The sequence below is a fragment of the Flavobacterium sp. YO12 genome, assembly GCF_004119495.1.
Classification (GTDB): Bacteria; Bacteroidota; Bacteroidia; order Flavobacteriales; family Flavobacteriaceae; genus Flavobacterium.
In genome coordinates this window covers 1-57,671 of record NZ_NRQU01000005.1, presented here as the reverse complement: position 1 = coordinate 57,671, position 57,671 = coordinate 1, and the positions used below count along the sequence as shown (strand labels likewise).

Here is a 57,671-nt window from a genome sequence, read left to right as displayed (position 1 = left end):
GGACAAAATATTCGATTTGCATGAAAATAGATAGTCATCAGCATTTTTGGAAATACCATCCTATAAAAGACGCTTGGATTACTGATGATATGAAAGTGATCCAGCAGGATTTTATGCCTTCAGATTTAGAGCCTTTATTGATAAAAAATCAATTCGAAGGTTGTGTGGCAGTTCAGGCAGATCAAAGTGAAGAGGAAACAGGTTTTCTTTTAGATCTGGCAAAAGAGAATGTTTTTATAAAAGGTGTTGTTGGCTGGGTTGATTTATGCGCTGCAAATATTGATGAACGTTTAGAGTATTTTGCCAAGTATGAAAAATTAAAAGGCTTCAGACATATTGTTCAGGCTGAAGCGGATCTTGATTTTATGCTGCAGGAAAGATTTCAAAACGGAATTTCGAAATTGGTAAAACACAATTTTACTTATGATATTTTGATTTTTCCTAAACATTTGGAGAATGCTGCAAAATTAGTTGCTCATTTTCCAAATCAAAAATTTGTTATCGACCATTTGGCTAAACCAGATTTCAAAAATAAAGAATTCAACGAGTGGGAGAAAGGAATTAGAGCAATTGCCAAATTTCCGAATGTAATGTGTAAGGTTTCAGGTTTAGTAACGGAGGCTGACTGGAGTAATTGGACGCGTGAGGATTTTACATATTGCTTAGATGTGGTTACTGAAGTATTTGGAATTGATCGCTTGATGTTTGGTAGTGACTGGCCAGTGAGTTTGCTTGCCGCTTCGTATTCGTCTTCCTGTGATATTGTTGAAGATTATTTTTCGAAGTTTTCGAGAGCAGATCAAGATAAATTTTGGAGCAGTAATGCAGTTCAATTTTATCATTTACAAGGATAATTGAGAACTTAGCTAAAAACATTTAACATAAAAAACTATCTAACCATAATAAAGAATAAATGAACCTTAATTTAAAAGACAAAATAATTATCGTAACCGGCGGTGCAAAAGGAATTGGACTAGGAATCTGTAAGGTTCTGGCTGGTGAGGGAGCTATTCCTGTGATAATTGGAAGAGATGACGATGACAATCAGGCAGCTATAAGACAAATAGAAGCGGAGAATGGAAAAGCTTTGTCTGTAGTTGCAGAATTAACGAATCCAGAGGCTTGTAAAACGGCTATAGATCAAATTATTGCTTTATACGGTCGTATTGATGGATTGGTGAATAATGCAGGTGTAAATGATGGCGTTGGTTTAGAAAGCGGTAATTATGAAAAGTTCATCGCATCGATTCACAAGAACCTGACGCATTATTATTTAATTGCGCAGCACGCTTTGCCAGAATTGAAAAAAACAAAAGGGGCAATTGTAAATATAGGTTCAAAAACTGCCGATACTGGACAAGGGAATACTTCGGCTTACGCAGCTTCAAATGGCGGTCGTAATGCTTTGACTCGTGAGTGGGCGGTTGAATTATTGAAATACGGAATACGTGTAAACTCGGTTATTGTGGCTGAATGTTATACGCCTTTATACGAAACATGGATTAACACTCTTGAAAATCCAGAACAAAAAATAAAAGATATTACAGCCAAAATTCCGTTAGAAAACAGAATGACGACTGCAGAAGAAATTGCAAATATGACTGTATTCTTGTTGTCTGATAAATCAAGTCATACAACAGGACAGCTGATATATGTTGACGGAGGATATACACATTTAGACCGTTCCTTGTAGCGGAACAAATTTGCTTTAACAATACCAAAAAACAGAATAACTAAATAAACCAAACATGAACAAAAAGATGTTTTCGATAAGCAAAAGTCTTGTAATAGTGCTTTGTTTAATCATGGGATCGTCTGTGTTTTCGCAGCAAGCAGCCATAAAGAGAATGGGATCAACAGATACACAGTCTTTTGATGATAACTGGCTCTTTTCAAGATACGGATCTCAAGCGGACGGATTAGTAAAAGAAGAACCTAAAAATTTAGAAGCAGTTTCTTTAAACGAATCTAATTGGGAAAAATTAAATCTACCGCACGATTGGGCGATCAAAGGACCTTTTAGAATTGAATTAAGAGGCGAAACTGGAAAATTGCCTTGGAAAGGAATTGGCTGGTATCGCAAGCATTTTACGGTTCCTGCTTCAGATTCTGGTAAACAAATTTTTGTTGATTTTGATGGGGCTATGGCCAATGCAAAAATTTATTTAAACGGAAATTATGTTGGAACATGGCCGTTTGGTTATAATTCTTTCCGCATGAATTTGACTCCGTTTTTAAAATTTGGTCAAGAAAATATTTTAGCTGTTCGTTTAGATACTGAAAATTGGGATTCCCGTTGGTATCCAGGTGCCGGAATTTATCGTCATGTTTGGCTGGTAAAAACGAGTCCCGTACACGTTGCGCATTGGGGAACTTTTGTGACAACGCCAAATATTACCAAAGAAGCAGCTGATATTAAAGTATTGGTAAACGTACAAAATGCTTCAAATAAGCCTGTAAAAGCAGTTGTTACAACTGATTTATATGAAATTGATATTAATGACAATCTCAAAGTAAAAGTAGGTTCATTAATTACTTCAACACTCGATATTAAAGCTAACGGAAGTGAAGAGGCAGAAACACATTCGGTTTTGAACAATCCTAAATTATGGGATTTAAAAACACCAAATCGTTATGTAGCACAAACAAAAATCAGCGTCGACGGAAAAGTAGTTGATACGTATAATACTCCTTTTGGTATTAGAACCATTGAGTTTACACCAAGAAACGGATTTTTATTAAATGGAAAAAGAGTAGAAATATTTGGAACCTGCAACCACCATGATTTAGGGGCGCTGGGTGCTGCCATTAATACATCAGCATTAAAAAGACAATTAGTAATGTTGAAAGAAATGGGTTGTAACTCATTACGAACTTCTCATAATCCGCCTGCTCCAGAATTGTTAGAATTAGCTGATAAAATGGGATTTTTAGTTTGGGATGAAGCTTTTGACGCGTGGAGAATCGGAAAAAAGAAATTTGATTACAATGTGATTTTTGACGAATGGCATGAAAGAGATTTAATGGCATTGGTTCGTAGAGACAGAAACAATCCTTCGGTATTTATTTGGTCAATTGGAAACGAAGTTCCAGATCAGCAAAACGTAAAATTAACCAAAGAATTGGCTGATATTATGCGCAGAGAAGATCCAACACGCCCAATTTCTAACGGTTATAATGACCCTGACGGAGGTAGAGGTTCAGGAGCAGCTATGGCACTTGACATTATGGGAGTAAATTACTTTTTTGACCAGCAGCCAAAATGGGATGTTGATCCGAGATATGCAAATAAACCAACGCTTGGAAGCGAAACCGCTTCGACTGTAAGTTCAAGAGGAGAATATTTCTTTGATGATAAATTCGATAAAAAATCTTGGCAGATTTCCTCTTATGATGATGCTTTTCCGGGTTGGGGATGTTCACCAGATACACAATTTCGCACCAATGCAAAATACCCGCATTTATTAGGAGAATACGTTTGGACAGGTTTTGATTATTTGGGTGAGCCAACGCCATACAATTCAGATGAAACGAATTTATTGAATTTTAGAACAGATCCTTCTAAACAAAAAGAATTAGAAGCAAAATTGGCAGAATTACAAAAAAGTAATCCGCCGTCAAGAAGCAGTTATTTTGGGATTATCGATTTGGCTGGATTTCCAAAAGACCGTTATTACAGCTACAAATCACATTGGAGACCAGACGTTCCTACAGCGCACATTCTGCCTCATTGGAACTGGAGCGAAAGAGTTGGGAAAGTTGTTCCTGTACACGTTTATACTTCTGGAAATGAGGGTGAATTATTCTTAAACGGAAAAAGCCTTGGAAGAAAGAAAATGGAAGCTGGAAAAGATTTCCGTTTAACTTGGGATGATGTAGTGTATACACCGGGTGATCTGAAAGTGGTTTGTTATAAAAATGGCAAAGTATGGGCAACAGATATTGTTAAAACAACAGGAGCAGAGGCAAAATTAAAAATGGCAGCAGATAGAACAGAAGTTCTTGCAGACGATGTTGATTTGGTTTTTGTAACAGTTGATGTTACTGATAATAGTGGTTTAGTAGTTCCACGTTCAAATCCATTAGTGAAATTTTCAATTGAAGGAGCTGGAGAAATTGTAGCTACAGATAATGGTGATGCCACTAGTTTTGTACCGTTTCAAAGTACAGAAAGACCTGCTTTTAATGGAAAAGTGTTAGTAATTGTTAAAGCTAAAAAAGGGCAGAAAGGACAATTTACAGTAAAAGCAGAAAGTGCAGGATTACAAGGTGCTTCCGCAACAATCAGAATTAAATAATAAACAAACAAAATAAACTTAAAATGATTAAAAAGATAATCTTAACCGCTTTGTTCGTAGGAACATCTATTGCGGGCAGTGCGCAGAACAAAATTGCTGCAAAAGATATTGCCGAAAAAATGAAATGGTTTGAAGATGCTAAGCTTGGGATTTTTATTCATGCTGGAATTTATTCCGTTGCCGATGTTTCTGAATCTTGGAGTTTTCACAATGGAAAAATTTCGGTAGAAGATTATATGAAACAGCAAAAAAGCTACACTTTGAGTAAATACGATCCTGCAGCTTGGGCAGATATGATTAAAGATTCGGGTGCTAAATATGCTGTAATTACAACAAAACACCACGATGGTGTTGCAATGTATGATACTAAATTAGGTAAGTTGAGTTCAGTAAAAACAACTCCTGCCAAAAAAGATATGATTAAACCATTCTTTGAAGAATTACGCAAGAGAGATATTAAATGCGGTGCTTATTTTTCATTAATCGATTGGACGCACAACGATTATCCAGGTTTCTTGAAAGATAAAGCACGTTATGATATTAAAAAAGAACCAGCTCGCTGGGAGCGTTTCCAGAAATTCTTTCAAGGACAAATTAAAGAAATTTCAGATTGGTACAACCCAGATTTATGGTGGTTTGATGGTGATTGGGAACATAGTGCTGATGAATGGCAGGCTGAGAAAACGCGTAAAATGATGTTAGATAGAAATCCAAACACAATCATTAACGGACGTTTGCAAGGTTATGGCGATTATGATACACCAGAACAAAACTTTCCGGTTGTGCGTCCAGCATTCAAATGGTGGGAATTATGTATGACGATGAATGAAAACTGGGGATACCGTGTGAGCGATAACAATTGGAAAACACCTTACGAAATCATTACGATTTTTGTAGATGCAGTTTCAAACGGAGGAAATTTATTACTTGATATAGGACCAAAACCTGACGGAACATATCCGGAGACAGTTGTTTCAACATTGAAAGAACTTGGAGATTGGAACAGAAGAAATGGTGAAGGTATTTTTGGAACTATTCCGGGAATTCCGTTAGGACATTTTTATGGACCAACTACGCTTTCTAAAGACTCAAAAACACTTTACTTATTTGTACACGGAAAAACTTCAGGACAATTGATGTTAAAAGGTCTTGATAATAAAATTCAAGATATTACAGTTTTAGGATCAAATGTAAAATTAACGCACAAAGTAGTAGGGAAAATTTCTTGGAGCGCAGTTCCGGGATTGGTTTATATTGATTTACCAGAGAATACAGCAGATAAATATGTGACTTGTATCAAAGTAACATTAGATGCGCCAATTAAATTATACAGAGGTCAAGGAGGTTTCTTGACGAATTAATAAAAGCATAAAAAATGTCATCTTCAACTTTTGAGGATGGCATTTTTTATAAAGAAGACATTCAATCCATTCAGTACAACAGCAGTATTATCATGAACAAAAAAACACTTTTAATAGTTTTATTTCTTGGAGTTCAAACCATTTTTTCACAGAACACTCCAAAGTATAAAAATCCAAAATTACCCGTAGACGAACGCGTTCAGGATTTATTATCCCGAATGACAGTTAAGGAAAAATTTTGGCAGATGTTTATGATTCCCGGCGATTTGTCTGATGGAGCAGAGAATTATAAAAACGGAATTTTTGGCTTTCAGGTAAGTGCCAAAGGAAGTACCGATGCAAGTAATCAAATTTTAGATTACAGCGCAGCAAGTAACGCAAAAGAAACAGTAAAATTAATCAACAAAATGCAGAAGTATTTTGTCGAAAAAACACGTTTAGGAATTCCTATAATCGCTTTTGATGAAGCATTACACGGATTAGTAAGAGACGGAGCAACAGCATTTCCGCAATCTATTTCATTGGCTGCAACATTTGATCCCGGATTAATGAAAAGAGTTTCGACTGCGATTGCATTAGAATCAAAAAGCCGCGGAATTCGTCAAATTTTATCACCTGTTGTAAATCTAGCTTCAGATGTTCGCTGGGGGCGCGTTGAGGAAACGTATGGTGAAGATCCTTTTCTTTCTTCAAAAATGGGAGTCGCTTATGTGTCGTCTTTTGAAGAAAGAGGAGTAATCACAACTCCAAAACATTTCCTTGCAAACAGCGGAGACGGCGGTCGTGATAGTTATCCAATTGATTACAACGAACGTTATTTAGAAGAATATCAGTTTCCTCCATTCCGTGCCTGCTTTAATGAAGGCGGAAGCCGAAGCGTTATGACTTCATACAATACCATAAACGGAAGTCCTTGCACAGCAAATGACTGGCTGTTGAATAAAAAACTAAAAGGCGAAATGAATTTTAAAGGATTCATCATTTCGGATGCAAATGCTGTTGGCGGAGGAAATGTATTGCATTATACGGCAAAAGATTACCCTGAATCAAGTGCAAATGCGATCAATAATGGCTTAGATGTTATTTTTCAAACAGCCTACGATCATTATAAATTATTTCAGCCGCCTTTCTTAGACGGAAGAATAGATATGAAAAATATTGACGAAGCCGTAACGAGAGTTTTGAGATTAAAATTTGAATTGGGTTTATTCGATAATCCATATGCTGATGAAAGAGAAACGAACAAATGGAACGGAAATCCTGCTCATAAATTATTAGCAAGAGAAGCGGCAGAAAAAGGAATGGTTTTGTTAAAAAATGATAACAATGTACTACCTCTTAAAAAATCAATACAATCAATTGCCTTAATAGGAAATGATATCACCGAAGCACGTTTAGGTGGTTATAGTGGTCCCGGAAACGGAAAAGTAAGTATGCTTGACGGTATAAAAGCAAAGCTAGGTTCGTCAGCTGTAATTAATTTGGCAGAAGGCTGTGCAAGAAGAAATATTGAATATACTGTTGTTCCGTCTGCTAATTTATTCAGCGTTGAAAAAGGAAAAGCCGTAAACGGATTATCAGCAGAATATTTCAATAATGTACAATTAAGCGGAACTCCTGCTTTGATAAGATTAGATAATACAATTAGTTTTGATTGGACATTATACTCTCCAGATCAAGAAAAAATTAATTATGATTTTTATTCTGCAAAGTGGACAGGAAAAATAAAATCGCCAGTATCAGGAACTTATAAAATTGGTTTTGAAGGTAACGATGGTTACCGTTTGTATTTGAATGGAAAACTGATTATTGACAATTGGAAAAGCCAAACGTATTCGGCAAAATTGGTTGATTTCAATTTTGAGAAAGATAAAGAATACGATATTAAAATTGAGTTTTTTGAATCGCAGGGTTATGCTAAATTCAAATTAGTTTGGAACGTAGGAGTTGATAATGATTGGCAAAAGAAGATTGAAGAAGCTGTTGCAGCGGCTAAAAAATCTGATGTTGCTGTAATTGCCGCGGGAATTGAAGAAGGAGAATTTAACGATAGAGCGTATTTAGGTTTACTGGGACATCAGGAAGAATTAATCAACGCCGTTGCTGCAACAGGAAAACCAGTTGTTGTAGTTTTAGTAGGAGGGAGCGCCATTACAATGGATAAATGGATCAATAACGTGCCTTCGATTTTGGATGTTTGGTATCCGGGTGAAGACGGAGGTCATGCTTTTGCCAATATTCTATTTGGAGATAAAAACCCAGCAGGACGTTTGCCTATCACGTTTCCTGTTTTCGAGGGACAGCTGCCATTAGTTTATAATCATAAACCAACTGGACGTTCTGATGATTATACCAATTTAAACGGAGCACCTTTGTTTCCATTTGGTTTCGGATTAAGTTATTCGACTTTTGAATACAGCAATTTGCGATTCGACAAAAAACAAATCGGAAAATCAGAAACCACAAAAGTGTATTGCACCATAAAAAATACGAGTAAAGTTGATGGTGACGAAGTGGTTCAATTGTACGTAAGAGATCTTTTATCGTCTATCACCCAGCCGATAAAACAAATGAAAGGTTTTCAGAGAATTTCGCTTAAAGCTGGAGAATCAAAAGAAGTTTCGTTTGAGATTAACAAGGAAGTTTTACAAATGCTAAATGAAGATATGAAATGGGTTGTTGAACCTGGAGATTTCAGAATTATGATTGGAGCTTCGTCAAGAGACATTCGATTAAGAGAAATTATTACAGTGACCAAATAATCTTGAGTTTTAGCTAGGAAGATTTAAACCTCAGAATAAAAAAAATACAAAAGAAATTTAAAGAATATGAAAAAAATAATTTTTGCAATACTGTTAAGTACATTACTATTTAGTAATCAGGTTACAGGGCAAAAACTTGAAATATTTAATCAGGTAAGAGTACAGCATGATGATAAATGCAAAGACTTTTCGACTGATGCTAATGGAAACGTTTATTATGGCGGTGGGCAATATGTTTTTAAAAAACTGACTTTTCCAAAGCAAAAAGTAAATACTAAATACGAAATTAATGTTAGCGTGATTTCGGGCGGTGATCGTTACGATAGAGCAGGATCAATTTTTGTTCTTCCGGTTGATAAGAACAATTCATTAGAAGAAGTAGTCAAAGGAAAAAAGTTTGCTTCAAGTGAATATACTAAAATCAAAATGATAGCTCCAGAAGGTAACTTTGCGCCAACAGTAGAATTAATGCGTTTTATGACCACTTTTGGTATTGGCTTTTTTAGCAATGACTCATTACAGCGCAAACCCGTTTACATTCCGTATTGGGAGAAAGAGGTGAGATGGAAAGAAGATATTTCGCAGTTTTCAACTTTACTTCAAAGTGAAGTTTGGGTTGGAGTTCATATAGGAAACTACACTAAAGGAGGACATATTGTAAACGCCTCTATAAATCTTACTCCAAGCGAGTTAAGCTGTGATCTGCCAAAGAATAGAATCGTTGTCCCAATTTTGAATACAGAGCCTTTTGGACCAAATCAAGGTAATGATGAATTATTTGCTTACAAAGATTTTCAAGTAGAGTTCAATCTGCCAAAAGGAGCAAAGAACCTAAAACTATATTATATCACAACAGGTCATGGAGGTCATGGTGAAGGTGATGAATTTGTTAAGAAACAGAACATTGTAAAAATAGATGGAAAAAAAGTAATTGATTTTATTCCGTGGAGAGATGATTGCGCTAGTTTTCGTCGATTCAATCCGGGAACGGGAGTTTGGTTGAAGAAAAGAAAAGCGCCTTATATTCAGGATGATAAAGGAACTTATGCAGTAAAAGAAATTGAAGAACCAATTGCAAGCAGTGATTTAAGCCGTTCTAATTGGTGTCCGGGAAGTAATGTTCCGCCTATGATTGTTCCATTAGAATTAAATGAAGGAAAACATACCGCCATTTTTAGTATTCCAGAAGCTCAAAAAAATGCTAACGGAACTTCAAATCACTGGATGGTAAGTGCTTATGTTGTTTATGAACTTTGATAAAAAGGGCAGAAAGAGACTTTTTTTTGAGTTTAAAAGAAGCAGTTTACACTAAAAATCGGAGTGCTTTATGAGAAAAGCATCAGTTTATAAAAACAAATGCAAATAAAAGCTTACAATTTTAAAAATTAGAAAAAGTAAGAGAGTAAAATTTTAAAATGAAGGGATGATTATTTAATGAAGTTAATAAATTGATAAAAATGAAAATGTTAAAAAAAGTTACATTTATTACAAAATTGTTATTTGTTAAAGAGAATTAAGCTTAACATATATTTATGTTAAATAATTTATAATAACACTGATTTTTTTCTTCATTTTTTTGAAGTTTTAATTTTTCTCAAATTTTGGTGCTTTTTAAAGGTTTGTCAGAAAAATAATATTCATTTAATTGCTTGTGTTTGTTTTATTTGAGATCAATTAGGAGTAAAATTGGGTTATGCTTTTTTTAAATGTTAAAAAAGTCATTTTGCTGCAAAAAAAAATACTAAAACGTTTTTGTAAATCGTTTTATTAAAATATATTTGTTTTAATAAATTAACTAAGGTTTAAGATAAACTTAACGTTTTATGAAAAAAAAGATCACTATCAAAGATATCGCTAAGGCGGCAAATGTATCGGTAACTACGGTTTCATTTGTTCTTAATGATAAAGGTGAGAAGATGGGGATAAGTAAGGAAGTGATCAAAAAAGTTTTTAAGGTTAGTGAAGAAATGAAATTTAAACTCAATATGATCGCCAGCAGTTTAAGAACTGGTAAAACAAGATCGATTGGGCTTATTGTAGAAGATATTTCAAATCAGTTTTTTTCTGATTTAGCAAGAGTAATAGAGAGTGAAGCAATAGACTTAAATTATAGAGTCTTTTATTGCAGTACGGGTGGAAATGATGAACGTGCAGTTGAGTTAGTTAATAGTTTATTGCAGGCAAATGTTGATGGGTTTATTATAACGCCAACCGAGAATATGAAATCGACTATAGACAGACTGTTAGAGTTACAATGTCCGGTTGTTTTAGTCGATCGTTATTTTGAAGAGCAGGAGGTTAGCCATGTAGTACTTGATAATTTTGAGGGAGCAGAAACGGCAACACATTATTTATTAAAAAAAGGATTTCGAAAAATTGCATTTGTCACCAACTCTTCTCAGTTGATTCAGATGAATTTGAGAAAGCAAGGATATACAAAAGCATTAAAAGAAGTGGGATTATATGATGAATCTAAAATTTTAGATTTAGAGTATCATATTAGTGAAGAAGAACGAATTGAAAAGATCTCTGAATTTTTGGATAAAACAAGTGATATAGATGCAGTTTTGTTTGGAGCAAATTATTTGCTTCTTGCTGGATTACAGTCTTTAAGCAAGCTTGGGTTAAGAATTCCTGTAGATAAAGCAGTTATTAGTTTTGATGATCATGACAGTTTTAGACTTCATTCGCCATCAATAACTGTATTATCACAGCCAATTGAAGAGATGGGAAAAAAACAATCAAATTGTTGATGAAGCAAATGACTGACGGCAGCAATTATAAGGTTGTAAAAGAAAAGAAAAAAGGAAGTTTGACAATAAGGGAATCGGTTTAAAAATTGCACCCTTTTTTTTAAAGAATATCACTAAAACGATATAGTTGAATTAGTAAGCAACTCAAGAGAGCTAAACAAATTATTAAATAAAAACAAAGACGCTTATGATGTAAAAGAAATAGAAAAAATGTTATTCAGGAAACTTAAATTATTACTAAATGCTGAAAGGGTAAATTAAGTAATATAGAATTAAAGGTTTTAGTATTTACTATTTTTTAAAAATTCAGAACCTTTCAATTTAAACAAAAATTAAAACCAAACCAAACTAATATTAATTATGAGAAAACTGTTATACAAATCACTGTTAGTTTTTCTAATGGTATTGTGCTACGAAGGAGTTAGTGCACAAAATAAAACAATCTCCGGTGTAATTACAGACAACGCAAATCTTCCTATTCCTTCAGTTATTGTTAAGGAAAAAGGAACGAAACAAGAAACGCTTACTGATGAGAATGGAGCATTCAAGATTTCAGTTAAAGAAGGTGCTACAATCGTTATAAGTTCGATTGGGTTTAAAACAACAGAATTAAAAGCTGTTGATGGAATGGAAGTTAAGCTGGCAAGCGCAACAAATGAACTTGAAGGAGTTACAGTTACCGCTTTAGGACAAACTAAAAAGAATAAAGCAATTGGTTATGCGACAAGTATAATCAAAGCGGATGCGATCACAAAAACAGCATCTCCAACAATTGCTAACTCTTTGTATGGTAAAGCGCCAGGTGTTCGTATTACTTCTACTCCGGGTGGAGCAGGAGCAATCAATATCCAGATTCGTGGAATCAACTCTATTACAGGTAGAAATCAGCCGCTTATCATTTTAGATGGTGTGCCTATTCGTGATGGTGAGGTAAACAATAGTGATTACTGGAATGAGCAACGTGTTAAAAACAATGGTTTAGCAGATATTAACCCTGAAGATATTGAGAATATTTCTATTCTTAAAGGTGCATCTGCAGCTGCTTTATACGGTTCTGAAGCTGTAAATGGAGTTGTATTGATTACTTCTAAATCAGGTAAAGGAAAAAAAGGATTAGGTGTAGATTTTAGTACTAGTTACTCTGGCAATGAAATTGCATACTTACCTAGATTTCAATATGCAAGAGGTCCAGGATGGTCAAATGCAAATTTTTCTACAGGATTTTTAGCTCCGAATGGTTTTACACAGTATGATACAAATGGAGACGGTACACCTGACACTAGAGGAGTTTCTAATAGTAGTTATAACTATGGTCCTTGGTTCGACGGGCAACCAGTTATGACTTGGGATGGAGTAGTTCGTCCTTATTCACCTCAAAAAGATGGATACAAAAATATGTTTCAAAATGCTTGGGATGCAACGACAAACATTGCACTTACAAACAATACAGAAAACAGCAACACTCGTTTTTCTTACACACATATTGAATCAGAAGGTTTAAGTATGGGGAACAACAACAAGAAAAACAACTTTAACTTAAATGCATCTTTCAAAACAGGTAAATTAAAAACAGACGTAATTGTAAGTTATTTGAATCAAAATATTACTAACCGTGCATATGGTATGGATCGTTTGGTTAATAATTTCACAGGTATGATTAGTCCATTTTCTAATGGAGATTGGTACAAAGCAAGATACAAAACGAGCTTAGGATATAAATATGTTACGGGTAAAGACACTCAAAGTTTAACTCCAAGTGAGAATATTTACCGTAATGGTTTTAGAGGTGATATTGCTGATTATTTTTGGAATACAAATGCTAAAAGACAAACTGAAATTACAAACCGTTTAATTGCCAGTGTTACTGAAACGCTTGCAATTACAAATGAGTTAACATTACGCGGTCGTATTTCGACTGACTTAACTTCGGTAAATACAGAAAATAAAAATCCGGTTGAGATACCTTTAGTTTATAAATTTGGTAGTGAAGGTGATTCTTCTGGATCTTTTTTAATGGATGCTCAGGATTATAATATTCTTTATGGAGATGTATTATTGACATACAATAAAAAAATTAATGAAGATTTTGGTGTAAATGCTGTTTTGGGATATTCTGGTACGCAAGAAACGGGAAGAACAGTATCTCGTTTTACAAATGGAGGTTTAAGTGTTGAAGGTTGGTATGATATGAACTCATCTATAGGAACACCTCTTAGTAAAAGTACAAGATACGAGACAGTAAAAGATGCGATTTTTGGAACTTTAAGCGGTAGTTTTAGAAACTATTTGTTTATTGAAGGAACGATCAGAAGAGACCGTACTTCTACTATGAACCCAAATAACAATGCCTTTACTTATCCTTCTGTTAACTCAAGTTTTATATTGTCTGATGCGGTTGCATTACCAGAATTTATCAGTTATGCAAAAATGAGAGGTTCTTGGGGTATAGTGGGTAACTATCCAGATCGTTACAGAGCTAACGTTGCGTTTGCTCAAAACACATTAGGAACTCAAGGTACAGCAAATCCTGTTTTGATTACAAATTCTCAGGATATTTATGGAAATGAAGGAATTAAACCTGAAATGAAAAATGAATATGAGCTTGGTTTTGAAACCAAGTTCTTTGATAGAAGATTAGGGTTAGATTTTTCTTACTACAATGCAAAAATTAAAGATCAAATTCTTGACATGACTTTAGCACCAACTACGGGAGCTAGCAAAATTTTAGCAAACGTAGGGGAATTAAATAACAAAGGATTCGAGATTGCTTTAACAGGTTCTCCTTTTAGAACTCAAGATTTTTCTTGGGATGTAACTTTAAACTGGGCTAAAAACATCAACAAGATTGTAAAATTAGCTAACGGTGCAAGTGAATTATTACATGCTGATTATGATGGATCTGCAGCTCAATTAAAATCTGTAGTAGGTGACCCAATGGGAGGTATTTATGCTCACCCTGTTAAAACCGATGCTAATGGAAATAAAATGGTTGACTCAGATGGTTTTTATATGATTGATGGAGACAAATGGGAAAAGTACGGATCAGCAATGGCAAAAGGTGTGGGAGGTTTATTGAACACATTCACGTATAAAAATTTCACTTTAGATGTAAATATCGATTATTCGTACGGAGGTTCTTTGATGCCAACAGGTATCAGCTGGATGACAGCTTTAGGTTTAACGGAGGAATCATTGAATGCTAGTACAAACGAGCGTGGTGGTTTAACGTATTACATGGACAATGGTAAGGGAGTTCAGGTTCCAAACAGTGCAACTGCAGGTCCAGCTGGTCAACCAGTATTCCGTGATGGTATGTTAATGGATGGTGTTAATGTAGATGGTACTCCAAATACAAATGTGGTTTCTCAAGCGGGTTATTATGTTACTACTTATAACTGGGGAGGACCACAATACAGTAGTTCACGTTATGAATTATACGTTAAAAAGAATGATTATGTGAAATTAAGAGAGTTATCTCTTGGATTCAATGTTCCATCTTCATACGCTAGTAAAATTGGTGCTACTAAATTAAGTCTTTCTTTATTTGGACGTAACTTGTTCTACATCTACAGAACCATTAAAGATATGGATGCTGAAGCAACTACTTCTGGATCTAGATGGGATAAAAACGTAAACAATGCTGGTGTAAGTCCTTCTACAAGAAGTTATGGAGTAATGTTAAGAGCATCTTTCTAATTGCGTAAATTATAATTAAAAAACAGACAACATGAGAAAATTATTATATATATCATTAACGACAGCGGCGATCTTTTTGGGCTCTTGTTCAGACAGTGATTTTGAAAATGCGTATAAAGATCCATCTACTGTAACGGCAACAAATGTACCTAAGCAGTTTGCGGGGTTTATGAAAATTAACTTTGAGGATGTTATCCCGTCGTATTGGAATTACTTTACGGTGATTAGAACAACTTCTTTGAATTATACTCAAGCTCACGGTATTGTTAATGCAGCAGGACGTTTTGTTCCTGGAGCAGCAGTAACGAACAGATGGGATAGATATTATAAATTCATTACGCAGTACAGAGAGTTGGAAAAAGTAATGGCTTCTTTAACTCCAGCAGAGCAGGCAGAAAATAGAATTTATACGGTTACTTCTACAATTTACTTGTACGATCATACCTCAAAAATGATTGATAATTTTGGAGATATTCCTTTCTCTGAAGCAGGTAAAATTAGTACGACTGGTGGTAATTATGATGCTGCAGCAGCTAAGTACGACAATCAAACGGAGCTTTACATCAAAATGTTAGATGAGTTAAAAGCTTTTTCTACTGAATTGAATACAATTACTTTGTCTCCTAAGGTGGTAGTAGAATTCAAAAACCAAGACTTGATTAACAAAGGAAACTTGGTAATGTGGCAAAACTACTGTAATTCTTTGCGATTGAAATTGTTAAACAGAGTTTCTGCGGTTCCGGCTTTTGCCGCTAGAGCAAATTCAGAAATAGCTGCAATCATAGCGGAGGCAAAAATTGTTGATGAAAATGCAGAGAATATCGCATTTAGAGTTTATACTCAAGATACAGATTTAGATACTTCTGGTTTCTTTGATGCTTTAGAATCAGGAAATAACAATCTTGCACCAAAACCAATGATTGATCATATGAATGCTAACAGCGATCCACGTGAACCTTGGTTGTTTGAAATAGGGGCAAGTGCAACAAGTTATGTAGGTCTTGATCCGTTGATGATATCAGGAGCTCAAGATCAGTTAATTGCTGATACTAAAATAGCGATTTACAATAGATCTGTAATTAGTAGAAACAAGTGGCTTCCTGGAACATTGATTAATGCTGCTGAAGTAAACTTACTTCTTGCAGAGTATTATTCAAGAAGCGGTAATAGTGGTGCTGCAAAAACGTCTTTCGAAAAAGCAATTAGACAATCTATTGAGTATTATGTAAGATTGGGAGATAAAGCGGATGTTTTAACTTGGAAACCAGCAACAGAGCCTACAACAGCTGAAATTGATGCTTATATTGCAAAAATCAACTTTGCAGGAGCAACAACAGCAGCAGATCAATTGAAGTTAATTGCTTTCCAAAAGTACATTCACTACAACATCATGCAGGCTGATGAAACTTGGGCTGAACAAAGAAGATTAAAACTTCCAGCACTTAGTTTCATGGAAGATGAAACAAGCACAATCAGAAAGACACCTCCAACTCGTTGGACATATCCAAACTCTGAGCGTGTTTATAATACAACAAATTACAATACTGTTAAAGACAAAGATAATTTAAGTACCAAAATTTTCTGGGACGTAAAATAATTTCATTTTTAATGTTTGGTTAGTAATTGGTGAACCCCAGATTCAGGATATTTCTTGATTCTGGGGTTCTTAGTTTAGAACTGATTTTTTTTCAAGAAAAGTTCTTTAGCATAAGTTATACAATTACGGCATAAAAAAATCGGCGGACAAGCAGTTACTTCAACTGTAGTTCGCCGATTTTTATTTTAAATAGATTATTTTCTTTAGTTTTTTTGATCGTGCCGTAAAGAAGAGATTAAGTGTGAAAGTTAGGGGTAATCAAAAGTTTAACCGCAAAGTACACAAAGAAAAAGAACGCAAGGCTCGCAAAGTTAAAGTGAAACTTTGCGAGCCTTGCGTAAATCTTAGCGCTCTTAGCGGTAAAAAAAATAGGTTGTAAAAGAGAATTTTAAAGCATTTTAATTCTGCTTAATAAAAGTCAAAGGTTGTTCATAATTTGCAATAGAAACTAGCGCATTATAAATGTATTTTGAGACTAAAGCACCGCCTTCGCTGTTAATTAAAGCAGTATCATCTTCGGGAGTGTGATATTGCGGATGTCCTCCAGTATGCAAGCCTACAGCCGAAATATCATTTTTGTAAAAAGTAACATGGTCAGAACCGCCAACATCACCAGCAAAAACAACTGGATTTAGTCCGCTGCCTTCGCCTAGTTTTTTCATCAATTCAACTCCATCGGGAAAAGTTCCTGCACCGCCCATATAAAGTTCTTTTTTGTCGTTTAATCTTCCAACCATATCCATGTTGATCATTACTTTAACAGCATTTTTAGCTACAGGTAAGTGATTTACAAAGTATTTTGAGCCCAATAAACCTTCTTCTTCAGCGCTGAAAGAAATAAAAATAATACTTCTTTTGGGAGCAGTTTTACTATGGTGAAATTCTTCTAATATCGACAAAAGTGCCGAAACACCAGAAGCATTATCATCGGCTCCATTGTGAATAGCAAGCGTATCCTTTTTCTTGCTGCCAGAACCTTTTCCGCCCCATCCCCAATGATCGTAATGAGCACCAATAACAATAAATTCGTTTTTCAAATTTTCATCTGAACCTTCAAGATATCCAACCACATTTTGAGTTGATACACTGTCTGATTTTATTTTATTAATATCAGGCTTCATGAATATTTTAAAAGGCTGATAATAGCTGTTATTGAATTTTTTTAATCCAAATTTTTTGAAATACTTTTTAATGTAAGCTGCAGCTTCGTTGTTGCCTTTTGTTCCTGCAAGACGTCCTTCCAGCTTATCTGAAGCCAAATAAGTATCGTGCTTAAGAAATTTATCAGCAGAAAATGTAGATTGTGCAGTTCCTTTTTCGACCGCTATAAAAGCAACTGCAGAAAAGAGAATAACTTTTTTAAACATGTTTGTAATAATTAATTTTTATGATATTTTAAATAAGCCCATAAAATTCAACGATCTTATGAGCTTATTGAATTATTGTATCTGCATTTCGATTATAGTATCAATTGCATCGATTTTGACACCATTTAAATACACAAATGTTCCTTCAGGCTGCTGTTTGAATTTCAGTTCTTTTTTGCTGTCCATTAAATAACACTTTTTAATTTTTTGCTTCATTTCAGGAATAAAAATATAATCAGCTTGGTTAGGAGCTTTGATAATGTGTGCAAACCAAGTTTTATCTTTAGCAGTAAATACACCCCAATCCTGCGGCTTCATTACATTGCCTCTTGTTCCGTAAATTGTATTTCCGTTTTTACCCATCCAAACTCCAATTTCTTTTAACGTTTCAACAAATTCGGGCTGAATAGTTCCATCCGCCATTGGACCAACATTCAAAAGAAAATTAGCATTCAAACTAGCTGCATTGATTAAGTAATGAACTAAATCTTTAGTCGATTTGTATTTGCGGTCATTAATATTAAATCCCCAAGAATTGTTCATGGTTTCGCAAGTTTCCAAAGGCAATTGAGAAACAGATTGTCCGCCAAATCCTGTCGAATTTCCACCCGGTAAATCTTTCTCAAAAGCTTGAAAATCTTCGCCTTGTATAGGTGTAAGATGATGATTGTTTGAAATTAAACAATTAGGCTGTAAAGTATGAATCAGTTTGTAAATATCGTCGTAATGCCAATTTACTTTAGACTGCAATGTTTTATCAGTATCATTATCCAATTGATCCCAATGACCGTCAAACCAAATACCGCCAATTTCGCCATAATTAGTCAGCAATTCTGTTAATTGACCCTTCATAAAGCGAATATAGCTTTCCCAATCACTTTTTTGAGTTCTGCCTGTTCCTTTTCCTGTTTTTCCAGTTTCGTATTGATAATCAGATCTAGTCCAGTCTAAAAGCGAATAATAGCAAAATAATTTGATCCCTTCTTTATGACACTCATCTGCCAGTTCCTTCAGTAAATCTCTTTTAAAATGCGTATTGGTAATTTTCCAATCCGATAATTTCGTGTCAAAATTGCTAAAACCATCATGATGACGTGTAGTAAAAGTAATGTATTTCATTCCAGCACTTTTTGCAATACTTACCCATTTTTTGGCATCAAAATCTTGCGGATTAAAAACATTAATCAACCTTCCGTATTCCGTTACTTTGATATTTTGATTGTTCATAATCCATTCGCCGTTACCCAAAACGCTGTATGGACCAAAGTGAATAAACATACCAAATTTATCATCCTGAAATTCTTTCCTGTTTTTTAGATTGCCTTCAGTAGGAGTGTAGGTTTGAGCCATTATTGCCGTTAAGCTCATTGAGAATAACAGCAGGCAAAGTGTGATTTTTTTCATGGTTTTTTTGAAGTTAGGTGGTTTGATAGTAAAGTTTTAATAGTAAAAAATAGAATTAACTCGTTTGGCGTAATTGTTTTAACACATAGAAACATAGTTTTGGAGTACTTAAAAAAGGCGTTTCACTTATTTAAAATGCACATAGTTGTTCTATGTGAAAGAATTGTATTTCTTTTTTGTCACCTCTTGTAGATATAAAATCTATGTTTCTATGTGTTTAATTTTTTAGGAGTTACATCCAACGAGTTAATTTTAATTTTTTGAAGCTTAAATATATAAAGACTTGCCTTTAATCAGTAAGTCGATATTATCTAAGTTTAATTATCAATTACCTTTCTCCAACCAAGAATCCCGAAACATTCCATGCGCTGCTGCTCGTTCCTTCTGGTTTTCCCATCGGAATAGAAACACGAATAGTATGTTTTCCAGGTGTAAGATTTCCTAAATCAATTAAATTTGGATTCGTTGTTGTTCCCGGACACCAGTTAGAACGGCTTAAATCTGATGATGATAAACCATTTCCAAAATTGCCCGAAGCAGGATTACTCAATCGATACGAACCACAATCTGTACGCCAAGGTGTAAATGCAAATACTTCCTTGCCATCAATAAAAATAGAGTTCTTTTTTTGCAAAAATTCATCACCGTTTTCCCAGCCTCCATGACCAGTTGTGGTGTAACTTAATTTAAAGTTTTTATATCCCTGCGGTACTTCAAATGACATTTCCAAACCTTTTTCAGTATCAAACATAGTTGCATAATCTTGCCCCGCCATTTCCATTACGTTTAGTGTATTGAACAAAGGAAGAATAAAATCGCCTTTTTCATTGTTATCTTCGCCTTCGTGAATAGATATATTCAAACTCGCTTTGTGTCCACCTGCATCATAATTCCCAATAAACATTCCGATATAAACCTCCTGATTGCTCAATTTTGGCTGTAATAATGAAATGTCCTGACGATAGAAAGCACTGTCTTGCCAAACCTTATTTTTAAGCTGTAAATAGTTGAAATGTTTTACACCAAACGGAGTAAAAAAGCGCATTAATTCTAACAATGGCGAATAATCATCTGTTGCAGTAACACCTTGATATTTTTTACCATTTCCATTTTCGTAAACAGGAAGTGTTTTTGCGCCATTCTTTAATCCGTCAAGAAAAGAACTTTTTTTATCCATTGGAATCATAAAAACGGAGCCGGTTCTGTCGTAAGCATCACCATTAGATTGCTGTGTTACATCAACAAAAATAGCACTGCCATTTTTTATTTCAGGAAATTTGACTTTTCGAACAATAATAGTACCACTTGCAAATCGGAGAATGCTGTCATTTGATTTTGAATCAGATGAAAAGTTAATTTGCTCTTTTTCGAAAACTGAAATATTAGTGAAACGGCTTTTCCATAATAAGTCTTTATATGTCAGCTGGTCAACAGTTTGTACAGCAGGTATTTTTAAAATAGCAGGAACCGTTTTTAGAATCTCGATTTTTGAAGCTGTAACAATAGAATTTCCGTTACGATTAGTTTCTAGAACTAAACCTAAATCTTGTCCAAGAACACTCGGTCCGCCTTTTAAACCTAATTCATTCGTGTACCAAATTTCTATTTTATTTGAGTTTACAGATGTTGTAGCTTTCTTGCAGGTATAATTCAGGATTTTTTTAGTTTCATTACTAAACTCAAACTTTTGTTTTCCCAAAGCCTCGCTATCCTGACCAAGAATAGATTTATTTGCTTTAAGCTGTGCCCATTGCAGGATAGTTTTAGAATTAAAATCAACAAAAGTCTGCTCAAAAGGCAAATCTGCTTTTTGCTGCGTGATCTTATCAGATGTTACTAAACTTAAGTCTTTAGAAGCAAATAAAAGCAAAGGATCTTGGTTTTCGCTGATTTTTCCGTTGTAGCTTCTTTGGTAAGTAATTTTTATTGCTTTGGCTGTTTTTTGAGCAAAAGACATTGTAGTTGTACAAAAGATAAAGAGAGCAAATAATGTTTTTTTCATGTTATGGTTTGTTTGGTTTATCAGTTTTTCTGGTCATTTTTACCGCAAAGGGAGCTAAGATTTAATTTTACTTTGCACATAGAAAACACAAAAGTTCGCAAAGCTACATCAACACAAAGCTTTGCGAACTTTGTGTTTTTATAAAACTATAACTTTAAATAATCTTAGCGAACTTTGCGGTTAAATTCATCTTTTAATATTGCTCCATAGTTTTTTGTATTGACCCAGAGCTAATTTGCTAAATCGATTTAATAAAATTACAAATCTAAAATGAAATCAGAATTAAAAATGCAGTTTCATAGTGTTTTGAAAATTATAAAATAGAGAAGTACAATTGTAATGTATACCGTTTTTCGCAAAAGCTAAGATAGAAATTTTTAAGCTCTAATAGGAACATACTAACTTTTTTTAGTGAAAAAATGTTCAATTTTAGAGTCGTTACTTGATAATCAGCGAATTTACTGTATCGTTTTAGTAAGAAATGGTTTTTACTAAAAATGTTTAGTAATCAATTAATTACATTTTTTAAAAAATAATTTTGTTCGTAATAAAAAACGAGTACATTTGCCATATGTATGAACATATGAACAAAATACCGTTATTAGATCATGACAGTAAAACTCCGTTGCACAAACAAGTGGAGGAGTTATTGCGCGAATTGATCAAACATCCCGATTTTAAAGATGGAGAGTTATTTCCAAAAGAAGTGGATTTGGCTAAACGCTGGGGGATTTCACGCAATACGCTTCGTCAGGCAATTGCAATTTTGGTAAATGAAAAGCTGTTAGTGCGAAAAAAAGGCTCAGGAACGCGAGTTTCTCAAAATCGAATTACCACCAATCTGAACAATTGGATGAGTTTTACTCACGAGATGGAAGATATGGGATTAGAGTTTAAGAATCTTTCTTTGAATGTAGAAATGGTTAAAGCCAGCGCTAAAGTTGCTAAATATCTTCAAATTAATGAAGGTGATGAAGTCTTACTTCTGCAGCGTACAAGAAGTATTGATGATAGTCCAATGGTTTATTTCGAATCTTATTTTCATCCAAGAATTGGACTTTCTGTCGAGGAGAATTTTGAAACACCGTTATATGAGATATTGGGCAATAAGTATAATGTCGTTCCTGTGTATTCGCAAGAAGAATTAAAAGCTATTGCCGCAAGTAAACGTATTGCAAGTCTATTAAAAATTGAGAAAAATCAGCCCGTTCTAGAAAGAAAAAGAGCTGTTCTTGATACGGCTAGAAAACCAATCGAATATAACATTTGTTACTATCGAAACGATTGGTTTACCTATACAATCGAAATCAAACGTACGATTTAAAATAGAATGAAAAAGTTAGGAATTGATGTAGGCGGAAGTCATATTACAGTAAGTGTTATCGATAAGAATATTATTAATGAACAATCGCAGACTTTAATTAGAAAGGAAATCAATTCAAAAGAAAAAGCATCTAGTATTATTTCATTGCTGAGCAGTTCTATTGAAGAAGCTTTGATTGAATCCAATAATATTGATACGATTGGAATTGCTTTTCCCGGACCTTTTAATTACGAGAAAGGAGTGAGTGAAGTTTTAGGAGTGGGCGGAAAATTCGAGACCACTTTTGGAATTCATATGCAGCAGGCATTAAAGAATAATACAGGTTTAAAAAATGTTCCTTTTGTTTTTGCAAACGATGCAGATTGTTTTGCCGAAGGTGCCTATTTCCGTCACAACTTAAGCAGTGCAAGAACTGTTTTTGTGACTTTAGGAACTGGATTTGGTTCTTCCATAATGTTAGATGGAGAACTAATTAAAAAACATCCTGACATTCCAGAAGGCGGCGCTTTTTATAACCAGCCTTTTTTAGAACAAAAAGCAGATGATTATTTCTCAGTCCGCTGGCTTTTGGCAGAGTACAAAAGACTTTCGGGCGAAAATATTAAATCCGTTAAAGCAATTGCAAATTTAAATACTGATATTTCAAAAACAGTTTTCGCCAATTTCGGTCGAAATATGGGAACGTTTCTTTTTCCTTGGTTTGAAAAATTTCGATGCGAAGAATTAGTAATTGGTGGTAATATTTCTAAAGCCAAAGCACTATTTATGCCCTCTTTAGAAGAAGCCTTTAAAGAATTAAAAATAAAAGTAAATATTATTTTCTGTGATGACGCCGAACTGAGTATTCTTAGAGGAGCGACAATTATTGCAGATAAGAAAAATAAAATACAAATGGAAAAATCTATTCAATCTAAAAGAAAAACGACACAACCTTTATTGCCTGTACAAGCTGTTATAAAAGAAAATGGAGCATACAATGTTTTTCCTTCTTTTCCTTCAAAATCTGAAGTTTTTGTGGGATTTGAGAGTTTGGCGAATCAAATGGCAGGACAAAAGATTGTTGTTATTGATGGATTTGGCGGTGTCCTTTGGGAAAATTTCAGACATCATTTAAATTCGGCTTTGATCGAAAAAAAGAAAAATGTGCTTTGGTACGATATTGATTCCTGCTTAAAATCAAGCGAAGAAATTAGTAAAATGATTAAGCCAAACCTAAATGGAGATGATCCTGTTTTTGGAAAAAAATATCTGGGAGAACTTTCTGATTTCTTCGAAGCCGAAAAATTAAATAAACTTAAGCCAGACGCAAGTACAGATATATGTATAGTATACGGAACTGGAGCTTCATTGTCAAATTGGGAAGGACAGCTTATTTATGTTGACGTTCCAAAAAATGAAATTCAGTATAGAATGAGAGCCGGTTCTGCAAAAAATATGGGCAGTAACGATACTTTGGCTTATTCTCAAATTTATAAAAGAATGTATTTTATAGAATGGCCAGTTTTAAATAGTCACAAAGAACGCTTGCTTTCAAAAATCGACATTATTATTGACGAGCAGCGTATCGATGAAATCACTTGGATGAAAGGAAACGATTTTAGAAATGCATTGAATCTAATGCTCGAAAGTCCGTTGCGTGCACGTCCTTGGTTTGAAGCAGGAGTTTGGGGAGGTGATTGGATGAAAAAGAATATTACTGATTTAAATCAGGACGAAGTAAATTATGCGTGGTCTTTTGAATTAATCAGTCCAGAAAACGGAATCGTGTTTGAGGGAAATAACCATTTGTTAGAAGTTTCTTTTGATTTTTTACTGTTTCAGGATAATAAAAAAGTGTTAGGAAAAGCAGCGGATCGTTTTGGAAATTATTTCCCCATTCGTTTCGATTATCTAGACACTTTTGATGGTGGGAATCTTTCAGTACAATGTCATCCGCGTCCAGAGTACATTAAAGAGAATTTTGGAGAAGCATTTACACAGGATGAAACCTATTATATTTTGGATTGTGAAGATGATGCCGAAGTGTATTTGGGTTTTCAGGAAGATATTAATCCGGACGAATTTAAACAGGCACTAATAGAATCTCAGGAAAAAGCAGAAGAAATTGATATTGTAAAATATGTGCAAAAATTCAAAGCTGAAAAACATGGTTTGTATTTAATTCCTAACGGAACGATTCATGCTTCGGGCAAGAATAATATGGTGTTGGAAATAAGCAGCACGCCTTATATTTTCACCTTTAAAATGTACGATTGGGTTCGCCCCGGTTTAGACGGAAAACCGCGTCCGATCAATGTAGAACACGGATTTAAAAACGTTTATTTTGATAGAAAAGGCGAAAGAGTGGAAAGAGAATTTATTTCGAAACCAAGTGTAAGCAAAGAATTTTCGAATGGAAGAAAAGTAAGTCTGCCTACCCACGAAGAACATTTTTATGCTGTTGATCGCTACGAATTTACTGGAGAAATAGAAATAGAAACTTTAGGACAATGTCATATTTGTATGCTTGTCGAAGGTGACATTGCCGAAGTAAGCGCAGGAAAAAACAGTCAAAAATTCAAATATGCCGAAACTTTTGTTATTCCTGCAAATGTTCCAAAATACAAAATCAATCATATTGGCAGTAAAAAAGCTTTTGTAGTGGTTTCGTATGTAAAAGATAACTGGTGTTAACAGAAAGGACATTAATTAAATGAACCACCATTTAGTCCTTTTCTAATATAGCCATAGGAATACAATTAACTATAACTACTATCTAAGAACCAAAACTATTATGAAAACCAAAGAAACCAATTATTTCATATCGCTCATAACACTGATTGCAGCATTAGGAGGATTTTTATTCGGTTTTGATATGGCCGTTGTCAGCGGAATTATCGAACCATTAAAAATGCAGTACGGCTTATCATCAGCACAAGAAGGATTATTTGTTTCCTGCGCTTTATTAGGTTGTATTGTCGGCGTGGCTTTTTCTGGTTATTTAAGTGATAAAATCGGAAGAAAAAAAGTATTGTTTGTTTCAGCCATATTGTTTCTAATCAGCGCTGTAGGTTTTTCATTTTCAGAAGAATATCCAGTATTAATTTTATTCCGTGTTCTTGCCGGAATGGGAGTAGGAGTAGCCTCAAATGTTTCACCGCTTTACATTTCTGAAGTAGCGCCTTCTCATAAACGAGGACAATTGGTTGTATTTTATCAACTAGCTATAACTGTAGGAGTTTTGGCAGCGTATATCAGTAATTTTTTCCTTCAAGAATATGCAGTATCACATTCTGCGGCAGGTCATGGTTTGCTTTATTGGTTGTTTGTTGAAAATGTTTGGCGCGGAATGTTTATTGTGGGTGTAATTCCTGCTGCAGCATTTTGTTTGTTATTGCTTATAGTTCCAGAAAGCCCGCGTTGGTTAGTGCAATTCGGACTCGATGAAGAGGCTTTTAAAATACTAAATAAAATAAATGGAAACGAAAAAGCCCAATTAGAACTGCATTCTATTAAAGAAATGGCAAGTCAAAAATCTGGTGGCATTCAGGAATTGCTTCGTTTGCCTTTACGCAAACTACTGATTTTGGCAATGGTACTTACCGCTTTGTCACAGTTCAGCGGAATTAATGGAGTTATTTTTTACGGTCCGACGATTTTGAAATCGGCGGGTATCGTAACCAGTGATGCTTTGTTTTATCAAGTAATATTAGGATCTGCGAATGTACTTTTTACTTTTATTGCAATTTCAAAAGTAGACAGCTGGGGACGCAGACCTTTATATATTGTAGGTTCATTATGCGCCGCTTTTGCATTGGCTTTAACAGGTTTTTGTTTTATGATGAATATTACAGGCTGGTTTATGCTGTTTTGTATCATCTTATTTCTTTTATTTTTTGCCTTCTCCCTTGGACCATTAAAATTTGTAATCTCAACCGAAATTTTTCCAACACATATTAGAGGAACAGCTTTGTCTATCTGTATTATGACCATGTGGGTATCAGATTGGCTGGTGAATTTGTTGTTTCCTATAATGAGAGACGGATTGGGTATTGCAGCTACATTTTTCATCTTCTCATTTTTCTGTATTCTTTCTTTTGCTTACGCCAAAAAGAAACTATTTGAAACCAAAGGAAAAAGCCTTGAAGAAATTGAGAAATCTTGGAATTTAGATGTAAATGCAGAAGGACTCAAAGAAATCGAGAAAGCATAAATTGCAATTTCTAAAAAAACTAAACACATAGGAACATAGCTTTTGATTACTTAAAAAAGACGTTTCACTTATTTGAATAATACATAGCGGTCTATGAGAAGAAATATATTTCTTTTTGTCTCCTTTATAGGGCATAAAATCTATGTTTCTATGTGTTTAAACTAATTACGTCCAAAAGGTTAAATCAATAATTTACTATTTGCAGCCTCATTTTATACTTTAAATATTATGAAAAAGAACATACTACTATTTATACTTTTAGTTTTTAACCTTACGACTTGGGCGCAGCAAAAGCCTAACATAATTGTAATTTATGCAGACGATTTGGGTTACGGTGATTTAAGCTGCTATGGCATGTCGAAAATCAGTACTCCAAATATTGATAAATTGGCAAAGCAAGGATTGCAATTTACCAATGCACATTCAACTTCGGCCACTTGTACACCTTCAAGATTCGGATTGCTTACGGGTAAATATCCTTGGAAACAAAAAGGAACCGGAATAGCTCCCGGAGATGCCTCATTGATTATTCCGACTAATAAAGCGACTCTTCCTTCAATGCTGCAAAAAGCTGGTTATACTACAGCTGTAATTGGTAAATGGCATTTAGGATTGGGAAAAAACGGGATTGATTGGAATAAAGAAATTAAACCTGGACCAAAAGAAGTTGGTTTTGATTACTCGTTTATTATGCCCGCTACTTTAGATAGAGTTCCGTGTGTGTACCTAGAAAACGGCAAAGTAGTAAATCTTGATCCAAAAGATCCTATAACGGTTAGTTATAAAGAAAAAGTAGGCAATGATCCAACAGGCAAAGAAAATCCTGAGCTTTTGCGAATGAAACCTGATCCAAATCAAGGACATAACGAAACAATTGTAGACAGTATCAGCCGAATTGGATATATGAGCGGCGGTCATAGTGCCTATTGGAAAGATGCTGATATAGCGGGTGATATTACGAAAAAAGCCATCAGTTTTATATCAAAAAATGCTTCAAATCCTTTTTTCCTGTATTTCGCAACTGGCGATATACATGTGCCTCGTTATCCTCATAGTATGTTTCGTGGCAAAAGCGGAATGGGACTTAGAGGTGACGCCATATTACAACTAGACTGGACAGTTGGTGAAATTGTAAAAGCATTGGACAGTCTGAAACTCAGTCAAAATACACTGATCATTTTTAGCAGTGACAACGGACCTGTGGTAAACGATGGTTATATGGATAAAGCGGTTGAAATGTTAGGCAGTCATAAACCAGCAGGACCATTACGCGGAGGAAAATATAGCGCTTTTGAAGCAGGAACCAGAGTTCCATTCATAGTAAAATGGCCGGCAAGTGTACAGCCTGATAAAAAGACATCTGTATTACTAAGTCATGTAGATTTATTCTCTTCTTTAGCAAAAATCACAGGACAATCGTTGCAAAAGGAAGATGCTCTGGATAGTTTTGATATGTCAGCGCAACTAACAGGAAAATCTAAAAAAGATCGATCTTATTTAATTGAACAAGGCGCGTCGTTATCGATCATTCAAGGAAAATGGAAATATATTGAACCTTCAAATGGACCTCGTGTTGATCATGATGTAAATATTGAGTTAGGCAATGACCCAAAGCCTCAGTTGTACGATTTGAGTAAAGATATAGGAGAAAAAATCAATCTCGCATCTCAATATCCTGAAGTCGTTGCAAATCTTTCAGCGTTGCTAAAATCCAGTAAAGAATTGGAAATAACAAGACCATAATTGATTAAAAAATATGAACTTACAAAAACAAAATATAAGCAGACTATTTCTTTATTTTTCACTGCTTTTCGTAACACAATCTCTTTTTGCACAAAATGAAGTTCCTTTTTTTGGAAAAATAAATTGGATTAATGGTTTTGCAAAAGAAATTACAGGAGAAAATATTACATATAATTCGGCCTTTCAGGATTATGCAACTGTTGCACTTTTAACGAGAACGACAGACGGAAATAAAACAATAGAATGGGAAACAGCTCCCGCTCCAAAAGTTATAAAAGACGATTATGTATATTTTAGCTGGGTTGCAGGACATTCATCAGGATCGAGCAGCGGAGACAGAAATTTTGATTTGTATGTCGACGGAAGAAAGATTCTGACTTTTACTACTTTACCTAAAAATCAAAAGACAAACTGGATTTTTAAAGCAGATGACGGATCTGCATTAGCATTTCAGCAGATAAAATTAGATGGAGCAAGTGATTCTCAAGGATATGCATTCTTACGTCTTCCTGCCACTAAAGTAAAACCCGGACAAGCAGTTCGAATAAAAATTGTGGGTCAAAAGCAAAACAGCAATGATTGGTTTATGACCTTCAAATTTGCATTTGAAGAAAATGTAAAAGTTACTCCAATGCCTTTTCTTTTAAAAGATGGTACACAAACGCTGGCTTTAAGTGTTTTGCATTTTGGTAAAGACGAAACCGTAAATGTAAAAATCAGCGGGAAAGAAAATTATACTTATACGGCAAAAGACGGAATGAACAATTTTGATATTCCGATTAAAGCAGTTATAAAAGATGAAAATATAAAAGTGCAGGTAAAACTTGCAGGCAAAACTTTTATCGATGACTTTTTTGCTGTTAAACCTATTGTTTACAGAGAATTTCATTTACTGCATCATTCACATACTGATATTGGTTATTCGCATTTACAGCCAGAGATTGTAAAAGTGCACAATAAAAATATTGACGATGCACTCGAAATGATCGAAAAAACAAAATTGTATCCAGAAGAAGCAAAATTTAAATGGAACATAGAATCAATTTGGGCAGTCGAAAATTATTTGAAAGTAGCGACACCAGCTCAAAAAGAGAAATTTACAGCGGCAGTAAAAAATGGTGACATTCTGCTTTCGGCATTATATGTAAATATGCTTACCGGAATGAGTCAGGCCGAAGAAATGTTTCATTACACAGATTATGCAGCTAAACTTCGTAAAGAATTTGGTTTTACGATAAACAGCGCAATGATTTCTGATGTACCCGGATTTGCTTGGTCAACCGTTACTGCGCTTTCAAAAGGAGGCGTAAAATATTTCTCCATAGGTTCTAATTTTATGGGATTAGATCATCCGTATAGAGGAGACAGAGCAGGTCATTTTCTTAAAAACTGGGGAGACAAACCTGTTTGGTGGACGTCGCCGTCTGGACAAGATAAAGTATTGTTTTGGGCTGGAGCCAAAGGATATTCGTCATGGCACGGCATGCAGCCGGGTGATATTTATGAAAGAGGAGCCAAGAAAATTGCAGATTATTTAAATGAATTAACCGCCAATAATTATCCATACGATATGGTGCAATGGCGTTTTAATATTATTGCAGACAATGCTCCAATTGAACCTAATGCTTCTGATTTTGTAAAGAAGTGGAATGAAAAATATGCTTCTCCAAAATTAATTCTCAATACTGCTGATAAAATGTTTGAAGCATTTGAGAAAAAGTACGGCGATAAAATACCAACTGTAAAGGGTGATTTGACACCATATTGGGAAGATGGAGCACTTTCGACAGCTGATGAAGAAGGCAAAAACAGAGTTAACAGTTTGCGTTTGCAGCAATTAACGACGCTTTATACTATGTTGCAGCCTAAAAAATACAATGAGCAGAATTTTTATGATGCTTGGAGAAATATCATAATGTTTCACGAACATACTTGGGGAGCGCACAATAGTATATCTGATCCAGATTCTCATTTTGTGACAGAACAATGGCGCATAAAAAAACAGTTTATGCTGGATGCCGATGCAGAAATCAATGCATTAGAGAAAAACTTGTTTGAAACTATAAGCAATTCAAAATCCAAGAAAATTGCCGTTTTCAATACATCATCTTGGAAAAGAACGGGATTGGTACTTATTGAAACAAGTGTAAAAGGAAAATCGGTAAAAGATGCAAACGGAAAAATTACGCCATTACAGCAATTGAGCAACGGAAAATATGCCTTTATTGCAACCGATGTTCCTGCTTTAGGAACTGCATTTTATGAAATTACAGATAAAACAAAATCAGATTTTACCAATCAATTTGTGTTACGAGATCATTCTTTGTCGAACGGAAAAATTGAGTTTGGCTGGGATAAAAATAACGGAAGTATTACGAATTTAAAAACAATTTCAGATTATAATTACGCGGGCGATTTCAATAAACAAGGTTTAAACAGTTACTGGTACGTTCCCGGTTTAAATCCAGAAGAAGTTCAAACGAATACAAATGTTCAGGTTAAAACTTTGGAAAGCGGACCGGTAGTAACCTCAGTTTCGATTACATCTGATGCGCCGGGAGCTAATAAATTGGAACGAATTATTTCGCTTTACAGCGGAAGTAATCAAGTATTGATACATAATATATTAGACAAAAAAGCCATTCGTACCAAAGAAGGTGTTCATTTTGGATATCCATTCAATACGCAATTAACAAAAACTACGCTTGATGCAGGTTATGGAACCATTGAGTTTTTGAAAGATCAATTGGCAGGATCAAATATGGATTTTCTTTATGGAAGAAGATGGCTTGATGTTTCATCGGGAGACAAAGGAGTGCAGTGGATGCTTTTAGAATCTCCTTTGGTCGAACCAAACAGTATGGTTGATGAACGAAAAGAGGTTGTGCCCAATTATAAAGAATGGAAAAAGACGGAGAAACCGACTTCTACATGGTTTTCATACGTAATGAACAATTATTGGCACACCAATTATAAAGCCGATCAGAGCGGCATTGTAAACTTTAAATATGCACTTCGACCTCATGAAACGACAGATCGGACAGTAATGGAAAAAGAAGCAGCAGAGTTTACACAGCCGTTAATTGCCATGACTGTAAAAGAAGAGGTAAAACTGCCTGCAAATTTATTCGAATTGACTAATTCTAGAATCGTGGTAACTAGTTTAACACCAAATCAAGATGGTACAATATTGATGCGTTTGTTCAATCCAGAACAATCAGAGCAGCAAACTAAATTTGTATGGAAATCATTGAAGCCAAAAGCAATTATAGATAAAACAACCGGAGTTGAAAATGCAAGTTCAGATGAAATTAAAATGACAGGAAGCGGCGTTTCAGAATTTATACTGAAGATATAAAATTGACCCGCTGGGCGTAATCGCAAAATAATAATAATCTAACACATAGAAACATAGATTCTATGCTTAAAAAAGGAGACAAAAAGAAATATATTTCTTTCACATAATTGGCTTTGTGAATTGTCACCCTGAGCGAAGTCGTAGGACGTTCCAATTAGCACATGGGCTTCGACTACGCTCAGCCTGACAACGACTTCGCCTGACAATATGGTTATAAAAAACTATATTTCTATGTGTTAGAAGTATTGCCCCAACGGTTTAAAATCGGTTAAAATCAGCGTTTTCGCGATAGCGAATCCGTTTAATCCGCGTCAAAAATTTACCGTTGCAATTAAAAAAAATGCCCTGATATTAAATTTAAGATATATGAAAACAATTTCAAAGACAATATTATTGTTCGCAATGATCATTTCGCTTTTTTCCTGTTCGGACAAAAAAGATGATTTTAATGCAACAGCTTGGGTCAATCCGCAGATAGGTTCCGTGCACGGACGTTGGTTTTTTTATACGCCTGCTTCTCTGCCTTTTGGAATGGCAAAATTGGCTCCGCATACCAATGCTTACGGAAGCGGCGGAAGCTGGGCACCTTGCGGCTACGACGATCGTCATAATTCGATTGAAGGATTTGGACATTTTCACGAGTTCCAAATTGGCGGTTTGGTGGCAATGCCAATAACAGGAAAATTACAGACTACGCCGGGAACTTTAGAAAAACCAGAAACAGGATATCGATCATTATTTGATAAAGAAGAAGAATATGCAGAACCGGGATATTATTCTGTTTTCTTAAAAGAATATGGGATAAAAGCAGAGTTGACAGCGACAGAAAGAGTTGGTTTTCATCGTTACACTTTTCCTGAATCTGCAGCATCACATATTATTTTTGATATTGGGCATCGTCAAGGCGAAAGCAGCGGCGTTGCCGAAGCAACGATGAAACTTTCTGGAAAAAATACATTAGAAGGAACAATAGAAACTTTTCCCGAGTATTTGAAATTCTGCGATCCTGAAAAGCGTGTAAAAATGTATTTTGTAATTCAGCTTAGTAAAACACCTCTGTCTTTTGGTTCATTTGTAGAAGATAAAACGTTTGACGGTCAAAAGGAAACTAAGGGAATTGGAAACGGAATGTATATCAATTTCGCTACCAAAAAAGGAGAAGTTGTCGAAATGCAAGTGGGGCTTTCATATACAAGTATCGAAAATGCAAAATTGAATTTGAAAACCGAAGCGACAGGGCAAACTTTTGATGCTGTAAAAGAAACGGCACACGAAAAATGGAATGAAAAGTTAGGTCGAATTAAAGTAGAAACAAAAGACAGTATCAATAAAGTAAAATTCTACACAGGTTTATATCACGCTCTTCTAGGACGTGGATTAGCCAGTGATGCTAACGGAAGTTATCCGAGACATGATGGTAAAATTGGTAAAATTCCGCTTGACGGAAACGGAAAACCAAAATACAATCATTACAACACAGACGGTATCTGGGGCGGATTCTGGAATTTAGGACAACTTTGGGCATTGGCGTACCCAGATTATTTGAGCGAATACCTTCAATCGAATATTGATTTTGCAAAAGAAACAGGCTGGTTACACGACGGAACCGCCGCTGGAGCACATGCAAATGGCGTACAGACAAACTGTTTTGGTTTGATGATTGCGACAGCTTACAATAGCGGAATTCGAGATTTTGATGTAGAAGAAGCTTATAAAATTGCCTATAAAAATGAAACAGGTTACAGCAAACGTCCGTTTGGTTCAGGAAAATATGACTTGGCTTATTTTGTAAAAGACGGATATATTCCTGCAAAAGATACCACACTTGCAAATGGCTGGGTATTTAATTTTGGTGCCTCTCACACATTGGAATTTGCGTATACTTCTTACGGAGTTTCTCAATTTGCAAAAGCTTTAGGCAAGACCGAAGATTATAAAAAACTAACTAAACAAGCAGGAAACTGGAAGAATATTTTTGATCCTGAAACCAAGTTTATCCGTCCAAAATATGAAAACGGAAAATTCATTGAAAATTTCAATCCAATGCAGGCTTGGAGAGGATTTCAAGAAGCAAATGCCTATCAATATACTTGGTATGTGCCGCAAGATCCTGCAGGATTAATCAAGGTTTTAGGTTTAGATTTATTCAACAAACGTCTGGAAACCACGTTTAATGAAAGTCAAAAATCGACTTTTGGCGGCGGCAACGGAATTGATAGTTTTTCAGGTTTAGAAATGCTCTACAATCACGGAAACCAGCCTTGTCTACATCATTCATTTCTATTTAATTACTCTGGAAAACCTTGGCTTACTCAAAAATGGTCGCGTGCCATTTGTGAAGAATTCTATGGTGCTGAACCACTTCACGGTTATGGATTTGGGCAAGACGAAGATCAAGGGCAATTGGGAGCTTGGTTTGTAATGGCTTCAATGGGATTGTTTGATGTTCAGGGACATGCAGCCATGAATCCGACATTTCAGTTTGGAAGTCCATTATTTGATAAAGTGACCATTAAACTTGATCCGAAATATTATAAAGGTGAAGAATTGGTAATCGAGACCAAAAATAATTCGAAGAAAAATAAATACATTCAATCAGCATCTTTCAATGGAGAGAAAATAGAAAATGCCTGGATTGATCGTAAAAAACTAACCGATGGTGGAACCTTATTTTTTGAAATGGGAGCAAAACCAAATACAAAATGGGGTATAAAAACACCACCGCCATCAATGAGTACAAGTGAATAAGTTTTTAAAATATTTTAATGGAGAATTTATTTAAACACATTGAAACATAGTTTTTTTGATAATCATTTGTCAGGCTGAGCGGAGTCGAAGCCCACGTGCCAATTAGAACGCCTTTCGACTACGTTCAGGGTGACAATTCACAAAGCCAATTATGTGAAAGAAATATATTTCTTTTTGTACTCTTTATTTACAGTTAAAATCTATGTCTCTATGTGTTTAAAAAACTAATCGCAACGAACTAAAAACAACAAACAATAATTCCAATTTAAATAAACATGAAAAAAATACTTTCGTCAGCAGCGGCACTTGCTTTTATGCTGACACTTACAGCGCAGCCAAAAATGCCGATTGACAAAAAAATGTCGGAGAAAATCAAGAACGATCAAAATATGGCGTTCGTAAAAAAGAAAGCTTTAGAAGTAATTAAAACTGGCGTAAATGCTGGTGACGGTTACCGTGAAGTGTGGATTCGTGATTATAATACGTTTATCGAATTAGCCGCACAAGTCACTAAAAAAGAAGATATAAAAGAAAATCTGTTAGTGTTTTTTAGAATGCAGGGAGATGACGGAAACATTATTGACGGTTATACTCCTAAAGAACAAATTGGAGCAGGAGAAACAGACTTCTCTTATTCAAAGTTAGAACCAAGATATGCTGCACATAAAAACACGGTTGAAACCGATCAGGAAACTTCATTGGTACAAGCCGTTTATAAGTATATTCAATTAACAGGTGATAAATCAATCCTGATAGAAAAAGTGGGAGATAAAACCGTTGCAAAAAGATTAGAATGGTCTATGGACTTTTTAATGAAAAACCGCTATACCACAAAATACGGCTTAATTACTGGCGCAACTACTGCAGATTGGGGTGATGTACAGCCGGAGGAAGGTTACGGAGTTGATCTTGACGGAAATACGCATATGGCTTGCGATATTTATGATAATGCAATGTTTATTGTAGCATTAAATAATTTAATGGAAATGATTCCGTCAACTAAAACCAAATGGCAAAAAATCAAAACAGACGTTGCTAAAAATACAAGAACTTATCTTTGGGATGCTAAAAATCAAAAATACATTCCGCATTTGTATTTAGACGGTTCGCCATTTCCAGCAGATTTTGATGAGAATAATATCTTTTATTTCGGAGGAACAACTGTTGCAATGGAAGCTGGATTATTGAGCAAAGCAGAAGTAAAAGCTTCGCTTGATGAAATGGTAAAAAGAGTAAAAGAAGCCGGAGCTCCTTCTATTGGTTTAACACTTTATCCTCCTTATCCAAATGGTTTTTTTGTAAACAAAATTATGAATCCGGTTTACAGTTATCAAAATGGCGGTGATTGGACTTGGTTTGGAGCAAGAACAATTCAGCAGTTAATTAAATATGGATATGTGGAAGAAGCGTACAGAGAAGTACAGCCAATGCTGAAACGCGTAAAAGACAATAACGGTTTCTACGAATGGTATTCGATAAAAAATGAACCAAGAGGATCAGGAACTTTTAGAGGTGAAGCAGGAGTTTTGTACACCGCAATCGTAATGTTCGAAAATCTGAATAAATAAGAAAATCCACAGAAAGGTGAAGTAGATAAGATAATTATCAACTTCACCTCTTTTATTGAGCAGAATTTTATAGAACTTTAATTTAGGATTGCATTTATGTAAGTGAGATATTTCGTAAGAGATATCTCTTTTTTATTTTTTAAGTTAAAGTAAAGGCAATTGTAAATTAAATTTAGATAAAATCGGAGTATTATTTAATCAAAAAGATATTCTATCTTTAAATTTCTGAAATATTTCAAATAAAGTAATAAAGAAAAATGTTTATTCTTTGAAGTAAAGTAAGTTATAGTTTTTGAAAACACTTGGCATAACTGAATTTTACAGCCATTTGCTTTAATTGATAAAACGATTTAGTAAAAAAAAGAAATACGATAATAAAATTTTAAAATCTCAATAATGAATTGTTTAAGAAATTTCCGATTTGTACTGTTTTTTGTTTTTGTATAGGAATCAATTATGCGCAGCAAAAAAATGCAGCTTACAAAAATCAAAATCTATCAATAGATAAAAGAGTTGATGATTTACTAAAACAATTGACAATTGAAGAAAAAATATCTTTATTAGGATTCGAAAGCAAAGCCGTAAAACGATTAGATATTCCGCAGTACAATTGGTGGAACGAATCGCTGCACGGAGTAGCGAGAGCAGGAAAAGCAACTGTTTTTCCGCAAGCTTTAGGTATGGCAGCTTCCTTTAACGACAATTTATTAAACGAGGTTGCAAATGCAATCTCAACCGAAGCCAGAGCCAAAAATAATATGGCTGTAGCCAAAGATCGTCGTTTGCAATATATGGGACTGAATTTTTGGTCACCAAACATCAATATTTTCAGAGATCCACGTTGGGGAAGAGGACAAGAAACCTATGGTGAAGATCCGTTTTTAACTGGAAAAATGGGAACCGCTTATGTAAAAGGTTTACAAGGAACAGATCCAAAATATATGAAAGCGGCAGCTTGTGCCAAACATTTTGCCGTACACAGCGGTCCTGAAAAAAACAGACACTCGATTGATGTGATTGTAGATGAAAAAGATTTGAGAGAAACGTATTTATACGCTTTCAAAAAGTTAGTCGATGCAAAAGTAGAAACCGTAATGTGCGCTTATAACCGTGTAAATTCTGAGCCATGTTGTACAGGTAAAACATTACTAAAAGATATTTTACGAAATGAATGGAATTTTGGAGGTCATGTTGTTACCGATTGTTGGGCTCTTCAGGATATTTACGAAAGCCATAAAACCCTGCCAAACAGCGTAACTGTTGCAGCTGAAGCAATTAAAGCAGGAGTAAATATGGATTGCAGCGGATTATTGCAAAAAGACGCTATCAATGCTTTGAATCAAAAACTAATTACTCAAAAAGACATTGATAACGCATTAGCACCAACATTACGTACACAGTTTAAACTTGGATTTTACGACAAAGCAGAAGATAATCCGTATAGAAAGTATGGTATAGACAGTATTGCCAATACCTATCACAGAAATCTAAGTCGAAAAATGGCAGAACAAAGCATGGTTTTGTTGAAGAATGGTGAAGTGGGAGAGAAGAAAGCAAAATTGCTTCCGTTGAAAAAAGACGATTATAAATCGATGGTTGTCGTTGGACCAAATGCAGCTTCACTAGATGCTTTATTAGGTAATTATCACGGAATTACAGATAAAGCCGTAAATTTTGTAGAAGGAATTGCAGGTGCTGTAGATCCTGATACTCGTGTAGAATATGATATGGGATGCGATTTTACAGACACAAAAAACTTTGGTGGTGTTTGGGCAGCTTCTATGGCCGATTTGACGATTGCAGTAATTGGTTTTACTCCAGTTTACGAAGGCGAAGAAGGTGATGCTTTCCTTGCTGACGGAAAAGGTGACAGAAAAAACATGGATTTACCAGCGTCGCATATTGCGTATATAAAAGCGCTTCGTAAAGGAACTAAATCACCTCTTATAGCAGTAGTAACAGGCGGAAGTGCAGTTGATATTTCGGCAATTGAGCCTTATGTAGATGCTATTGTTTTTGCATGGTATCCAGGAGAACAAGGCGGAACAGCTTTGGCTAATCTTCTTTTTGGAAAAGTTTCTCCATCAGGACATTTACCGGTTAGTTTCTACAAATCGTTCAGCGATTTACCAGATTATAACAGCTATGCAATGGCAGGAAGAACGTATCGCTATTCTGATAAAGAAGTACAATATCCGTTTGGTTTTGGATTAAGTTACAGCACTTTTGGCTACAATTGGGTTCGACAACCTACGAGAGTCACAATGAGTTCAGACGAAATTTCAATGCAAATCGAAATTTTTAATACAGGAAATTATGATGCTGATGAAGTTGCTCAGGTGTATGTAGAATATCCGAACGTTGATAGAATGCCGTTGAAAGAACTGAAAGCTTTTAAACGTGTTTCGTTGGTTAAAGGAAAATCAAAAACAATCACATTGCAAATTCCACTGGAAGAGCTTCAAAAATGGGACGAGACTACAAAACAATTTAAGATCTATGAGGGAAACTACACATTGAAAATCGGATCGAATTCAAGAGATACAATGTTGGAAGGTAGTTTTGAGATTGTGAAGTAGAGAGATTATAGAAGAAAGATTAAAGAGTAAAGAGTAAAGAGTAAAGAGGCTCAGGTTTGCTTTGCTAGAAATTAGTGCTAATTCGTGTAATTCGTGGCAAAAAACTTTTTCAGATTACAATAAGATATATCAAATAAAAAAATATGAATAAAAATTTAAAATCAACATTTTTTGCAATTTTAGGTCTTTGCTGCCTGCAAATGCAAGGACAGACTAGTAAACAAAATTTAACGCAATATGTAGATCCGTTTATTGGAACAGGATTTCACGGACACGTTTTTATGGGAGCGAATGTTCCTTTTGGAGGTGTTCAATTAGGACCAGTAAACATCTCACAAGGCTGGGATTGGTGTTCGGGTTATCATTATTCTGACCCAACAATTATTGGATTTTCACACACGCATTTAAGCGGAACTGGAATTGGTGATCTTGGAGATTTACTTTTTATGCCCGCTGTTGGTAAAATCAATCTGAAAAAAGGAACCGCCAAAGACATGGAAAACGGTTATATCTCAGGTTTCGATCATAAAGATGAAGTTGCAAAACCAGGTTATTACTCTGTTATTTTAAAGAAAAACGGAATCAAAGCTGAAATGACGGCTTCGGAGCGAGTTGGTTTTCAGAAATATACTTTTCCCGCTTCAGATAAATCACATATCGTTTTAGATTTAGTGGAAGGAATTGGCTGGGATAAAGCAGTAGATACTTATATCAGAGTTAAAAATGATACATTGATTGAAGGGTATCGTTTTTCGAAAGGCTGGGCACCGGATCAGCGTATTTACTTTGCAGCTATTTTGTCAAAACCAGCTAAAAAAATCCAGTTGTACAACAATACAAAAGAGATGATTAATAAAGTGGTTTTGGGAGATAGTGCCAAAGCAGTACTTCAGTTTTCAACTTTAAAAGATGAAGTGATTAAAATTAAAGTAGGAATTTCGGCAGTAAGTACAGAAAACGCTTTAATGAATATTAAAAAAGAAATTTCAGGCTGGAACTTCGAAAAAGTGGCTGCTCAAGCGGATGAAAAATGGAACAAAGAGTTGAATAAAATTGAGGTAAAATCGAAAGATATTACTAAAATGAGAACATTTTATACCGCTTTATATCACACCATGATTGCGCCATCGACTTACAATGACAGCAATGGAGATTATTACGGTTCAGACAAACAAGTCCATAGAGCAGCAGGATTTACCAATTTAACCACATTTTCGTTGTGGGATACTTACAGAGGAGCAAATCCTTTGTTTACGCTAACGCAAACCGATAAAGTTTCGGATATTATTAATTCGATGCTGGCGATTTATAAAGAAACTGGACATCTTCCAGTTTGGCATTTAATGGGAAATGAAACCTATTGTATGCCTGGAAATAGTGCAATTCAGATTGTTGCTGATGCGTATTTAAAAGGCATCAAAGGAATCGATGGCGAGTTGGCTTTCGAAGCGGTGAAAGCAACAGCAATGCAGGACGATCGCGGATTGAATTTCGTAAAAAAAATAGGTTACATTCCAGCAGATAGTTTGAGAGAATCAGTAGCTATTGGTATGGAATATTCTATCTCAGATGGAGCAATTGCAATGATGGCAAAAAAAATGGGCAAAACCGAAGATTACAATTATTTCATTAATCGCTCAAAAGCCTACAAAAAATATTACGATCCTTCAACGACTTTTGTACGTGGAAAAGTAAGTGATACGCAATGGAGAACCCCTTTTGATCCGTTTAAATCGGCACACATGAAAGATGATTTTGCCGAGGGAAATGCATGGCAGTATACTTGGTTAGTGCCTCATGATGTAGAAGGATTAATAGCTATGCTGGGCGGTGAAAAGTCATTTACAAAAAAACTAGATACTTTGTTTACAATAACAGGCGATATGGGTGCAGAAGCTTCTAGTGATATTACAGGTTTAATTGGACAGTATGCACACGGAAACGAGCCGAGTCATCATATTACATACCTTTATAATTTCGTTGGACAACCTTGGAAAACAGCTGAAAAAGTACGTTACATCGTTGATAATTTATACAGCGATAAACCAGATGGATTGTGCGGAAATGAAGATGTCGGGCAAATGTCAGCTTGGTATATTTGGAGCGCAATGGGAATGTATTCTGTAAATCCATTCAATGGAATTTATGTTTTCGGAAGCCCAAGTATGGACGAATCAACATTGAATTTAGCGGATGGAAAAAGTTTTACTGTAAAAGCATTAAACAACAGTGCAAAGAATATCTACATTCAAAAAGCAACTTTAAACGGAAAGTCTTATACTCAGAGTTATATTCTTCATTCGGATATTATGAAAGGCGGCGAGTTAATTTTTACAATGGGAGACAAGCCTTCTAAAACGTGGGGAGTTGCGGCAAAAGACAGACCTTATTCGGTGAAATAAATATTGAATTTATAGTATTGAATCGCTTGGTGTAAATAACATATAGAAACATAGATTTAGAATTCTTAAAAAAGGTGTTTTACTTATTTGAAAAACAAATAGTTAGTTATATGAGCGAATAGCGTCCAGCTTCAGATGGATGTAAATAGTAAAATGGATATTTAGGGCTTTAGCCAAAATTTAAGAGTTTGGTTAAAGCCCTTTTTGTTGCCAATTTTATTCCTATTCAATCGTGTAAAAAATTAGATTTTAAAATAAAATCTGCTCAATCTGCGAGAGAAATTATAATATACAAATAACAAGATGAAAAGAAGAGATTTACTAAAATATATTGGTTTGACTGCTGGAACTGTAGCGTTAACAGGTTCAAGTTCTATTATTTCTGCAGCAGAGAAAAGTACTAAATCGAAAAGAGTTTTGCGAATTGCACATATTACCGATGTGCATATTCGGCCAGAAGAAAATGCGCCAGATCGATTTATAAAATGCTTAGAAGAAATAAAGAAACACAAAGTAGATTTTTTTCTCAATGGCGGAGATTCCATTTTTGCAGCAGATTATGATAATATTACGCGCGAAAGAGTAAATGAACTATGGAAAATTTGGAATGATACAACCAAAGGAATCAGCGGTTTTGAATTGCACAGTTGTCTCGGAAATCACGATATGTGGTGGGCAGCGCCAAACAAGCTAGATACTATGTATGGGAAAGATTATGTTGTAAAGCAATTAGGAATCCCAAACCGCTATTACAGCTTTGATAAAAGAGGATGGCATTTTGTGATTCTAGACAGTAATAACGGCGGTGGTTCATTAGACGACGAACAGCGTTTATGGCTAGAAAAAGATCTACAAAGTTTGCCTGTTGGTACACCAGTTGTCTGCATGAGTCATTTTCCTATTCTTGCCGTTTGTACTCATGTTGACGGAGGAAACCACACCGATTCAAAATACATCAGTGATCTTTTTTATAAACATAAAGATAAAAAGATTACTTGTTTAAGCGGACACATTCATTTAAAGGATGAAGCCGTTTACAACAATGTACATTATTACTGTAATGGCGCTTTGAGCGGTTTTTGGTGGGAACCAGGAGACAAAGACTCGGCAGGAAAAAGCTACTATAAACAAACGCCTCCGGGATACGCTATTATTGATCTGTTTGAAGATGGATCTGTAGTAAATCAATATTATCCTCATTCTTTTTAAAGGTACTTTTTGTTTAAAATTATCATAATAGACAATTAATAATTAAACAAGGGTAATATTGAATTAATAATTATACTTTAAGTATTATATTTTTATAATCGTAAAAAAGTATAATTTTAATAAAAAGCATATGGCATTAATAACACAGTTGGATGTTCAAAAAGAGACTGGTACAAAAGAAAATAAGAAATGGCTTTTTCCTTTTATATTAGTTACCAGTTTATTCTTTTTCTGGGGTTTTGTACACAATCTAGATCCAATACTTATTCCGCATTTACGAAAAGCGTTTAATCTTACAGACCTAGAATCGTCTTTAATAGATTCTTCCGTTTTTATTGCCTATTTTGTTATGGCATTGCCAGCAGGTTATATCATGCGAAAGTACGGTTACAAATCAGGTATTATGATTGGGTTGGTTCTATTTGGTATTGGTTCCATTTTGTTTGTTCCAGCCGCCAATTCACTGCAATACATTTACTTTTTAGGAGCTTTATTTGTTATCGCCTGCGGACTTACTTTTTTAGAAACAGCAGCAAATCCATATGTAACCATATTAGGACCTGCGGAAACAGCTACAAAAAGATTAAATTTCTCTCAATCATTCAACGGATTAGCTGCTTTTATTGCTCCAGCCTATATCGGCCCAATGATCTTATCAGGTAAAAATCTAACTCAAGCTCAAATGGACGCTATGGCGCCTGCCGAATTGCATGCTTATGTTTTAGAGGAAGCAGCGAGTGTAAAAATGCCGTATTTAGTTTTAGGACTAATTATTTTGGCAGTAGCAGTTTTGTTTTATTTTACGAATATGCCGGATGTAAAAGATGAAGATAAAGAAGGAGCTGACGGCGCAAGTTTTGCCGGAGCCTTGAAATCACTGCGCTTACGTTGGGGGATTTTAGCGCAGTTTTTTTATGTAGGAGCCCAAGTTTGCGTTGGAAGCTTTTTTATTAAAATGGCGACAACTTCTGCTGGACTTGCAGAAGGTGTTGCAGCCAAATATTTAGGTTTTTTTGGCTTGGCATTTATGCTTGGACGATTCGCAGGTACATTCTTCATGCAATACATACAGCCTAGAAAATTATTAATCATTTATGCCATTATTAATATTGGCTTATCAATAGTAGCCATAACAGGAACAGGAATGTTAGTGGTTTATACCTTAATAGCAATAGCATTTTTTATGAGTATCATGTTCCCAACGATTTTTTCAATGGGAATTGAGGGACTTGGACATAATACAAAAATTGGTTCTTCATTAATCGTAATGTCAATTGTTGGTGGAGCATTGCTTCCTCCTGTTTTAGGACTGATTTCGGATATTACAGGAAGTATTCAATATGGTTATGTTGTTCCATTGACCTGTTTCTCGGTAATTCTATTGTTTGCATTTAACGGACATAAAACAAATAAAGCATAAATTCTATTTATATAATATGTTAGAAAACGGAAGTAAAAGATTGGTTATAAAAATGCACCCAGATGATAATGTACTGGTGGCTTTAACAGATTTGTCTAAAGGAGAAAGTGTAGTTTTTGAGAATGAAACTTTCCTATTACAGGACACAATCAAGGCAAAGCATAAGTTTTATACAACCAATTTGAGAGCGGGAGATGAAATTATTATGTACGGCGTTTTGGTTGGAAAAGTACAATGTGATGTTGCAAAAGGAAGTCTAATGACGACTGAAAACCTTAAACATGCAGCTGAGCCTTATAAATATCGTGATGTAGATTTTGAATGGCAGGCGCCAGATGTTTCAAAATATAAAGACAGAACTTTTAATGGATATAAAAGAAATGACGGTCGAGTAGGAACTGCTAATTATTGGTTATTTGTACCAACAGTTTTTTGCGAAAATAGAAATTTGGATGTAATACGCGAAGCTTTACATAATGAGTTAGGGTATTCTGTAAGTGATAAATACACTCAGTATACTCATGCTTTACTTCAAGCTTATAAGAATGGTAAAAGTTTAGATTCAATTGACGTTCAGTTAGTTCCAGAACCTTATACAAATAAGGTTTTTAAAAACGTAGACGGTATAAAATTTTTAAATCACCAAGGAGGATGCGGAGGCACACGCCAAGATTCGGCTACCTTAAGTGCCTTACTAGCATCATATGCAAATCATCCAAATGTTGCTGGAATAACAGTACTTAGTTTAGGATGTCAGCATTTGCAAGTACAAGATTTTACAAACGATGTCAAAAAACAAAATCCATCTTTTGATAAACCATTATACATTTTTGAGCAGCAGCAATCAAAAAGTGAAGAACAATTAATCGCAGATGCCATTAAAAAAACATTTGAAGGATTAATTGAAATAAACAAACAAGAACGAACTCCAGCACCTTTGAGCGAATTATGTTTAGGAGTTAAATGCGGTGGAAGCGATGGTTTCAGCGGTGTTTCGGCAAATCCTGCAGTAGGTTATACATCAGATTTGCTGGTGGCTTTGGGCGGTAAAGTATTGTTAGCAGAATTTCCTGAATTGTGCGGTGTCGAGCAAAATCTTATCGATCGTTGTACATCAGAAGAAACAGCAAAAAAGTTCATTGATTTAATGCAGTCTTATGATGCATTAGCACATAAAGTAGGTTCAGGATTTCATATGAATCCATCTCCAGGAAACATTAAAGACGGCTTAATAACCGATGCAATAAAAAGTGCCGGTGCTGCCAAAAAAGGAGGAACCGCTCCTGTAATTGATGTATTAGATTATACTGAACCAGCTACAAAAGCAGGTTTAAGTTTAGTTTGCACACCAGGAAACGATGTAGAAGCAACAACAGGAAAAGCAGCATCTGGGGCGACATTAATATTGTTTACAACAGGATTAGGAACTCCAACAGGAAATCCGGTTTGTCCAGTAATCAAAGTAGCGACAAATTCGGTTTTAGCTAAAAAAATGAGCGACATTATAGATATTGACTGTGGCCCAATTATCAGCGGTGAAAAAAGCATCGAAGAAATGGGCGAAGATATTTTAGAATATTGTATCAAAGCAGCCAGTGGTGAAATTATTCCAAAAGCAGTATTATTAAATCAAGACGATTTTATTCCGTGGAAACGAGGAGTATCATTGTAATAATTATAAATCGTAACTCTTAATATCTAATAATCTAAAAGATCAAAAAATCTAATCATATGTTTTCATTACAAAACAAAAAAGCAGTTGTTACTGGCGGCGGAAGCGGAATAGGGAAAGCCATTTCAGTTTTATTTGCAAAGCAAGGAGCCGAAGTTCACATTGTCGAATTAACAGAAGAAAGTGCTAAAAGCGCCGTTGATGAAATAAAAGCAAATGGAGGAAAAGTATTTTCACACGCTTGTAATGTTGCGAACCAACAAGAAGTAACAGCTACATTTGATAAAATTGGAAATATCAATATTTTGGTAAACAATGCCGGAATCGCTCACGTAGGTAAAGTAGACACTACTCCCGAAGCAGATTTTGACAGAGTGATGAGCGTGAATGTAAAAGGTGTATACAATTGTTTGCATGCATCTATACCACAATTTAGAAATTCTGGCGGAGGTGTTATTGTAAATATGGCTTCTATTGCGGCTTGGGTGGGAATCTCGGATCGATTTGCCTATTCTACAGCCAAAGGCGCTGTAATGGCAATGACCTTATCAATAGCGAGAGATTATATGAGCGAAAATATTCGTTGTAATTCTATTTCACCAGCACGCGTGCATACGCCATTTGTAGACGGATTTATTGCCAAAAACTATCCGGGTAAAGAAGAAGAAATGTTCGAAAAATTATCAAAATCTCAGCCTATCGGACGTATGGCAAAACCAGATGAAGTTGCAGCTTTAGCTTTGTTTTTATGCAGCGATGAATCTGGTTTTGTTACCGGTTGCGATTATCCTATAGATGGAGGTTTTATAAAATTAAATAATTAAATTACAATGAAAGTTGCCTTATTCATACCCTGCTATATAGATCAGTTTTACCCAAATGTGGGTATTGCTGCTTTGCAACTATTAGAAAAACTGGGGTGTGATGTTACTTTTCCTTTGGAACAAACCTGCTGCGGCCAGCCAATGGCTAATAGCGGTTTTGCCAGTTTAAGTAAAGGCTGTGATAAGAATTTTGTTAAAAATTTTACAGGATTCGATTATATAGTAGCTCCATGTGGAAGTTGTGTTTTGCATGTAAAAGAACATTTGCAGGATTTAGAAAATCCGCAAGCAGCATTACACATTCGTAATTCAGTTTATGAACTTACAGAGTTTCTAACAGATGTTCTAAAAGTAGAAAGCATTAATGCTAGTTTTCCATTCAAAGTGGGCTTACACAATAGTTGTCACGGACAAAGAGGCTTACATCTTTCATCAATGACAGAAAGAGTGCTGCCTGAATTTTCGAAACCCGAGCAATTACTAAAAATGGTAAACGGTATCACATTAAGTAAACCCAAACGAAACGATGAATGTTGTGGTTTTGGAGGTACTTTTTGTGTGTTTGAAGAAGCAGTAAGCGTAAAAATGGGTAAGGACAGAGTAAAAGAGCACGAAGATAATCAAGTAGATTATATTACCGGAGGAGATACCAGTTGTTTAATGCATTTAGAAGGAATATTAAAACGACAAGGAAGTAAAACAAAAACTATTCATATTGCCGAAATATTGAATAATGGTTTATAAGTAAGAGATTAGAAAATTTCTTCGACTTAAATCGAGGGAGTAAATGATATAGTCATCATTAATTGCATATTCAGAATAATGAATAAAATTAAATTATTTACGCTTTTAGTACTTGTATTATTTGTTGATTCAGTCTGTTTGGCACAGAAGAATCAACCCATAAAACTATGGTATAAACAGCCGGCCGTGAAATGGTCTGCTGAAGCTTTACCTATTGGAAATGGACGGTTGGGAGCTATGTTTTTTGGTGGAGTTGAACAAGAAGTTATTCAGTTTAATGAACAAAGCCTTTGGTCGGGTGATAACAACTGGGATGGAGAGTATGAAACAGGCGATCGCGGATTTGGTTCGTACCGTAATTTTGGAGAAATCACAATTGATTTTACAAATAAAAGTGCTTATTCTAATTATTCCCGTTCGCTTGATATTTCGACAGGAATTCATCAAACTAATTTTACTCAGAATAATATAAAAATTAGTCGTGAAGGTTTTGCCAGTTATCCAGATCAAGTAATGGTTTTTGAATATAAAGCTAATGGAAAGAATGGTTTTTCAGGAACAATTTCTCTTCATTCAGCTCAAGGTGCAATAAGCAAAGCCAGTACAAATAGCATAAGTTTTATAGGAGAAATGCCGAATAAACTGAAATATGCAGCCAAACTTTTGGTACAAAATAAAGGAGGAAAAATACGCTTTGAAGGTGAAAAATTGATTTTTGAAAACTGTAATTCATTAACATTGATTTTAAATGCCAGAACAAACTATAAACCTGATTTTAAGTCAGATTGGCGAGGAGAAGATCCAATGCCGCGTATTGAGAAAGAATTAGCGGCAGCTAAAGCCAAAGGTTATGAAAAACTGAAGGCAGCTCACATAAAAGATTTGAGTTCGTTGCTTTCGCGAGTATACTTGAATATAGGAAATACGGATGCATCAACTTCTATTTTACCAACCGATGAACGCTTAAAAAAATATGCCGCTGGCGGAGTTGATCTTGATTTGGAAGAAACGATGTTTCAATATGGCCGTTATTTATTAGCAAGCAGTTCTCGTCGTGGAGGTTTGCCTGCTAATTTGCAAGGTTTATGGAATGACAGCAATACACCTGCATGGGCAAGTGATTATCACAATAATATTAATGTGCAAATGAATTATTGGGCAGTAGAATCGACTAATTTATCAGAATGTCATTTGCCATTGATTGATTTTATCGTTGCAGCTCAAGAGCCTTGTCGTATTGCTACTCGCAAAGCTTTTGGAGAAAAAACACGCGGCTGGACAGCTCGAACTAGTCAAAATATATTTGGTGGAAATGGCTGGGAATGGAATATACCCGCAAGTGCTTGGTATGCGCAACATGTATACGAACATTGGGCATTTACGAAGGATAATGATTATTTACGTCGTACGGCATATCCTATTATTAAAGAAGTTTGCGAATATTGGGAAGACAATTTAAAAATGATGCCAAATGGACAATTAATGGTTCCAAATGGATGGTCGCCTGAGCATGGTCCGCGCGAAGATGGAGTAATGATGGATCAGCAGTTGGTTTGGGATTTGTTCCAAAACTATCTAGACGCAGCCAAAGTACTTAGCATTGATAATGATTATCAAAAGAAAGTAGCGGATATGCAAGCACGTTTAGCTCCAAATAAAATTGGAAAATGGGGACAATTGCAGGAATGGCAAGCAGACCGGGATGACCCAAATGATGAGCATCGCCATACATCGCATCTTTTTGCGGTATATCCAGGACGTCAAATTAGTATTTCTACTACGCCGGAACTAGCCAAAGGAGCTATTCTTTCATTGCGCAGCAGAAGTGGAAATTTTGGAAAAAATGAAAACACACCTTTTACCGTTGAGTCTACTGTTGGTGACAGCCGCCGCTCATGGACTTGGCCTTGGCGCTGTGCAATTTGGGCGCGTTTAGGCGAAGGCGACCGTGCAGCCATTATGCTTCGCGGATTGCTTACATACAATACTTTACCTAATTTATTTTGCAATCATCCGCCATTTCAATTAGATGGAAATTTTGGAATTACTGCTGCTATGGCTGAAATGCTTATTCAAAGCCAAACAGATAAAATTGAGTTACTTCCAGCACTTCCAAAGACTTGGAAAAAAGGAGAAGTAAAAGGTTTATGTGCCAGAGGCGGGTTTGAAGTAGATATGAAATGGGAACAAGGTAAATTGGTGAGCGTAAAAGTACTATCAAAAGTTGGTGGAGTTTGTAAATTGCAAAACGGTAATAACAATATTGAAATCACGACACAGCCAGGCAAAAGTTATACGTTTAATGCAGAATTGAAAGAGATTAGTAAAAAGTAATTATGAAAACAACCCATGCTGATTTAGCAGAAAAGTTTATAGCAGACGAGCCAAGAACCAATTGGCACGACGAAACTTTGTGGTTTGTTCGTGAAAAACGAGACAAAGCTGCGCATGGTTTGCCCGAATGGGAGCAGCTGCGTGAATGGGGATCGCAGATTAAAAACGCCACAATTTCTAATCTTTCCAATTATTTAAAAGAATTTGAAGAAAAAGCCACTGCCAATGGCATAAAAGTTCATTGGGCTTCAGATGCGAAAGAACATAATGAAATTGTTCATAAAATCATTAAAAAACATGGTATTCAGAAAATTGTGAAGAGCAAGAGTATGCTTACCGAAGAATGTCATTTGAATGAATATTTACAGCATAACGGAATTGAAGTAGTCGATACCGATTTGGGAGAACGTATTGTTCAATTTAGAAAAGAACCGCCAAGTCATATTGTACTTCCGGCAATTCACTTAAAAAAAGAAGATGTAAGTGCCACTTTTAATGAACATTTACAAACAGAAAAGGGAAATAATGATCCGCAATATTTGACCGAGGCAGCAAGACAACACTTGCGAAATAAATTTGTAGAATCTGATTTAGCAATTACTGGAGTTAATTTTGCTATTGCAGAAACGGGCGGTTTTGTAGTTTGTACCAATGAAGGAAATGCCGATATGGGAGCACACACAGCTCCAGTGCACATTGCCTGTATGGGCTTTGAAAAATTAATTCCAAAAGCAGCACATTTATCAGTGTTTTTGAGATTATTAGCCAGAAGTGCCACTGGCCAGCCTATTACTACTTATTCAAGTCACTTTCATAAACCAAGACCGAATCAGGAAATGCATATTGTGATTGTAGATAATGGCCGCAGTAAACAACTAGGAAGAGAAGATTTTAGAAATTCCTTAAAATGCATTCGCTGCGCAGCCTGTTTCAACACTTGCCCTGTATATCGAAGAAGCGGCGGACATAGTTACCATACAGCTGTAGCAGGACCTATTGGTTCTATTCTAAATCCAAATTTAGATATGAAAGCTAATGCCGATCTGCCATTTGCTTCAACTTTATGCGGAAGCTGCAGTAATGTATGTCCTGTAAAAATCAACATTCACGAACAGTTATGGAAATGGAGACAAGTGATTGTTTCCGAAGGTTATGCTGCAACAAGTAAAAAAATAAGCATGAAAGGAATGAATTTCCTGTTTTCAAATCCTAAAATCTATCGTTTGATGGGAAAAGTTGGGAGAAGAAGTATGCAGTTATTCCCTTTTATGGTAAATAATAAACTAAATGTTTGGTTCAAGCAAAGAGAAATGCCAGTTCCTCCAAAAGAATCTTTTAGAGATTGGTATTTAAAGAATAAGAAAAGCCAAAATTAAAATATCAGACAATAAAAAAATGAGCGCAAGAGAAAACATATTGAATGCTATAGCAATGAATCAGCCTGAATTTATTGAGATTCCTGTTATTGACAGCAGCGTTGTAATTCAGTATGATGATGTATATGTGCAGTTTAAAACAGTTTTAGAAAGTATTGGCGGAAAAACCGAATTGATTACAGATATTAGAATACTGATAGATCAATTAAAAGCGGATAAGCAGAACGGAAGTTTTGTTGTAAATACAATCGCTGCACTTGGTGAAGTAGACGAACAAGCCGCTTTTTTAGCAGCATCTGAATTAGAGAAAGTTGAAAAAGCTTATGTAAAAGGAACAATTGGAGTTGCAGAGAATGGTGCTGTTTGGGTTTACGAAAGTGAGATGATCAACAGACTCGTTCCCTTTATTTGCCAGCATTTGGTTTTAGTAATCGAGAAAAGAAATATTGTTGACACTTTACATCAAGCTTATGAAAAAATAGATGTGTCGAAAGAAGGATTCGGTGCTTTTATAGCAGGACCATCTAAAACAGCCGACATTGAACAATCATTGGTAATAGGAGCGCATGGAGCTAGAAGTGCTGTGATTTATGTAATTGAATAATCGGCAAAAATAAACTTTAAACAAATAAGACAAAGTATAATATATTAAATAAGAATAAAATGAAACTAATACGATTTGGAGAAGCTGGTAAAGAAAAACCGGGTATTTTAATAGATGAAAAAAGATTTGATGTATCTTCAATAGTAACAGATTATAATGAAGCATTTTTTGAAGAAAACGGACTAGAGAAATTAAAAAAAGCATTAGAAAATAACCCTGTTTTACCAGAAGTGGATTCAAATGTACGTTTAGGTTCTCCAGTAGCAAGACCTTCAAAAATAATTTGTATTGGATTAAATTATGTGGATCATTGTCATGAAACCAATGCACCAATTCCAGCAGAGCCGATTATCTTTTTTAAATCCACAACTTCACTGTGCGGACCAAATGATAATTTGATTATTCCAAAGAACAGCGAAAAAACGGATTGGGAAATTGAACTGGCTTTTGTAGTAGGAAAAAAAGCAAGTTATGTAGAAGAAGCCGAAGCTTTAGATTATGTTGCAGGTTATGCTTTATTGAATGATTACAGCGAAAGAGCTTTTCAGATCGAACGTGGAGGACAATGGGCAAAAGGAAAAGGAAGCGACACATTTGCGCCGCTTGGACCTTTTTTAGCAACTCAGGACGAAATTGCAGATGTGAATAATATACCAATGTGGTTAACTGTAAACGGAAAAAAGTTCCAAAACAGTAACACCTCAAATTTGGTATTCAAAATTCCGTTTTTAGTGCATTATTTAAGCCAGTTTATGACTTTGCTTCCGGGTGATATTATCAGCACAGGAACGCCTCCCGGTGTAGGTTTAGGAATTAAACCAGAACCTATTTACATCAAAGCAGGAGATGTGATTGAATTAGGAATGGATGGTTTAGGCAGCAGTAAACAACATGCTGTGGCTTATACGAAATAAAATAATGCAACCTGTTATTATAGTATATTAGAACAGAGATTTAAATCAAAAGCACAATGAGCTTTTGATAAAGATCTAAAAAATGGTTTACAAAAAACAACCACAATCTTGTCATCCCGAGGAACGAGGGATCTCCGTAAGCAGCTCGACAAAGATTGGTAATTTATTTTGCGGAGATCCCTCGTTCCTCGAGATGACAAAAATGCGTAAGCCATTTTTGAAGATAAGCTTTTGTCAAAATTCCTAGCTTTGCTGATTTTGTACAAAAAGTATCTTTTTTTTCAGACTTAAAATCTGTCTTGATTGTTATCGGGATTGTGATTTTAAGTAAATTTATTATGATTTGCTTAAAAAGTGTTATCGTACACACAAAGAATTTATAATTTTAAAATAATTAAAAAATAGTAAATATGGTTAAGTCATTTCTCTTTTCGCTTCTGTTATGCTGCACGGTGTCGTTTGCACAAGAAGTAAATATTATCCCGCAACCCGTAAAAGTTGTTAAGAATACTGGGAGTTTTGTGATTAATGCACAAACAAGTTTGGTCGCTGCCAATAAAGAAGATAATGCTTCAGCAGCTTTTTTAAATGGTTATTTATCTGATTACTATGGTTTTGTATTGCCAGTAGTAAAAAAAGCAACCAAGAATTATATCAAATTAACAAGTCTTAAAAATATTCAAGGGCTTAAAGGTGAAGGATATAGTTTGAAATCTGATAAAAATGGTGTCGAAATTACAGGAAATTCTCCTATTGGAACTTTCTACGGAATTCAAACTCTTATTCAATTACTGCCTGCAGAAAAAAGCAGTAATCTTGCAATAGCATCAGTAAATGTTCAAGACGAACCTCGTTTTGCTTACAGAGGTGCTATGCTTGATGTTGGACGTCATTTTTTCTCAGTGGCATTCGTTAAAAAATACATTGACTATTTAGCATTGCATAAATTGAATTATTTTCATTGGCATTTAACCGAAGATCAAGGTTGGAGAATTGAAATTAAAAAGTATCCAAAACTTACAGAAATTGGTTCAAAGAGAAACGGAAGCATCATTGGCAAATATCCAGGTAAAGGAAGTGATAATACGCCAGAAGGTGGTTTTTATACACAAGAAGAAGTAAAAGACATTGTAAAATATGCTTCAGATAGATTTATTACTGTAATTCCAGAAATCGAAATGCCGGGACACAGCAGTGCTGCAATTGCTGCTTATCCTGAGTTGAGCTGTTTTCCTAATGAGAAAACCAATCTTCCTGCTAATATGATTTCAGATAAGAGTAAGCAAGAAATGGCTAACGGAAGAAATAAGATCGTTCAGGAAACTTGGGGCGTACACGCTGATATTTTTGTTCCGACTGAAAATACTTTTAAATTTTTAGAAGATGTATTGGATGAAGTAATTGCGTTATTCCCTTCAAAATACATTCACATTGGCGGTGATGAAGCTCCAAAAGACGCTTGGAAAAAAAGCGAATTTTGTCAGCAGATGATAAAAGAAAAAGGTTTAAAAGATGAACACGGTCTTCAGAGTTATTTTATTCAACGTATCGAAAAATATGTGAACGGAAAAGGAAGAACTATAATTGGCTGGGATGAAATTTTAGAAGGAGGTTTAGCTCCAAATGCTATCGTTATGAGCTGGCAGGGAGAAGCTGGCGGAATTGCTGCAGCAAAAGAAAACCATCAGGTTATTATGACTCCAGGAAGCCACGTTTATTTAGATCATTCGCAAACTAAAAACGAAAAAGAAGTTACCATTGGAGGTTTCTTGCCGTTAGAAAAAGTATACAGCTACGAGCCAATTCCTAAAGAGTTGAATGAGCAGCAGGCAAAATTCGTTATGGGAGCGCAAGGAAATGTTTGGACAGAATACATGGCAAATCCTGCCAAAGTAGAATACATGATATTCCCTCGTTTGAGTGCCTTAAGCGAAGTTTTATGGTCTCCAAAAGATAAAAAAGATTGGTCTCAATTTCAAACAAAAATTGAAACCATGAAAAAACGTTATACCATGTGGGGAGCCAATTATTTTAAAGAGCAATAATAATACGCAATCAATAAAAGACAGCTCAACTAGGGCTGTCTTTTGTTATTTGCCTAGTTTATTTCACGCAGATTCTGCAGATTAAAGCAGATTTAAACTAAGATACTATGAATAATAATCTGCACTTATCGGCGTAAATCTTTTTAAATCTGGGTGAAAAAAAACAAAAACATAGGCAACTATGTGTTTAAATAAAATAACCACAACGCTTAACTTTTAGCTAATTGTATCTAATAATGAAAACCAAAAAAATAACCACAACCGTAATTTTAGCTGCAGTATTGATGTTTTCAATACATTTGCAGGCGCAGGAGTCCGTTCATATAATACCACAGCCTGTAAGTTTGGAGATCAAACAAGGCAGTTTTTCCTTTGATAATTCTACTTTTATAAAAGTTGATAAGAAAGATGCAGCTGCTGAAAAAGTAGTTCACTTTTTTAAAGAATACGTGAAACGAGTTACAGGATTTGAATTAAACAATACTAAAACAAGTGGAAAAGAGATTGTTTTTAGTATCGAAAAAATCAAAGAAATTGGAGACGAAGGATATTTACTTTCTGTAAATCCAAAAGTAATTCATATCAAAGCCAATACATCCAAAGGACTGTTTTACGGCGTACAATCCTTATTGCAGACACTGCCTTTTAGTCGTACCAATGATTTAGTTCAAATTCCAAGTATGGAAATAAAAGATTATCCTCGCTTTCAATGGAGAGGGATGATGTTGGATGTGAGCCGTCATTTTGCTTCGCCAGAATTGGTAAAGGAATTTATTGATTTACTGGCAGCGTATAAAATGAATGTTTTTCATTGGCACTTAGTTGATGGAGCAGGCTGGCGTTTAGAAATTAAAAAATATCCTAAACTTACCCAACAAGCCGCTTGGCGTGTTGATGATTGGGGAAAATCATGGAATTGGGCTGAAATAGAATTTAATGCCGACAGAAGTAAATCAACTTACGGCGGTTATTATACGCAAGAACAAGCCAAAGAAATCGTTGCTTACGCTAAAACAAGAAATATAACTGTTGTACCAGAGATTGAAATGCCCGGTCACTCAGAAGCTGCAATGGCGGCATATCCAGAACTTTCTTGTAATTCTAAAAATAATTTCGCGCAATCAGGAAATTTCTTAGCCAGTAAAGTTGAAAGTAATTATTGTGCAGGAAATGATCAGGCTTTTATATTCTTGCAAGATGTATTGAAAGAAGTGATGGCAATTTTCCCTTCAAAGTATATTCATATTGGAGGAGACGAAGTAGACAAAACGAGTTGGAAACATTGCGCTAAATGCCAAGCCAGAATGAAAACGGAACAATTGAAAGACGAGAAAGAATTACAAAGCTATTTCATTCGCAGAATGGAAAAATTCTTGGTTTCGAATAACAGAAAAATGATCGGTTGGGATGAAATTCTTGAAGGCGGATTAGCTCCAGAAGCTACTGTTATGAGCTGGCGTGGAGAAGCAGGCGGAATCGAAGCGGCAAAAATGGGACATGATGTAGTGATGACACCAGGTTCTCCATATTATTTTGACCATTATCAAGGCGATCCTGAAACAGAACCTCTTGCAATAGGCGGATTTAATACGCTGAAAAAAGTATATAATTATGACCCAATTCCTGTAGAATTAACTACCGAGGAAGCTAAACGTGTTTTGGGTGCGCAAGCCAATTTATGGACAGAATACATAAGTACTGCAGAACATGTTAAATATATGATTCTGCCTCGTATGCTTGCATTAGCTGAAGTATTGTGGTCTAAAAAAGAGCAGCGTGATTGGAAAAATTTTGCTGAACGTTTACAACCCCATTTAGTAGGTTTTGAGCAAAGAGGAATCCGTTATTCAAAAGGAAATTTCAAAGTAGATATTAAACCTGTAGTCGAAAACAATAAACTATTTATAGAACTTGATACAGATCAAATAGATGCAGTAATTTACTATACAACTGACGGAAGCGCACCATCTACAAACAGCATTAAATATGAAAAACCATTTGTAGTAAATAGTTCTATGACCGTAAAAGCAATCACGGTTATAAATAATAAAGTAGTGAGTGTAAAACCTGCAGAACAATCTTTTACCTTCAATAAAGCAACTGGAAAAACAATAAGTTACACAAATGCCAACAGCAGTCATTATCGTGCTAACGGAGTTAATACATTAATTGATGGTTTTAGAGGGACAAAAGATATTGGCAAACAATGGCACGGTTTCAATGAAAATGATTTAGTTGCGACTATAGATTTGGGAGCAAGTACATCAATAAGCAGTATTACTTTGGGATGTATTCAAAATTGGAGCCAATGGATATTCCTGCCGCAATATGTAAAATTTGAAATATCTCAAGATGGCGTTACTTTTAAGGAAGTAAAAACAGTGACGAACTCTATAGCCGCTTCAGAAAAGGATATTCAGATAAAAGATTTTACCGCTCAATTTGCGGAGCAAAAAGCTAAGTTTGTCCGTGTTACAGCCAAGAATTTAGGACAGTGTCCAAAAGGCCATCCAGGTGAAGGACAATCGGCGTGGCTGTTTGTTGATGAAATTATGGTAGAGTAAGTAATATTAAATAAGTCTAAGGTTTTAAAGTCGTAATGTCAAAAGGTCAATAATAATTAAAATCGAAGTATTGCTCATTTTCTCTAATTTTAAAACGCGACATTATAATTTGATTATTACTTATAAAAAGTAGAAATACTTTTATATTTGAATGATGTATAAAAAAGAGGTCAGTTTCGCAAGCCGCGAAATTTGACCTCTTTTTTGTTTTATTTGATTTAATCCTTTGTTGGAGTTTTCTCAGTTTCGCTGATTTTCTGCCCAGTTTTCTATATTTCCTTTGTCAATCGATCCATTTCTTTCAACAGAGTCGGAATCCTAAATTCACCTGCCATACTTTCGACTTTTTCGAAAGCATCTTCTAAGTCAATACCAATGGCTGTAACGTATAATGGCTTTTTGCTATCACCTCTTACCAAAGCTTTTTTATCATTTTCAATAGAAGCAAAATTAGTTTTGGCAACGCCGATAATCGGAATCTCTCTATTTAGTTTTTCATATAAATGTCCGCCTAAACCATACTTTTTATCATCATCTAGATAAACAAAACCGTCTACAATAATTACTTGAACCGTTTTTAAATCAATTTTATCTAACAAACTAAGAATGCAAGGTAATTCTCTGCGGTAAAATTCTCCGGGAATATAGTCTTCTACATTTTCGATTATTTCTGTGTGAACTTTATAATTTTCACTTTCATTCCAGTTTAAAAATTCAAGACAAACGGTTTTGGCTTTTCCATCAAAATAATAAGTATCAAAAGCCAGTATTTTAGATTTGTGGGTCATAGTTTTTTTTGGGTTAGTGGTAG

At 35.1% G+C, this 57,671-nt stretch carries 34 protein-coding genes (1 of these 34 running past the window's edge); 30 read left to right on the top strand and 4 right to left on the bottom strand.

Annotated elements, in window-relative coordinates:
• From BOW55_RS02570 to BOW55_RS02525, 10 genes are all read left to right on the top strand, one after another.
• On the top strand, positions 1 to 34 hold the 3' portion of the coding sequence (locus tag BOW55_RS02570) for an L-rhamnose mutarotase (protein ID WP_129022847.1). Its footprint begins 314 nt before the window's first position; the window shows 34 of its 348 coding nt (coding positions 315–348); its start codon lies beyond the left edge, outside the window; it ends in the stop codon at positions 32 to 34.
• Positions 21 to 854 (top strand): amidohydrolase, encoded by an 834-nt coding sequence (locus BOW55_RS02565; protein ID WP_129022846.1) that lies wholly within the window; start codon positions 21 to 23, stop codon positions 852 to 854. The genes BOW55_RS02570 and BOW55_RS02565 overlap by 14 nt, the downstream gene beginning before the upstream one ends.
• Positions 855 to 913: 59 nt before the next feature.
• Positions 914 to 1,693: an SDR family oxidoreductase gene (locus BOW55_RS02560; RefSeq protein ID WP_129022845.1), complete on the top strand. Its 780-nt coding sequence runs from the start codon at positions 914 to 916 to the stop codon at positions 1,691 to 1,693.
• Between the two features lie 55 nt (positions 1,694 to 1,748).
• The gene (gene galB, locus BOW55_RS02555; protein WP_206733580.1) at positions 1,749 to 4,298 is read left to right on the top strand and encodes a beta-galactosidase GalB; all 2,550 of its coding nucleotides are present in this window, start codon (positions 1,749 to 1,751) and stop codon (positions 4,296 to 4,298) included.
• A 23-nt stretch (positions 4,299 to 4,321) separates the two neighbouring features.
• Entirely contained in the window at positions 4,322 to 5,659 is a 1,338-nt protein-coding gene (locus BOW55_RS02550) for an alpha-L-fucosidase (protein ID WP_129022844.1), read from the top strand.
• A gap of 14 nt (positions 5,660 to 5,673) precedes the next feature.
• Positions 5,674 to 8,421, top strand: a complete 2,748-nt coding sequence (locus BOW55_RS02545) for a glycoside hydrolase family 3 protein (protein ID WP_206733579.1) — start codon at positions 5,674 to 5,676, stop codon at positions 8,419 to 8,421.
• Between the two features lie 66 nt (positions 8,422 to 8,487).
• Complete coding sequence (locus BOW55_RS02540; protein ID WP_129022843.1) at positions 8,488 to 9,678, top strand: peptide-N-glycosidase F-related protein; 1,191 nt, start codon at positions 8,488 to 8,490, stop codon at positions 9,676 to 9,678.
• Positions 9,679 to 10,244: 566 nt separating this feature from the next.
• Positions 10,245 to 11,174 (top strand): LacI family DNA-binding transcriptional regulator, encoded by a 930-nt coding sequence (locus BOW55_RS02535; protein WP_241686453.1) that lies wholly within the window; start codon positions 10,245 to 10,247, stop codon positions 11,172 to 11,174.
• Positions 11,175 to 11,534: 360 nt separating this feature from the next.
• Positions 11,535 to 14,870 (top strand): SusC/RagA family TonB-linked outer membrane protein, encoded by a 3,336-nt coding sequence (locus BOW55_RS02530; RefSeq protein WP_129022842.1) that lies wholly within the window; start codon positions 11,535 to 11,537, stop codon positions 14,868 to 14,870.
• Positions 14,871 to 14,901: 31 nt separating this feature from the next.
• On the top strand, positions 14,902 to 16,467 hold the full coding sequence (locus BOW55_RS02525; RefSeq protein WP_129022841.1) for a SusD/RagB family nutrient-binding outer membrane lipoprotein: 1,566 nt from the start codon (positions 14,902 to 14,904) through the stop codon (positions 16,465 to 16,467).
• Positions 16,468 to 16,865: 398 nt separating this feature from the next.
• Here BOW55_RS02525 and BOW55_RS02520 read toward each other — a convergent pair whose 3' ends face one another.
• From BOW55_RS02520 to BOW55_RS02510, 3 genes are all read right to left on the bottom strand, one after another.
• A complete protein-coding gene (locus BOW55_RS02520) occupies positions 16,866 to 17,834 on the bottom strand; it encodes a M20/M25/M40 family metallo-hydrolase (RefSeq protein ID WP_129022840.1) in 969 nt (322 codons plus the stop codon).
• Positions 17,835 to 17,906: 72 nt separating this feature from the next.
• The gene (locus BOW55_RS02515; RefSeq protein WP_129022839.1) at positions 17,907 to 19,238 is read right to left on the bottom strand and encodes an alpha-L-fucosidase; all 1,332 of its coding nucleotides are present in this window, start codon (positions 19,236 to 19,238) and stop codon (positions 17,907 to 17,909) included.
• A gap of 328 nt (positions 19,239 to 19,566) precedes the next feature.
• The gene (locus tag BOW55_RS02510; RefSeq protein ID WP_129022838.1) at positions 19,567 to 21,240 is read right to left on the bottom strand and encodes a GLPGLI family protein; all 1,674 of its coding nucleotides are present in this window, start codon (positions 21,238 to 21,240) and stop codon (positions 19,567 to 19,569) included.
• Positions 21,241 to 21,823: 583 nt separating this feature from the next.
• On the opposite strand from BOW55_RS02510, the gene BOW55_RS02505 reads away from it, so the two are divergent.
• The 20 genes from BOW55_RS02505 (at position 21,824) to BOW55_RS02410 (ending at position 56,860) form a co-directional block, all read left to right on the top strand.
• Positions 21,824 to 22,564, top strand: coding sequence for a GntR family transcriptional regulator (locus BOW55_RS02505; protein WP_129022837.1), 741 nt, complete (start codon positions 21,824 to 21,826; stop codon positions 22,562 to 22,564).
• Between the two features lie 6 nt (positions 22,565 to 22,570).
• Positions 22,571 to 25,237, top strand: coding sequence for an ROK family protein (locus BOW55_RS02500; RefSeq protein WP_129022836.1), 2,667 nt, complete (start codon positions 22,571 to 22,573; stop codon positions 25,235 to 25,237).
• A gap of 100 nt (positions 25,238 to 25,337) precedes the next feature.
• A complete protein-coding gene (locus tag BOW55_RS02495) occupies positions 25,338 to 26,756 on the top strand; it encodes a sugar porter family MFS transporter (protein ID WP_129022835.1) in 1,419 nt (472 codons plus the stop codon).
• 228 nt (positions 26,757 to 26,984) lie between these two features.
• The gene (locus tag BOW55_RS02490; protein WP_129022834.1) at positions 26,985 to 28,499 is read left to right on the top strand and encodes an arylsulfatase; all 1,515 of its coding nucleotides are present in this window, start codon (positions 26,985 to 26,987) and stop codon (positions 28,497 to 28,499) included.
• Positions 28,500 to 28,512: 13 nt separating this feature from the next.
• Complete coding sequence (locus tag BOW55_RS02485) at positions 28,513 to 31,857, top strand: glycoside hydrolase family 38 C-terminal domain-containing protein (RefSeq protein ID WP_129022833.1); 3,345 nt, start codon at positions 28,513 to 28,515, stop codon at positions 31,855 to 31,857.
• A gap of 366 nt (positions 31,858 to 32,223) precedes the next feature.
• The gene (locus tag BOW55_RS02480; RefSeq protein WP_129022832.1) at positions 32,224 to 34,605 is read left to right on the top strand and encodes a GH92 family glycosyl hydrolase; all 2,382 of its coding nucleotides are present in this window, start codon (positions 32,224 to 32,226) and stop codon (positions 34,603 to 34,605) included.
• Positions 34,606 to 34,880: 275 nt separating this feature from the next.
• A complete protein-coding gene (locus BOW55_RS02475) occupies positions 34,881 to 36,173 on the top strand; it encodes a hypothetical protein (RefSeq protein ID WP_129022831.1) in 1,293 nt (430 codons plus the stop codon).
• Positions 36,174 to 36,574: 401 nt separating this feature from the next.
• On the top strand, positions 36,575 to 38,752 hold the full coding sequence (locus tag BOW55_RS02470; RefSeq protein ID WP_129022830.1) for a glycoside hydrolase family 3 N-terminal domain-containing protein: 2,178 nt from the start codon (positions 36,575 to 36,577) through the stop codon (positions 38,750 to 38,752).
• A 143-nt stretch (positions 38,753 to 38,895) separates the two neighbouring features.
• Positions 38,896 to 41,154 (top strand): GH92 family glycosyl hydrolase, encoded by a 2,259-nt coding sequence (locus BOW55_RS02465; protein WP_129022829.1) that lies wholly within the window; start codon positions 38,896 to 38,898, stop codon positions 41,152 to 41,154.
• Between the two features lie 303 nt (positions 41,155 to 41,457).
• Complete coding sequence (locus BOW55_RS02460) at positions 41,458 to 42,363, top strand: metallophosphoesterase (RefSeq protein ID WP_129022828.1); 906 nt, start codon at positions 41,458 to 41,460, stop codon at positions 42,361 to 42,363.
• A 130-nt stretch (positions 42,364 to 42,493) separates the two neighbouring features.
• Positions 42,494 to 43,783 (top strand): L-fucose:H+ symporter permease, encoded by a 1,290-nt coding sequence (gene fucP, locus BOW55_RS02455; protein ID WP_129022827.1) that lies wholly within the window; start codon positions 42,494 to 42,496, stop codon positions 43,781 to 43,783.
• A gap of 16 nt (positions 43,784 to 43,799) precedes the next feature.
• Positions 43,800 to 45,455: a UxaA family hydrolase gene (locus BOW55_RS02450; protein ID WP_129022826.1), complete on the top strand. Its 1,656-nt coding sequence runs from the start codon at positions 43,800 to 43,802 to the stop codon at positions 45,453 to 45,455.
• 59 nt (positions 45,456 to 45,514) lie between these two features.
• Positions 45,515 to 46,279 carry an SDR family NAD(P)-dependent oxidoreductase gene (locus BOW55_RS02445; RefSeq protein WP_129022825.1) on the top strand — a complete coding sequence of 255 codons (765 nt, stop codon included), beginning with the start codon at positions 45,515 to 45,517 and terminating at the stop codon, positions 46,277 to 46,279.
• A 6-nt stretch (positions 46,280 to 46,285) separates the two neighbouring features.
• Positions 46,286 to 47,023, top strand: a complete 738-nt coding sequence (locus BOW55_RS02440) for a (Fe-S)-binding protein (protein ID WP_129022824.1) — start codon at positions 46,286 to 46,288, stop codon at positions 47,021 to 47,023.
• Positions 47,024 to 47,101: 78 nt separating this feature from the next.
• The gene (locus BOW55_RS02435; RefSeq protein ID WP_129022823.1) at positions 47,102 to 49,357 is read left to right on the top strand and encodes a glycoside hydrolase N-terminal domain-containing protein; all 2,256 of its coding nucleotides are present in this window, start codon (positions 47,102 to 47,104) and stop codon (positions 49,355 to 49,357) included.
• Positions 49,358 to 49,359: 2 nt separating this feature from the next.
• A complete protein-coding gene (locus BOW55_RS02430; protein WP_129022822.1) occupies positions 49,360 to 50,733 on the top strand; it encodes a lactate utilization protein B in 1,374 nt (457 codons plus the stop codon).
• A gap of 19 nt (positions 50,734 to 50,752) precedes the next feature.
• Positions 50,753 to 51,337, top strand: a complete 585-nt coding sequence (locus BOW55_RS02425) for an LUD domain-containing protein (protein WP_129022821.1) — start codon at positions 50,753 to 50,755, stop codon at positions 51,335 to 51,337.
• Positions 51,338 to 51,396: 59 nt separating this feature from the next.
• Positions 51,397 to 52,251 (top strand): fumarylacetoacetate hydrolase family protein, encoded by an 855-nt coding sequence (locus BOW55_RS02420; RefSeq protein ID WP_129022820.1) that lies wholly within the window; start codon positions 51,397 to 51,399, stop codon positions 52,249 to 52,251.
• 410 nt (positions 52,252 to 52,661) lie between these two features.
• A complete protein-coding gene (locus BOW55_RS02415; RefSeq protein WP_129022819.1) occupies positions 52,662 to 54,296 on the top strand; it encodes a beta-N-acetylhexosaminidase in 1,635 nt (544 codons plus the stop codon).
• Between the two features lie 236 nt (positions 54,297 to 54,532).
• Positions 54,533 to 56,860 (top strand): glycoside hydrolase family 20 protein, encoded by a 2,328-nt coding sequence (locus BOW55_RS02410; protein WP_129022818.1) that lies wholly within the window; start codon positions 54,533 to 54,535, stop codon positions 56,858 to 56,860.
• A 269-nt stretch (positions 56,861 to 57,129) separates the two neighbouring features.
• Here the strand turns inward: BOW55_RS02410 and BOW55_RS02405 are convergent, their stop codons facing one another.
• Positions 57,130 to 57,648, bottom strand: a complete 519-nt coding sequence (locus tag BOW55_RS02405; protein WP_089056335.1) for an endonuclease V — start codon at positions 57,646 to 57,648, stop codon at positions 57,130 to 57,132.
• Between the last annotated feature and the right edge of the window lie 23 nt (positions 57,649 to 57,671).

What these genes read in the sequence shown, in the direction of transcription:
- BOW55_RS02465 (WP_129022829.1), top strand. Translation starts at nt 38,896, where the DNA reads ATGAATAAAAATTTAAAATCAACATTTTTTGCAATTTTAGGTCTTTGC.
- BOW55_RS02515 (WP_129022839.1), bottom strand. Translation starts at nt 19,238, where the DNA reads ATGAAAAAAATCACACTTTGCCTGCTGTTATTCTCAATGAGCTTAACG.
- BOW55_RS02420 (WP_129022820.1), top strand. Translation starts at nt 51,397, where the DNA reads ATGAAACTAATACGATTTGGAGAAGCTGGTAAAGAAAAACCGGGTATT.
- BOW55_RS02510 (WP_129022838.1), bottom strand. Translation starts at nt 21,240, where the DNA reads ATGAAAAAAACATTATTTGCTCTCTTTATCTTTTGTACAACTACAATG.
- BOW55_RS02445 (WP_129022825.1), top strand. Translation starts at nt 45,515, where the DNA reads ATGTTTTCATTACAAAACAAAAAAGCAGTTGTTACTGGCGGCGGAAGC.
- BOW55_RS02430 (WP_129022822.1), top strand. Translation starts at nt 49,360, where the DNA reads ATGAAAACAACCCATGCTGATTTAGCAGAAAAGTTTATAGCAGACGAG.
- BOW55_RS02490 (WP_129022834.1), top strand. Translation starts at nt 26,985, where the DNA reads ATGAAAAAGAACATACTACTATTTATACTTTTAGTTTTTAACCTTACG.
- galB (WP_206733580.1), top strand. Translation starts at nt 1,749, where the DNA reads ATGAACAAAAAGATGTTTTCGATAAGCAAAAGTCTTGTAATAGTGCTT.
- BOW55_RS02460 (WP_129022828.1), top strand. Translation starts at nt 41,458, where the DNA reads ATGAAAAGAAGAGATTTACTAAAATATATTGGTTTGACTGCTGGAACT.
- BOW55_RS02500 (WP_129022836.1), top strand. Translation starts at nt 22,571, where the DNA reads ATGAAAAAGTTAGGAATTGATGTAGGCGGAAGTCATATTACAGTAAGT.
- BOW55_RS02540 (WP_129022843.1), top strand. Translation starts at nt 8,488, where the DNA reads ATGAAAAAAATAATTTTTGCAATACTGTTAAGTACATTACTATTTAGT.
- BOW55_RS02530 (WP_129022842.1), top strand. Translation starts at nt 11,535, where the DNA reads ATGAGAAAACTGTTATACAAATCACTGTTAGTTTTTCTAATGGTATTG.
- BOW55_RS02485 (WP_129022833.1), top strand. Translation starts at nt 28,513, where the DNA reads ATGAACTTACAAAAACAAAATATAAGCAGACTATTTCTTTATTTTTCA.
- BOW55_RS02435 (WP_129022823.1), top strand. Translation starts at nt 47,102, where the DNA reads ATGAATAAAATTAAATTATTTACGCTTTTAGTACTTGTATTATTTGTT.
- BOW55_RS02425 (WP_129022821.1), top strand. Translation starts at nt 50,753, where the DNA reads ATGAGCGCAAGAGAAAACATATTGAATGCTATAGCAATGAATCAGCCT.
- fucP (WP_129022827.1), top strand. Translation starts at nt 42,494, where the DNA reads ATGGCATTAATAACACAGTTGGATGTTCAAAAAGAGACTGGTACAAAA.
- BOW55_RS02450 (WP_129022826.1), top strand. Translation starts at nt 43,800, where the DNA reads ATGTTAGAAAACGGAAGTAAAAGATTGGTTATAAAAATGCACCCAGAT.
- BOW55_RS02415 (WP_129022819.1), top strand. Translation starts at nt 52,662, where the DNA reads ATGGTTAAGTCATTTCTCTTTTCGCTTCTGTTATGCTGCACGGTGTCG.
- BOW55_RS02550 (WP_129022844.1), top strand. Translation starts at nt 4,322, where the DNA reads ATGATTAAAAAGATAATCTTAACCGCTTTGTTCGTAGGAACATCTATT.
- BOW55_RS02475 (WP_129022831.1), top strand. Translation starts at nt 34,881, where the DNA reads ATGAAAAAAATACTTTCGTCAGCAGCGGCACTTGCTTTTATGCTGACA.
- BOW55_RS02520 (WP_129022840.1), bottom strand. Translation starts at nt 17,834, where the DNA reads ATGTTTAAAAAAGTTATTCTCTTTTCTGCAGTTGCTTTTATAGCGGTC.
- BOW55_RS02405 (WP_089056335.1), bottom strand. Translation starts at nt 57,648, where the DNA reads ATGACCCACAAATCTAAAATACTGGCTTTTGATACTTATTATTTTGAT.
- BOW55_RS02525 (WP_129022841.1), top strand. Translation starts at nt 14,902, where the DNA reads ATGAGAAAATTATTATATATATCATTAACGACAGCGGCGATCTTTTTG.
- BOW55_RS02535 (WP_241686453.1), top strand. Translation starts at nt 10,245, where the DNA reads ATGAAAAAAAAGATCACTATCAAAGATATCGCTAAGGCGGCAAATGTA.
- BOW55_RS02480 (WP_129022832.1), top strand. Translation starts at nt 32,224, where the DNA reads ATGAAAACAATTTCAAAGACAATATTATTGTTCGCAATGATCATTTCG.
- BOW55_RS02545 (WP_206733579.1), top strand. Translation starts at nt 5,674, where the DNA reads ATGTCATCTTCAACTTTTGAGGATGGCATTTTTTATAAAGAAGACATT.
- BOW55_RS02410 (WP_129022818.1), top strand. Translation starts at nt 54,533, where the DNA reads ATGAAAACCAAAAAAATAACCACAACCGTAATTTTAGCTGCAGTATTG.
- BOW55_RS02495 (WP_129022835.1), top strand. Translation starts at nt 25,338, where the DNA reads ATGAAAACCAAAGAAACCAATTATTTCATATCGCTCATAACACTGATT.
- BOW55_RS02505 (WP_129022837.1), top strand. Translation starts at nt 21,824, where the DNA reads ATGAACAAAATACCGTTATTAGATCATGACAGTAAAACTCCGTTGCAC.
- BOW55_RS02560 (WP_129022845.1), top strand. Translation starts at nt 914, where the DNA reads ATGAACCTTAATTTAAAAGACAAAATAATTATCGTAACCGGCGGTGCA.
- BOW55_RS02565 (WP_129022846.1), top strand. Translation starts at nt 21, where the DNA reads ATGAAAATAGATAGTCATCAGCATTTTTGGAAATACCATCCTATAAAA.
- BOW55_RS02440 (WP_129022824.1), top strand. Translation starts at nt 46,286, where the DNA reads ATGAAAGTTGCCTTATTCATACCCTGCTATATAGATCAGTTTTACCCA.